The organism is Thermoanaerobacterium sp. PSU-2 (assembly GCF_002102475.1).
GTDB lineage: Bacteria > Bacillota > Thermoanaerobacteria > Thermoanaerobacterales > Thermoanaerobacteraceae > Thermoanaerobacterium.
In genome coordinates, this window is record NZ_MSQD01000007.1 from 1 (window position 1) to 57,671 (window position 57,671).

Here is a 57,671-nt window from a genome sequence, read left to right on the forward strand (position 1 = left end):
TACTTTAATAAACTCATCCACGCGTTTCTATATTTTAAAACTTAAGTACAAAAAAATAAAATTGGAGCCCATGACCGGGATTGAACCGGTGACCTCCGCCTTACCAAGGCGACGCTCTGCCGACTGAGCTACGTGGGCAATCATATTTTGCATCAATTTTAAATTCTACTATAAAAGCTTTAAAATGTCAATACTTAACTATTTCTCATCTCAAGATATCTTTCAAGCTTTCTTTTTACTCTTTGGAGGGCATTATCTATCGATTTTACATGTCTTCTAAGCTCGACAGCAATCTCCTGATACGATTTACCATCAAGGTAGGATATAAGCACTTCCCACTCAAGGTCGCTTAACATCTCTCCAATTTTGTTTTCGATGTTAACGTATTCCTCTCGGTTTATTATTAACTCTTCAGGATCAGATATGCATTCACTGGACACAACGTCCATCAATGTCCTGTCTGACTCCTCCTCGAAGATCGGCTTATTTAAAGAAACGTAAGAATTAAGAGGAATATGTTTTTGCCTTGTAGCAGTTTTGATGGCTGTTATCATCTGTCTCGTTATGCATAGCTCAGCAAAAGCTTTAAACGATGACAGCTTATCGCTTTTAAAATCGCGAATAGCCTTGTATAACCCGATCATACCTTCCTGCACTATATCTTCCTTATCCGCACCGACCAAAAAGTAGGAACGAGCCTTTGCCTTGACAAAAGAATAGTACTTGTCAATGATGAATTCCAGCGCTGCTTCGTTGCCCCTCTGAGCCTCTTCTACAACATCACCTTCATCCATTGACGAAAAAACATTGTATAGATCTAATTGTGCCCCCGATTTCACAAAAATCGCCTCCGCTTATAGGCCAAGTTCACATAAATAATTATACTTTTAATAGAGATTGTAGTCAAGATTGTAATAAAAGAATATTTTTATTACTCAGCCATTTTTTTAAGCCTCTCTATAATTTCTTCTGAAAGTCTTGATTCAATGCTGTCTTTCTTGTCGTCTTTGGTATAAAACTTCTTTTTATCTTCTAAATAATTATTCAATTCTTCGTATAATTCCCTTGATGACATCCTTATGGCGCCTTGACCCAATACGACTTGCTGCAATATCCAATCAGAAGTCACCACAACTACTTTGTCTTTTTTGACTATTTCTTTTATCAATCCTTCAATGTAGCTGTCAGCAGACTCACCTTCCTTTGTATATACGACTTCAATTCCATTGTGATATTCCTTGTTTTGTTGTTTCCCTTTGGCGTACATCGCATCAAAGACGAGTATTATATTAAATCCTGTATACCCTTTAAAATTTTGAAGTATGTCTATCAACTTTTGTCTGGCGTCCTCAAGGTTATTTCTCGCCTCAAGCTTTAAATCCTGCCAATTGTTTATCACGTTATATCCATCAATCACCATATACATCAAATCACGCCTTACCCGTCCTCTGTCGTACAACCTCGTACATGAAAATAGATGCCGCTACCGATGCATTCAGCGAATTCATATTGCCCATCATTGGTATCTTTACAAGATAATCACAGTTCTTTTTAACAAGATCAGATATCCCTTCACCTTCACTGCCAATGACTATGGCTATAGGCTGATCATAATCAACATTGCTAAAATCATCTTTTGCATCCACGCTGCTGCCTACAATCCATACGCCTTGCTTCTTTAGATTATTTATTGCATTGTTTATGTTTGAAACCTTTGCAATTTTCATGTACTCAGTGGCACCTGCTGATGTCTTTACAACCGTGCTGTTTACCACAGCAGATCTTCTCTTTGGGATTACGATGCCATGTGCTGAAAAAGCTTCTGCAGTCCTTATTATGGCTCCAAAGTTGTGCGTGTCTGTTATCCCGTCCAATAACAGAATAAAAGGCTTTTCACCTTTCTCATTGGCATACTCCAGTATGTCTTCCACGTCACAATACTTATAGAGAGAGCACAATGCGACTACTCCCTGATGGTTGCCGTTTCCGGACATCTTGTCTAATGTCACATTGTCTGCAGTTGATATGATTATATTTTTATCCCTTGCAGATTTTATAATCTTAGAAATATTACCTTTGGCATTTTTTGAAACATATATTTTTTCAATCTCTCGTCCGCTATTAATAGCTTCTAACACAGGATTCCTTCCGTATATTATATTTTCATTTTCTTTCATAATTAACCCTCATTTATATTATAGTTTAATGCATAATTTAGTATTTCATCAAGCCTATCGTATCTTCCCAAAAGATACAGATAGCCAAGTAAAGCCTCAAAAGCAGTAGCCAGCCGGTATTCTTCGATACCGGCATGCTTTGGAATAGTAGCGCTTTTTACATTCCTTCCTCTTCTTATTATATCCTTTTCTTCTTCATCAAACATGTCATAGAGATTTTTCAAAATCTCAGACTGTGATGACGCTTTTACGTACTTAACACATTCTCTGTGAATTTTGTTTATAGGCCTATTTCCCTTTGCTGAAATATTCGTCCTTATAAACAAATCATAGACGCTATCGCCGATAAATGCCATAATAAGCGGCGATAAATTCATGACATCTTTTTTTGTAAAAACTTTGCCATCCTTTGTAAAAAGATTCATCAAACTCTCTTCCACCTTACTCCGTTAGGTGTATCTTCCAATACTATCCCTTGTTTTTTCAATTCATCTCTTATTCTATCAGCTTCTGCCCAGTTCTTTGCCTTCCTGGCCTCTTGACGCTTTTCTATCAGTTCTTTGATCTCATCATCCAATAGCTCTTTCTTTTTATAAGTTATGCCAAGGACAGAAGATAAATTCAAAAAAACATCTAATATATATTTTATCAATTCCTTCGGGGAATTTCCATCTATATTTGAATTAATATCTCTTACCATCTCAAAGATGACTGATATGGCATCGGCAGTGTTAAAATCGTCATCCATCGCTTCTTCAAACTTTCTTTTGTACTCTTCATATTTCTCTTTGTACGCTTTTTCTTCATCGCTTAATTGCCTGTCTTCCGCCACATCTAAAAGGTGTCTCAAGTTGTAAACAGTATTGCTTAATCTTAAATACCCGTTCTTTGCTTGTTCTATAAGGTCTTGACTATAATTGATTGGGTTTCTGTAATGAGACATCAACATGAAAAACCTCAAAACTTCAGGATCGTATTGGCTGATTACGTCTCTTACGGTGAAAAAATTGTTTTTTGACTTAGACATCTTTTCATTATTGATGTTTAAGTATCCTATGTGCATCCAATACTTTGCAAACTCTGCATCATTTGCAGCTTCACTCTGTGCAATCTCATTTTCATGATGCGGAAATATGAGATCAGGACCACCTGCATGTATATCAAGGGTTTTGCCTAAGAACTTTGTAGACATTGTTGAGCACTCAATATGCCAACCAGGTCTGCCTTTACCCCACGGGCTATCCCAATACGGTTCTCCTTCCTTCGCAGCCTTCCAAAGGACGAAGTCTGTTGGATTTTTCTTGTCTTCATTTACCTCTATTCGTGCCCCAGCCTTTAACTCATCTATATTTTTGTGTGAAAGTTTCCCATAATCCTTGAACTTCGTCGTATCGTAGTACACATTCCCATCTTTTTCATAAGCAAACCCTTTATCAATAAGCTTTTTCACAAACTCAATTATTTCTTCGATGTTTTCTGTAGCTCTTGGATGGAATGTGGCTCTTTTTATTCCTAAGCTGTCAGCATCCTTGAAATACTCCTCAATGTACCTGTCAGCTAATTCTTTTACAGTTGTGTTTTCCTCATGGGATCTTTTTATGAGTTTATCGTCTATATCTGTAAAGTTCTGCACATAGTTTACTTTATAACCCTTATATTCCAGATACCTTCTGACAGTATCAAAGACGATAAACGCTCTCGCATTGCCTATATGGATAAAATTGTACACAGTAGGTCCGCATACATACATATTTACAACATTATCCTTCAATGGCACGAATTCTTCTTTTTTTCTGGTAAGCGTATTATAAATCTTCATCTCTATCATCCTCCACATTGTTTATATATGTTTCTAACCTTTTGATTCTGGCTTTTAACCTTCTTAACTCATCTTCAATTGGATCAGGTAGCTTTCCATGCTCTAAGTCCACATTTACTTTAGATGCCGGACTTACTCTCACGTTGTCTTTTTTTACGCAATGTCCAGGAACACCAACGACAGTGCAATTTGGTGGAACGTCATGTAGCACTACAGCACCTGCACCTATTTTCGTATTATCGCCTATCTTTATAGGCCCTAAGACTTTTGCACCACTTCCAACAACTACATTATTGCCTATAGTAGGATGCCTCTTACCCTTATCCTTTCCAGTACCGCCTAATGTAACTCCTTGGTACAGCGTCACATTATCCCCTATTTCTGTCGTTTCCCCTATCACTACGCCCATTCCGTGATCTATAAAAAATCCCTTTCCTATTTTAGCACCTGGGTGTATTTCTATTCCAGTTAAAAACCTGCTAAATTGTGAAATAAGCCTTGATAACAGCAACAGCTTTTTATTGTATAAGTAGTGTGCAATTCTATGAAATATTATAGCATGGAATCCCGGATAGCATAAAACTACTTCTAACACGCTTTTTGCAGCAGGATCCCTCTCAAACACTACTTTAATGTCCTCCTTCAATGTTTTAAACATGATAACCAATCCCCTTTTCAATAAATAATTGATAAAAAAATCCCCCATCATCCAGAGACGAGGGGGGGCTCGCGGTTCCACTCTGATTGAGTAAACTCCACTTGTATTTATAACGGATACCCGTGCGACAATGCGCATTGCTCATGGGTGCACTTCACACAATATATCCAGAAGCTGCTTTCAGCCCACGACAGCTCCTCTCTTTTGGAATCTATTATGCTACTCTCCCAATCATCACATTTACGATATTGATTTTAAGGCTTTATCTATCCTTTGCAATATTTTATGTTTCCCTAAAAGAGGAATTATCATCACAAGTTCAGGTCCATGGTCTTGCCCTGTTAAAGCAAATCTTATAGGCATGAAAAACGCTTTTCCTTTGACTCCTATCTTCTTTTGCAACATCTTTAGAAGCTCTTTTATGCCTTCTTCTGTAACTTCATCCATATTCTCGATTTCCTCTTTAAACGCCGTCAGCACATTCTTAGCATCATTTGACAGCAAAGTTTCTTTTGCTTCGCTGTTGTATTCCAAATCATCGACAAAGAACATCTTTGCCTTGTCTTTCAGTTCAGCCACATAGTGCAAGCCATCTTTAAAAAGTGACACAACCTTTTTTAGCCATTCGTACGTAGCCTCATCTATATTTTCACCAATGTGCCCTGCCTCTTTAAGATGCGGCAAGCTTAAATCTACAATTCTTTCAATAGGACTCATCTGAATGTAGTGTTGATTCATCCAATTCAGCTTTTCTATGTCAAAAACAGGATTAGCACTGTGAATCTTATTGAAATTAAATTTTTTAATTATTTCATCTTTAGACATCAATTCAACATTGTCATCTGGAGACCAACTTAAAAGCGACAAAAAGTTAAACATCGCTTCAGGTAGGTACCCCATTTCCCTGTATTGTCCAATGTAAGTATTCCCATGCCTTTTGGAAAGCTTAGTCCTGTCTGGTCCTAAGATAAGAGGCGCATGAGCGAATACAGGTGGTTTAAAGCCAAGTGCCTCATAAATGAGAAGCTGTTTGGGAGTGTTGTAAATATGATCTTCACCTCTTATGACATGGGTTATTTTCATGAGAGTATCATCTACAACGACTGCAAAGTTGTAAGTCGGCATGCCATCAGATTTTACTATTATCATGTCACCACCAAGCGTGTCTGACTTAATTTCGATCTTTCCCTTTATCATATCATCAAATGATATTGTAACATCATCAGGAATTATGAATCTAATGGAAGGTTTCCTGCCTTGCCGCAAATACTCCTCTTCCTGTTCTTTAGTCAAATGCCGGCATCTTCCAGAATACCTCGGTATATCTCCTCTTTTAACAGATTCCTCTCTGTCTTTATCCAGCTCTTCAGGAGTACAGTAACATCTATAGGCTTTACCTTCTTTTATAAGCTTTTCTGCATATTCATTGTATATATGAAGCCTTTCGCTTTGCCTGTACGGTCCGTATTCACCGGGTTTGTCAGGCCCTTCATCCCATTCTATGCCAAGCCAGCTTAACTCTTTGAATATTAACTTTTCAAAATCCTTTGAAGATCTTGTCAAATCCGTATCTTCTATCCTCAATATAAGCTTAGCACCTTCGCTTCTTGAAAATAGATAATTAAATAACGCAGTGCGTATATTTCCTATGTGAATAGCACCTGTAGGGCTTGGTGCAAACCTAACTCTTTTTTCCATATAGCCATCTCCATCTTTTGTATTCATCATATACCATTATACAAATTTTATTTCATACTTACAATATGTTTTCATAAAAACGGCAATCTAATACTTAATTAAAGCAATAAAGGGATAGTCTCCTATCCCTTTAATCATTTAACCGTCATGTGATTTACTTTAACAGACGGAATGCTTGTAAGCTCTTTTGAAAATTCGTTTATATACTTCTCATCACCTCTGACATTTAACGTTATAAGCCCATTATCATCGTTGTCATCGTGTATTCCAAACCTGGCCAATATGTTTTGTCCATGCTTCGTCAATACTTCTTGCACCTTTGGTGCAAAATCCGATCTTTTATCGACAGAAATCCCCATTATGTAAATGGACATTAAACCACTCCTTTCCTACTTTATTTTTTTGTCATTCTTAAAATATTATGCAAAAAAGGAGCATTTAGCTCCTATATATTTTCACTTATTAATTCTTTAACTTTCCCTAAAACTTCATCGTATTTTAATTCTATCGGCTTTTCTTCTTTTCTTAATTTCAGCTCAACAATATTGTCTTGGGCTTTCTTTCCTACGGTTATTCTAATAGGTATACCTAACAAATCAGCGTCATTAAATTTTACGCCTGCTCTCAAATCCCTGTCGTCAATCAAAACCTCAATGCCAGCTTTAGATAATTCATCGTACAATTTCTCTGCAAGATCTCTCTGCGCATCATTTGACACATTTACAGGTACAACTATGACGTGATATGGTGCTATAGACATTGGCCAAATGATGCCTTTGTCATCGTGATTTTGCTCTATTGCAGCAGCCGCAATTCTGTTTAACCCTATGCCGTAACAGCCCATTATTATAGGCTTTTCATTGCCATTTTCATCTATATAATTTGCACCTAATGCATCAGAATATTTTGTGCCTAATTTAAAAATGTGTCCTACTTCAATTCCTCTATCCAGTTTTAAAGGATTTCCACATTTTGGGCATTTATCGCCGTCTACAACTTTTCTAACATCTGATACTACATCCGCTTTAAAGTCTCTTCCGTAATTGACATTTTTCAAATGGTAGTCTGTCTCATTAGCGCCGACGATGACATTTCTCATGGCAGGTATCTCCGCATCTGCTATAATCATTACATCCCCTTTAAGTCCAATAGGACCAGCAAATCCTACATTGGCAGATGTGACTTTCTTTACAGTTTCTTCATCAGCCAATTCAACATCATTTTCGCTTACATTCAAAAGATTCGCCAGTTTTACAAGGTTTACTTCCCTGTCGCCTCTTATAAGAACTGCAGCTACCTTATCCTTGTACTTGTATATCAACGTCTTTACAAATCTTTCTGCTTCAACATCCAAATGCGACACAAGTTCATCGATCGTCTTTACATCAGGCGTATAAATTCTTTCTAATGTCCTCATCTCTTCATCACTTACATGCTGAATAGTACATTCTGCCTTTTCTTCATTGGCAGCATAGCCGCAGTTGTCGCAATAGACAATTACTGCTTCTCCAACATTAGATGTCACCATAAATTCTTTAGAATCCTTTCCACCCATAGCACCTGTATCAGCTTCAACGACAGTGTACTTTAAGCCGCACCTGTCAAATATCCTGCAGTAAGCATCGTACATCTTATCAAAAGACACATCCAGTCCATCCCAATCGACATCAAAGCTGTAAGCATCTTTCATTATAAATTCGCGAGACCTCATGACACCAAATCTGGGCCGCCTCTCATCTCTATACTTCGTCTGAATCTGATATATTGTCAATGGAAGCTGCCTATATGACTTTACATCATTTCTTATAAGGTCTGTAAAAACTTCTTCATGGGTAGGACCTAAGCAAAATTCCCTGTCATTTCTGTCTTTTAGCTTAAACATTTCAGGTCCAAAAACATCCCATCTGCCGGATTCTTTTAAAAGTTCCGCAGGTATTATGGCGGACATAAGCACCTCCTGTGCCCCTGCTCTGTCCATCTCTTCTCTCACAATTTCTTCAATCTTCTTAAGGACCCTTTTGCCAAGCGGCAAATAAATGTACACACCTGATGCAAGTTTTCTCATCATGGCGGCTTTTAACATGAGAATATGGCTTGGTATCTCAGCTTCCGCTGGTACCTCTCTCATCGTTGGTATAAACAATTGTGATAATCTCATCGTCTACCTCCTAATATTTATCATGTTTGTATTTTATTTAATTTAATTTTAACTGTCAATACATTTTTCAGAAAGACTTGCTATCGCGTACGCAGCAATTCCTTCTTTTCTACCTGTGAATCCAAGACCTTCTTCGGTCTTTGCTTTAATGTTAACTCTGTCAATCCCAATATTTAAAACTTTCGACAGATTTTTGGATATAGCATCTTTATACGGTGCCAATTTCGGTTCCTGAGCTACAATGATGCAGTCAATATTGTTTAAAGAGTATTTATCTTTTATCAAATCTAACGTCTTCTTAAGGAGCACAGTGCTGTCTATATCCTTATAGATCCATTCGGAGTCAGGGAAATGAGTTCCTATATCGCCTAACCCTGCAGCACCGAGAATTGCATCAATGACAGCATGTATAAGGACATCGGCATCTGAATGACCTAAAAGCCCCTTAACGTACGGAATCTGTACACCGCCCAATATCAATTTTCTTCCCGCCTCTAATCTGTGTACGTCATATCCAATACCGACTCTCATAAAAACACTCCTATCCCTTAAACTCGAAATTTCCATTTCTATCCACAAAAAGACGAGTTTCAGACTTCCTAAATCTGTCTTTTTGCTTTATTGTTTTAACAGCAAAACCTTTATTTGTATGAATCATGATAGACCTTGCTGCAAAGTCTGGTGAAGAAAAGTGGTATTCCCCTTCTTCATTAATAGCCATGTACCAATTTACTTTTCCAAAGACATTGTACTTTTTAAGTTTTTGCCCTCTGTCAAGCACAAGGACTTTACTATCTGTCAATATATTTACAAAAGACAATATCTTTTCCAAAACGCTTGCCTTAGGTGCTTCTTCTACGCCCAATATTTCTTTTAGATGCGGAATAGAAGCATTTAATATTCCTCCATGGCCTGCATTCAAGACATATTTATTTCCCTCAACTCCTAAAGCACTTTTAATCAATACGGTTCCATCCCCTTTATCATCTCTCACAACACCAACAGCCCGACCGTCAGGCCACAATACGCTATCGTCACTATCAGCAACTTGAATGAATTTATTCGTGTATATACCATTTCCCGAAAAAACATAAACTTCATCGGCTCTTTCATAAAATTTATCAATTGAGCTGTTTAATTCATTTAAAAATCTATTCTGTTCCTTCATGTAAAGTATATTTTTAAACACGATCTTGTTGTTTTTAATCGGGTATTTAAAAACGTAGTTTCCATATTCAACACTTGGCATGAGAGATTTTATAGATGGAATATATCTTCTTATTATCATAAGCTCATCTTTCTCCCCTTTTATTTTACCTATAGCCCAGATAAATCCCCTTAAAAGTATATTTAAAAAATCCTCGTCGTTGTCAGGAGGAACTGCACCGCCTTCCCACGCATAATATGCATTAGCAGCTCCATAATGAGGAGAAGATAAAAAAACCACTTTGCCTACATCATTTCTGTAAAAATCTCCTTGCACATAGCTTCTAAGAAGTAAACCACCCATGCTGTGGCATACAACGTCGACTTTATCGCAATTATTTTTTATTTTTGCCTCATTTATCTTAGACATAAGTGTGTTTACACACTCAGGTATATCCTTCCACCATTCATAATAGCAAATAAAAAGATTTTTGCCCTCCGTATATCCCAATGATTTCAAATTTTCAACGAAAGAATCGTATATATAACCTGCAGGTCCAAACCCCCATGCTTTGCCAACAAGCGTAGGAACATACATGGAGCCAAATATTCCGTGAATAAATACAAGAGGCCTTCTCATCACAATCACCTCATATAATTTAGGCATCTCTCCTGCTATAATTATATGAGGTTAAAATAATAATGTTATTGATATATTGTTTTTAAGAAAGCCTCAGATATTATCAAATCCTCAGGAGTAGTAATCTTTATATTCCTGTAGCTACCTTCCACAAGTTTTACTTTATGTCCAAGCCTTTCTACAAGGACAGTATCATCTGTACCTAAAAAACCATCTTCCATTGCTTTTAAATGTGCTTCGTATATAAGCCTGTATTCAAAAATTTGTGGCGTTTGGATGGCCATAAGATTTGTCCTATCAGGGGTATCTACTACAAAATTGTCATCGTCAACTACCTTTATAGTATCTTTCACTGGAACAGCAATACCTACAGCACTGTGATGTTTAGACTCTTCTATGCCCTTTTTTAGTGTGGCCTCGTCGATAAAAGGTCTTGCTCCATCATGTATCATCACTATGTCGCATCTGCTATTCACAGCCTTTAACCCATTGAAAACAGATTCCTGTCTCTCCATCCCACCGGCAACTATCTGCTTTACCTTTTTAAAATTATATTTATCGATTATTTCCCGTCTGCAGTAATCTATGTCTTCGTTAGACACCACTAAAATTATCTCATTAAGTTCCGATAATTTTTCAAAGACATTTAGAGTATAGTATAGAACAGGCTTTCCGTTTAATTTCAAAAAAACCTTGTTTAATTTTGTTCCCATTCTTCTGCCTTTACCAGCAGCAACGACTATTGCACTAATAAACATAATGCACCCTCTACAAAAAATATACTGGTAAAATTATATCATATTCACCATCTTTCCGCCATCGACAAAATAAAAAAGGCATCTTCCAAAAGAAAATGCCGTGAACCTACTCCATCCTATAGAGGGTGGAGCTTCCTACTTCATAGACCGTTGCCTACTGCTATTCACAGCAGGTCTTACACAATCTCCATAGGCGTAACTTCGGGAGGAACCTTCCCTACGAAAAATGTTGTTGCGTTTTTATACAGCTATTCTTAATTGTCTTAATCCTTCATACAGCACATTTATCGCTGCATTTATATCTCTATCTATCTCTAATCCGCACTCGCATTTGTGTATTCTTACTGATAAGTCTTTTTCTACTATTTTCCCGCATCTTGAACATCTTTGTGATGTATATGCTGGATCTACTTTTACGAAGATTTTTCCTTCTTTTTCTGCTTTATACTGGAGATATTTGTCTAACATTCCCCATCCTGCATTTGCTATCGATTTTGCAAGTTTATGATTTTTCATCATATTTTTTACTTGCAAATCTTCAACGCATATGATGTCATTATGTTTTACTATGTTATAGCTTATCTTATGTAGATAGTCCCTTCTTTGATTCGCTACTTTTTCATGAAGTTTCGCTAATTTTTTCTTTTGCTTTTCTCTGTTTTTGCTTCCTTTCTTTTTTCTTGAAAGTTGTCTTTGCAGTCTTTTTAGTTTCTTCTCTGATTTTTGTAGCCATCTAGGATTTGAGTATAATTCTCCATCTGATGTCGCAGCTATTGAGTTTATTCCTTTGTCTACTCCTATTGCTTTTTCTTTTATGACTGTTTTATCTTTTTCTTCTTCTACTTCAACTGATAGATTTATATACCACTTTCCTGCATGGTATTTTATGTTTATTGTTTTGACTTTTGTTGGATCAAAGTTTCTATGTGCTTTGATTTTTATATGCCCTATATTTTTTATGTATACATATCCTTCTTTCCCAAAGTTTCTTTTTGTTTCACATTGTGGAAGTGTTATTGATGTGTAGTGATATTTATCTTTGAATTTAGGATATTTGGCTCTTTTGTCAAAGAAGTTTTTATATGCTCTATCTAATCTTCTCAACACATCCTGTAATATTTGCGACTGTACTAATTTGTATTCTGTATGTTCTTTTTTATATTTTGGAAGCATGTTCTGCTGTTCTTTATATGTAAGTCCTTTGCCATATTGTTTGTAATGTTTTATTCTTTGATCCAGTGAATAGTTGTATAATTTGCGGCACAAATACAATGTATAAAAAAGCTTTTCTTCCTGTTCTTTTGTTGGTTCTATGAGAAAATGCTGACATATCATCATCTTTTCTCACCTTGGCTTTCTACAATAAAATTTTCTGTATCTATTATGGCATATTATTCTATGGAAAACAATAAAAATACATCTCCCACCTATAGAGGATGGGAGACTTCTTTCAAGCCTTCGTTAAAATATCACATAGCTTTTTCTTGATCTGTTTGCTTCGGTTTGGCAAATATCATTCTACCTGCTGCAGTCTGTAAAACGCTTGTTACAAGGACATCCAATGTATCGCCTATATGTTTTTTGCCACCGTCTACCACGATCATAGTGCCATCGTCAAGATAGGCTATGCCTTGACCAGATTCCTTCCCATCCTTTATGACCTGAACGACCATCTCTTCTCCAGGAAGCACCACAGGCTTTACCGCATTTGAAAGTTCATTTATATTAAGGACGGGTACACCTTGAAATTCAGCTACTTTATTCAAATTATAATCATTTGTTATGACTTTCCCATTCATCATCTTAGCAAGCCTTAAAAGTTTCGTGTCTACTTCGGATGCGTCCACATCCTTATCTACAATCTGCACCTTCATATCCAATTCCTTCTGTATCTTATTTAAAACATCAAGGCCTCTTCTGCCTCTATTCCTCTTTAATGAATCAGATGAATCAGCTATATGCCTCAATTCCTCCAGCACAAAATTAGGTATGATGAGTGGTCCTTCTACAAACCCCGTTTTACATATATCAAAAATCCTGCCATCTATTATGACACTGGTATCGAGAATTTTTGGTATCTCGCTTATCTCTACTTTTTGAGATTTTTGCTGTCCCATCTTTTTCACTATCGCAAACAAATTCATAAATTCATCTTTTTTCTTCAATGATATGCTTATTCCAAGATAACCGAAAAACACACTGATTATTATAGGAATAACCTTTCCTACAAATGGAAGCTGATAAATAGGAGCGCTAATAAGGTTTGCCAAAATCAATCCAATGATTAATCCAAAAGCGCCAACTAAGATATCGTATATCGGTGATTTTTGAAGTGCTGTCTCAAGCCAACCTTCGAAATCTTTTCCCCATTTAATAAGTTTAGGAGAAAAAATAAAAAATATGATTCCGCCTATCAAAGCCCCAACAGCGTATACAATGATTGATGTAATACTTGTCAATGTCAAATCCATCAGTTTTTGCAGCTTCAATACGGCCAAAGACAGGTAAGCCGCTTCAAATCCCACTCCTAAGCCAACTATCGAAATAATTCCTCTTACAATTTTGTATAACATATATTCACCTCCACTTCTATTATTATCAAAAATGTCACTAATTATAAGTCAATGGGGAAATTTTATAAAGGCACATAACAAATTTTACATGTATAGGGCTTCTTTAATAAAAGTATACTACTTATAGATAAACATTGTCAATTTACAAAAAATTTAGTCATGCTATAAATGTTATTTCGTGTAAATATTGACAACACAACATTTACAAGTATATAATTGATTTAAGATTTAAAGAAACGGGAGTGGGCATAACCATGAAGGATATAATAGTCGATGATCTACAAAACACAGTAGAAGAATACTTAATACGTCACAAAAGCATTCTCGATATTTTGACAAAAATTCAAGAAAGCAGTGCCAGAGTCAACAGAGCAGTAGCAAAATCTGTTACAGAGTGCGGTTGTCTAAAAATCAATGCACAAAAGCAAGAAATCCCTGAAGATGCCATGATAGAAGACGCACATAAGTACATCAAAACACATGTGGATGGTCAGTTGTGCGATAACTGCCGTGAAGTTTTAGAAACCGAAATCGGCAACAACATATTCTATATAATAGCGCTTTGCAACACTTTGGGATTAAACTTCTATGATATTTTGCTTAAAAAGGATAAAGAGCTTAATACGCTGGGAGTTTTCAATATGCTGTGATTTTAGTGGGGATAGACCCACTTTTTATTTTGCAATTACATCTGTAAGTTCTACGATGTTTTTAATCTTTTTTACGTTCATATCGTAATTATTTTCTACCTTCATCTGTGGCACTACTATTGTTTTAAACCCCATCTTTCTGGCTTCACTTATCCTTCTCTCTAAATTGCTTACAGGTCTTACTTCGCCTATCAATCCAACCTCACCAGAAAAACAGATGTCATTAGAGATGGGAATATTTAAATACCCTGATATTAAAGCTGCAACTATTCCTAAATCAGCCGCAGGCTCTTGTACTTTCAATCCACCAGCTATATTTAAGTATACGTCTGATTGTGAAAGATTTATCCCACATTTCTTTTCCAATACAGCCAATAAAAGGACAAATTTGTTGTAATCTATGCCTGTTGACATCCTCCTTGGCAATCCAAAATTAGTATGGCAAATAAGCGATTGAACCTCTAATAAAATTGGCCTCGTGCCCTCCATAGAGCTTATTACAGCAAGACCCGGTGCATTCAAATCTCTCCCAGATAAAAGCACTTCAGAAGGATTCTTTACCTCTTTTAAACCTTCTGATTCCATTTCAAATACCCCTATTTCATTTGTAGAGCCAAATCTGTTTTTGTAAGCTCTTAATATCCTAAATGACTGCGTCCTATCACCTTCAAAGTACAATACAGTATCCACCATATGCTCCAACACTCTTGGGCCTGCTATAGAGCCTTCCTTAGTTACATGACCTATTATGAATACAGTAATCCCGTTTTGTTTCGATAGCCTTAAAAGATGCTGCGTAACTTGCCTTACTTGCGACACACTGCCTGGTATAGTTGTGCTTTCATCTGCGTACATAGTCTGGATTGAATCAACTATAATAAAACCAGGCGATATCTTCTCTACGTGTCTTTCCACATTGTTTATGTTAGTTTCGGCCAAGAAGTATATCTCCTGCTTGCCTTTTATGATTCTGTCTGCTCTCATTTTTATCTGGCTTGATGATTCTTCTCCTGAAATGTACAAAACCTTTGTGAAATTAGACATCACGTCCGATATCTGCAAAAGCATAGTTGACTTGCCGATGCCGGGTTCTCCCCCAATTAAAACAAGAGAACCTTTTACAACACCACCGCCTAATACCCTGTCAAATTCACTAATTCCTGTTTTTATACGGTCTTCATCCTTTGCCTCTATATCTTTTAAAAGCTCAACTTTTGATGTAAGTACGCTTTCTCGCGACTTTTTGTCGCTGTCTTCAACTACCTCTTCAACAAACGAATTCCATTCATCGCAATTAGGACACTTTCCCATCCACTTTGTGCTTTCAAATCCGCACTGTTGGCAGACAAATTTAGTCTTATCTTTTTTCACATTTCCACCGACTTTCCATGTATATCTATCACTAAAATTATATCACATTGAAATATAAAAATTGGATACCCTCACTTAAGAGAGTATCCAAGTATGCTTAAACTTTCGTAAAATCAAATTTACCGTCTTTTAATTTAACTAAAACTTTATCGCCAGATTTTATCTCGCCTTTCAGCATAAGCTCAGAAAGCTCACTTTCAACAACTTTCTGTATGGCCCTTCTCAATGGCCTTGCGCCGTAAGTCACATCATAGCCTTCTTTAAGAAGTTCTTCTTTTGCATCATCTGTAAATTCAAGGCTTATGTTGTTATCTTTAAGCCTCTTATTCAAATCAGCGATCATCAAATCGGTAATCTTCCTTATGTCATCCTGCGTCAGTTGACGGAATACGATGATATCATCAATCCTGTTTAAAAATTCAGGCCTAAATGATTTTTTAAGTTCCTCTAAGATGTTTTCCTTCATCTTTTCGTACGATTCTTTTTCTGCGTTGCTTTCAGGCATAAAACCTAAAGTAGTCTGCTTCTTAATAAGCTGTGCTCCAACGTTGGAAGTCATTATTATGAGTGTATTTTTGAAATCTACCGTTCTGCCTTTTGAATCTGTCAGCCTTCCATCGTCTAATATTTGCAACAGTATATTAAACACATCTGGATGAGCTTTTTCAATTTCGTCAAATAAGATGACCGAATACGGCTTTCTTCTTATTTTTTCTGTAAGCTCTCCGCCTTCTTCATATCCAACATATCCTGGAGGAGAGCCGATAAGCCTTGATACAGAGAATTTTTCCATATACTCAGACATATCTATTCTGACTATCGCTGATTCGTCTCCAAACATGGCTTCTGCTAGCGCTTTGCTAAGCTCTGTCTTACCGACACCTGTTGGCCCTAAGAATATAAATGATCCAATAGGTCTTTTCGGATCTTTAAGTCCAACTCTTGCCCTTCTTATGGCTCTTGCCACTGCATCCACTGCTTCATCCTGACCTATTACACGCTTGTGCAGTATATCTTCCAAATGCAAAAGCCTTTCAGATTCTTCTTGTGCAAGCTTCTGTGTTGGAATGCCAGTCCAAAGGGATACAATTTGCGAAATTTCTTCAGCACCAACGCTTTTTTCTTTAACTAATGAATTCTGCTGCCATTTTGATTTTAAGTTTTCCAGTTGCTCTTTAACTTTTTGCTCTTCATCTCTTATCTTAGCAGCTTTTTCGTACTCCTGAGTCCTTATAGCCTCTTCTTTATCTTTATTAAGCATATTTAATTTATCTTCCAATTCTTTTATCTCTGGCGGCGCTGTAACTGTCTTAAGTCTGACTCGCGACGCAGCTTCATCTATAAGGTCTATAGCCTTATCAGGAAGGAATCTATCTGTTATATACCTGTGGGAAAGTTTTGCTGCTGCTTCAATCGCTTCATCGGTAATCTTTATCCTGTGATGTGCTTCATACTTGTCCCTTAGTCCTTTTAATATTTCTATCGTTTCTTCAACAGACGGCTCCTCAACCATTATAGGTTGAAATCTCCTTTCGAGAGCAGGATCTTTTTCAATGTACTTCCTGTATTCATCGATTGTAGTAGCACCAATGACTTGTATCTCTCCTCTCGCAAGGGCTGGCTTTAAGATATTAGATGCATCTATTGCACCTTCTGCCGCACCAGCACCTATTATAGTGTGAAGCTCATCTATAAAAAGTATGACATTTCCTGCCTTGATGACCTCATTCAATACATTTTTCAGCCTATCCTCAAATTCTCCTCTGTACTTCGTGCCTGCAACCATTGAAGCCATATCTAATGTTACAACCCGTTTACCCTTTAAAATCTCCGGTATAGTACCACTTTCGATGGCCTCTGCCAATCCTTCGGCGATTGCAGTTTTACCTACTCCAGGTTCGCCAATAAGGCATGGATTGTTTTTAGTCCTTCTGCTTAAAATCTGTATTACTCTTTCTATCTCCTTTTCACGTCCAATGACAGGATCCAACTTTCCTTCCCTTGCAAGCTCTGTAAGATCTCTTCCAAACTGGTTCAAGTTAGGTGTATTTGTATTCTTAGCTCTTTGCGCTTTATTTGTAGTGCCAGAAGGTTCTTCGCTTACCATCTTTACTATTTCTTCTCTGACTCTGTTGAAGTCTACACCTAACTCCATCAAAATCCTTACTGCTACGCCTTCACCTTCTCTAATAAGGCCCAATAAGATGTGCTCTGTTCCGATGTAATTTGTATTAAACCTTCTGGCCTCAGCAAAGCTAAGCTCCAAAACCCTCTTTGCTCTTGGCGTATATCCTACCACATCGCCAGGCACATTTCCCATTCCAATAAGTGATTCTACCTTTGCTCTTATATCTTCGTAAGTGACACCAAGGCTTTTTAAAACCCGGGATGCTATGCCGTCTTCTTCTTTAATAAGTCCTAAAAGGATATGCTCCGTTCCCACGTAATTGTGGTATAGTGAACGAGCTTCCTCCTGTGCTTGATAAAGCACTTTTTGTGCTTTTTCCGAAAATCTACCAAACATTGCCATAAAAACACCTCCTAAATTTTTATCCTTTAATCAATTTTGATACATACTCAGCTCTCTTAATATCTCTTTCATATGGCTCTAATTGTTTCCCTATTATTTTTTGTAGGTTTCCAGGCTGAATATGTGTTGTTATCTCATCTATCTTTTGAATGTCCAAATTTACAATGTTTAAAACAGCACCTAATCTAACGTCTGAAATAAGTTTCATGAATTCTTGAGTAGACATCACCTTTGCATTTGTCAAAAGACCGTATGATCTGCCTATTCTGTCTTCTATCTGCACTTTTCTCTTCTTGTAAAGATCCTCTCTTGATTTTCTCTCATTGGATATAATCTGTTTTACAATGCCTTCAAGGTTTTCTATTATGTCTACTTCGCTTTGGCCTAATGTGACTTGATTTGATATCTGGTAAATATCGCCTAATGATTGAGTACCCTCACCATACATACCTCTTACTGCTATTCCAATTTTAGATACAGAATTTAGAACATTGCCTATCTGTCCAGTTATAGTAAGAGCCGGCAGATGAACCATCACAGACGCTCTTATACCTGTTCCTACATTCGTAGGACATGCTGTAAGGTAACCTAACTTTTCGTCAAAAGCATAGCTTATGTTTTCCTCAATCAAATCATCAATCTTGTCTGCCAGATCCCAAGCTTCTTTTAAATTAAGCCCATTAAATATAGTCTGAATCCTTAAGTGATCCTCCTCGTTTATAAGTATGCTTACAGTTCCGTCGTTTTTTATAAGGGCACTGCCGTTTTTAGTGTTTTGTGCAAGATCAGGGCTTATCAAATGCCTTTCAACAAGAGATTGCCTCTCAAGAGGAGTTATTTTTTTCATGTCGTACTCTGAAAACTGCGTTGAAAGTATTGTTTTACTGTCAAATATGGCCTTTTTTACCGATTCTTTGACTTTTTCTGCCTCACTTTCCGTCATGACAGGCGGAAATGGAATATTGCTTAAATTTCTGGCAAGTCTAATTCTGCTGGAAATCACAACATCATTGTCATGGTCAAACATCAGCATCACCTACTTTCCATACTTTTTCTCCAATTCTCTGATTTTATCTCTCAATTTTGCAGCTTCCTCAAATGCTTCCTCTTTTACTGCCTTATCAAGTTTCGCTTTAAGCTCCTCTATTTCTCTCTTTGCCCTTAATGCTCCACCTGTCTTTCTTGGAATCTTGCCTCTATGTCCAGTGCTTCCGTGAATTCTCCTTATAAGCGGGTTTAATTCATCTGAAAAAGAATCATAGCATCTACTGCATCCAAGCCTGCCTGTTTCTTTAAATCTGTCGTATGTCATGCCGCAATTGCTGCACTTTAATTGCTCCTCTATATAAGTATTTCCTGTATTTGGAAGAAAATTCATCAATCCTGCCAACAAATCCTGCACAGAAAATGGTGTAAAATTAACAAACGGTGAAAATGTCTCGCTGTTTAAAAGTCCTTCCTGTTGAGCGCATTGCTCACACAAATTCATTTCTGTCTTGACGCCGTTTATTATTTGAGTATAATGGACTGTCGCTGGTCTTTCTTTGCATTTATCGCACAACATTTTAATCACTCCTTTTTATCAAATTATTTGAAAGTTCTGCTAACATCACTTTTAAAAGTATCGCCCTCAAAATAGGCTTTTCGTACTGTGCAACAGGTAAAATCTTATCGTTAAGCACAGATTTCATCAATGCAGCTTCCCTTTCAGTTATCAGATCATGTTCTAATAAAGTATCGATGTAAAGCCTGCCTTTGCTTTCTGTTATGTTGTCACCTATATCTGAAATCAATTTTGACATCCAATCCTTGGAAACAGGCCTTTTGATTATTTTAATGTATCCGCCACCACCACGCCTGCTTTCAATGATGTATCCATTTGATAAGTTGAATCTCGTCTCAAGTACATAGTTTATCTGTGATGGGGCGCAATTGAAAATATTAGCCAGTTCATTTCTCTTTATCTCAATATATTCTTCATCAGCTTCTTCTATCAAGCTTTTTATAAAGTCCTCTATTAAATCGCTTAGCCTCGCCATCCCATCACCTCTTTCTTACTTTGACTTTCTTTGACCTTCACTTACTATTTTATTCCTCTTTTCTATACAGTCAACAACCATTTAATTTATATTTTTCCATTTAAGCATTATTTAAAGCAGATTAAACGTATATTTCAAATATTTATTAACTTTTACTCATCATAACTTTTATTTTCGCTAAAATAAAAATCACAATCACTGTAAAAGTCATTGTACTCATCTATGAACTCATGGCTTTTTCTCTTAATATTAGATTTTCCATATATGCTTAACATCTTTACAATGTCATCATCTATTTTTATAAAATCATTATTGCCATAATAAATATTAGAAAGTCTGTGATGTAGCGGCATAAAAAAACCTCCTTTTTTAATTTATATTTATTTTTTTCAAAGGAGGTCAATTCATACTATAAAATTTTATTCAATTTTGACTCTATCTTTTCTATATCTACATCGAAACCGGCCACATTTGTATCTATAGCTGCTTTTGCAACATTCAATGCAACCGCCTTAGCTACTCTTTTATCAAATGCTTTTGGTATTATGTAATCTTCATTTAATTCATCATCAGAAACCAATCCAGCAATTGCGTATGCTGCTTGAATCTTCATTTCCTCATTTATCTCAGTTGCTCTAACATCAAGGGCACCTCTAAATATGCCTGGAAAAGCCAGCACATTGTTTATCTGATTTGGAAAATCAGATCTTCCAGTCCCGACTACCAGTGCTCCGCCTTCTCTCGCCTCATCAGGATATATTTCAGGGATTGGATTTGCCAATGCAAATACAATCGAATTTTTGTTCATGGATTTTACCATGTCTTTTGAAAGCACATTAGGAGCCGATACACCTATAAAAACATCGGCACCAATCAAGGCATCAGCTAACGTTCCCTTTATCTTATCTTTATTCGTGATCTTAGCAATTGATATTTTTGATACATCTGTATCATTTCTTCCATCATAAATGATGCCTTTTCTATCACATAACACAACATCTCCAGCTCCAGCATTGATAAGTAACTTGGCTATCGCAATGCCTGCCGCACCAGCACCATTTATAACCACTTTAATGTCTTTCAAACTCTTACCGGCAATTTTTAAAGCATTTATCAATCCAGCAAAAACCACAACGGCAGTCCCATGTTGATCGTCGTGGAAAACAGGTATATTCAAAGCTTCTTTCAATCTTTCTTCAATCTCAAAGCATCTTGGAGCAGATATGTCTTCAAGATTTATGCCTCCAAAAGTAGGAGCTATGTTTATGACTGTCTCAACGATTTTATCAACATCTTTTGTAGCAATACAAATCGGAAATGCATCAATTCCTCCAAATTCCTTAAATAATACCGCCTTTCCTTCCATTACAGGCATCCCGGCTATAGCACCAATATCGCCAAGCCCCAAAACCGCACTGCCATCAGTGACAACTGCTACAAAGTTGCCTTTGTTTGTGTATTCATAAGCAACATCAGGATTTTTTTGTATCTCTTTGCACGGCTCTGCGACACCTGGTGTATAAGCAAGTGACAAATCTTTTGAATCATTGACTGGCACTTTACTTAAAATGCTGATTTTCCCCCTGTTTTCCTTATGTAATTTTAATGCTTCTTCTCTTAAATCCATTGTTACCCTCCTTAAAGTATACAGTATATTAAGAATATTATATATCATAATCTTGCAAATATCTATTACTTTAGTTTGATAAATCATTAAAAAGCACAATCGCATGTCATTTAGAACCTGTGATTTCGTTTTTATCTTATAAAAAAGGCTGATGCACTATGACATATACAGTCGGTTGTGCAACAGCCCCTTTTGAAATTATTCTTGAGATTTTTTTCTCGCCTCTATTACTTTTTCTGCAACAGCAGGTGGCGCCTCTTCATACCTTGCAAACGACATTTTGAATTCTCCTCTAGCCTGTGTCAATGATCTTAAATCTGTAGCGTACTTAGCCATTTCAGCTTGAGGAACTTCCGCAGTCACCACCTCCATGTCTCCTTTTGACTCCATCCCTAATATGCGCCCTCTCCTTTTGTTTAGGTCTCCAATCACATCCCCCATATACTCTTCAGGCACTGTTACTTCTACGTGCATTATAGGCTCTAACAAAACAGGATTTGCCTCTTCCATGCCTTTCTTAAAAGCTATAGATGCAGCAACTTTAAACGCCATCTCAGATGAATCTACAGGATGAAAAGAGCCATCCAAAAGCGTTGCTTTTATATTCACAACAGGGTACTTAGCAAGCACGCCTTCTTTTATGCATTCCCTAAGTCCTTTCTCAACCGCAGGAATGTATTGCTTTGGCACCGCTCCACCAAATATCTTGTCTTCAAATTTGAACTCTCCTTCTTTGTACGGTTCAAATTCTATCCATACATGGCCGTATTGCCCATGTCCTCCAGTTTGTTTTTTGTGCTTACCTTCCACTTTCGATTTGCCTTTTATCGTCTCTCTGTAAGGTATTATAGGCTCTGTAAGAACACACTCTACTCCAAATTTGCTTTGAAGTTTCTTGGATATGACTTCTATATGCTGCTCCCCCATGCCGTATACTATGACTTGCCCTGTTTCAACATTTTTCTCGACTTTAAACGTCTGATCTTCTTCCTGAAGTCTCTGAAGTCCATTGCTTATCTTGTCTTCGTCGCCTTTTGCCTTAGGCTCTATAGCCAAAGCCAATGTGGGCTCGGGGAATACAATGGGTCCATATTCTACTTGTTTTGCCTGATCACAAAGTGTATCGCCTGTCATTGTAAATTGCAATTTTGAACATGCTCCTATATCACCAGCAACCAATTTTGAAACGGGTATCTGCTTTTTTCCTCTTAATACATACAACTGTCCAATTTTTTCATTTGCCTTCTTTGTACCGTTATACACAGTGGAGTCAGAAGACACAGTGCCAGAAACAACTCTAAATATAGACAATTTCCCTACAAAAGGATCCGCTATCGTCTTAAATACAAAAGCTGAATAAGGTTTATTTTCATCTGCCTCAGCCTTAAATTTGTTGGCCTCAATAGGCGATGGCAAAACATCTGTCATAATATTTAACAATGCATCTATACCGATATTTTTTAAGCTTGACCCACAAACTACAGGAAAAATGTCCCTACTTTTCACACCTTCCTTTAAACCTTTAAGCAATTCGTCTTTAGAAAGCTCTTCTCCCGCAAAGAATTTCTCCATCAAGGCTTCATCATTTTCAGCAATATCTTCTATAAGCTCCTCTCTATATTGCGATGCACTTTCTTCCATCTCAGCAGGAATGTCTGATTCTTGAACCCCCTTCTGGGTGTAAACGTATGCTTTATTCGTAATAAGGTCTACATATCCAGTAAAACTGTGTTCACTGCCAATAGGCAATGTCATAGGCACAACTTTATTGCCAAACTTATTTCTCAACTGATCAAGAGTTTTATAAAAGTCTGCATTTTCTCTATCCATCTTGTTTATAAACACCACAGTAGGAAGTTTTTCAGCCTCTAACATGTGAAATGACTTTTCAGTGCCAACTTCAACCCCTGATGCAGCACAAACGACCAGCACAGCGCTGTCGGCAGCCTTCAATCCGCTTATTACTTCGCCAAAAAAATCAAAGTAGCCAGGTGTATCAAGCACGTTTATTTTGCAGTCTTTCCACTCAATCGGAATTACAGATGTGGATATAGAGATTTGCCTTGAAATTTCCTCAGGATCGTAATCAGATACAGTTGTTCCATCTTCTACGCGCCCAATCCTATCTATGGCCTTTGCATTATACAGTAGTGCTTCTGCAAGCGTAGTTTTTCCAGCTCCGCCATGCGAAACTAATCCAACATTTCTTATTTGTTGCGTTTTATAATCTTTCATATATATCCCCCTATCTTATTGCTTTAATATTATTATTCTATATTGATTTTAAATTTCCTCTTAAATTAAAAAATTTTTTATAAAAAACCTCCGGTATGCCCGGAGGTTTTTTATTCGCCAATTATTTCATATAAAATTTTTCTTGCTGCTTCTTCTATCTCATCAGGTGTTGACATGTTTAATACCATTTCCGTAAACTCTTTGGCCTTTTCATAAGTTACATTTCTTATGATATTCTTTATATTGGGTATCGAACTTGCACTCATTGAAAATTCATCTAAGCCTAATCCCAAAAGGATAACTGTTGTAAGCGGATCACCAGCCATTTCACCGCACATAGCTGTAAATATGCCTTCTTTGTGTGATGCATCTATGACATTCTTAATAAGCCTCAATATTGCGGGATTAAACGGCTTATAGTAATCTTTTATCCTTTCATTCATCCTATCAACAGCAAGCGTGTATTGGCACAAATCGTTAGTACCGATGCTAAAGAAGTCTACTTCCTTTGCAAGAAGATCCGCAGTCACCGCAGCAGATGGTATTTCTACCATTATGCCAACTTTTATGTTTTTATCGTATTTTATGCCCTTTCGATCCAGTTCTTCTTTGACTTCGTTTAAAATCTCATTCGCCTTTCTTACTTCAACTACCGAAGAAATCATCGGATACATTATCAATATGTTTCCATATGCACTGGCTCTAAGCAAAGCTCTAAGCTGTGTTTTAAACATCTCTTTTTCGTCAAGGCAAAGCCTTATGGCTCTGTAACCCAAAAATGGATTCATCTCGTCTGGCATATTTAGATATGGTAGCTTCTTATCACCGCCAATATCTAATGTCCTTATGGTGACTGGTTTGCCATTCATCTTCTCTGCTACGTATTTATATGCTTCAAATTGTTCTTCTTCTGTAGGAAAGTCATTCCTATTCATGTACAAAAACTCTGTTCTAAAGAGCCCTATCCCCTCAGCACCGTTTTTCAAAGCACCTTCTACGTCATTGGGTGTGCCAATATTTGCCGCCAACATTGATCGCCTTCCATCTTTGGTTACTGCAGGCAAATCTTTTAATTCTTTCAGCTTTTCAACTCGAATCTTGTATTTATCCCGCTTTTCCTCATATTCCTTAAGGACGTCTTCAGTGGGATTTACAATTACGACTCCTTCATTTCCATCTACAATGGCGATATCGCCATCAGAAACTTGTTTAGTGACATTCCCTGTTCCTACTACTGCTGGAATTTCTAATGACCTCGCCATAATAGCAGTGTGGGAAGTCCTGCCGCCTACATCTGTAGCAAATCCTAAGACTTTTTCTTTTCTCATTGTAGCCGTATCAGATGGTGTTAAATCTTTGGCAATTATTATCACATCTTCATCAAGCTCTGACAAATTTACATCCACTATGCCGTGTATATTATTTATTATCCTATGTCCAACATCCCTTAAGTCAACCGCTCTTTCTTTTAAATACTTGTCGTCAAGAGATTCCATCACGGATGCATGCTGCTCAATGACGTGGTTCACCGCATTGTCAGCCGTAACATAATCAATTTTTATCATATTTACAACAGAATCATAAAGCTCCGGGTCGTTTGCCAGCATAAGATGTGCTTCAAAAATCTCAGCCTTGTCTTTTCCAAACTCCCTTTCCGTCTTTTCCTTGATCTTTTCCAATTGAGCTTTCGTTAATTCGATTGCATTTTCAAATTTTGCTATTTCATCTTTTACCATTGATTCATCGATAGTTTGGGTATTGATTTCAGCAAACTTCTTCTCATACAAAAAAACCTTGCCTATTGCAATACCCGGTGATGCCGCAACGCCTTTTAACATCTTTTTTCCTCCTCATTTGACTTTAATAGATATTATAGCATAATAGTAGTACAATTTTAAGTGTTTATAATATTTTGCCAACAGTTATTAACTGGCAAACGATAAAAATAGTGTATCATTTATAGACTGTTTTTTCAAACATGTTTCACTTATCCCACCTTCACAATTTATCATATCATAAAAATCAAATTAATTGAAGCTTGCTGTGAAAATAAATCAAAACATGACAAAAGTGAGGATGTTAACCTCCTCACTTTTGCAGTATCTTAAGAGCATCTTCAACGACTGCCTTCGCATTTTTTATGGCCTTTTGCGCTTCCACCTTATAAATCGGTTTGTCCTTAAACCTCGATTCCTCTTTCACAGCCACATCTGCTGCAAATATTACCAAATCTGCTTCATCTACTTCTTTTTTTGATATTTTATTTTCAATGCCTATTGAACCTTGTGTTTCCACTTTGATTTTATGTCCTAATTGCTTTGCCGCCTTCTCCAATGCTTCGGCAGCCATATACGTATGCGCTATTCCTGTAGGACAAGCTGTAACTGCTACAATTTTCATTTTGCATCGACCTCTTTTTAGTATATTGTACTATATTCATGATATCATAAATATCACGCTGTTACTTCTTCATCTTCATTTTCATCTTCTGTAACATTTTTCTTTAGACTATTTACAATTAACGCCGTCACTGCAATTCCAATTAATACTGCAACTATAAACCCTATTTTGTTATCTATAACAGGCAGCACTATGGGACCACCGTGTGGTGCATGGTCACCAACTTTAAATATTGCCGCAACCGCTGCAGATATAGATGAACCTATCATTATAGACGGAATGACCCTTAACGGATCACCTGCGGCAAATGGTATTGCACCTTCAGTAATGCCAATTAAACCCATTGCCAATGCACCATATCCAGCTTCTCTTTCTACTTTTGTGTACTTTTTAGGTGCCAAAAGTGTCGCAACACCCATACCTAATGGTGGAGTACATATAGCAGCCGCAATTGGACCCATTATGGTATAAACTCCTTGACCTATCATTGCTGCACCAAACAAAAACGCAACTTTGTTGACAGGACCACCCATATCAAACGCAATCATAGCACCCATTATTAAAGCCAGAACTATAGCATTCCCTGTAGACATTGATTTTAACCAATTAGTCATAGCTTCCATTGCAGAAGCAATAGGGTTGCCTAAGATATATATCATAAGACCACCTACAATAAGTGACGTCAATATTGGTATAACAAATATAGGCATTATAGGCCTTAAATTTTTGTGAACTTTCCAGCCTTTTATCCACCTGGCCACATAACCTGCAATAAACCCTGCTACTATTCCGCCTAAAAAGCCTGCTTTCAACTGATTCGCCAATACACCGCCAACAAGTCCGGGTGCTATACCAGGTCTATCTGCAATTCCAAACGCTATGAATCCAGCGAGAACAGGTACCATCATAGAAAATGCTGCGGAACCTATGTCATTCATGTTCTTAAGTACAGGATTTGTTATTACAGCTCCTTTACCTGCTTGCACGCCACTTAAAGCAATTGAAAAAGCAATCAAAACACCACCAATCACAACAATCGGTATCATATAAGATACACCAGTCATAAGATATTCTCTGACTCTTTTTAGTTCTTCTTTCATCATGAATTCCTCCTTTTACTCGATATTTATGTCATTTAAAGCTTCTAAAATATCAGTTTTATCATTAGCTTTTTTTAGCCTTTCCACAAACTTTTCATCCATGAGCTTTCTTGATAATTGCGATAAGATCTTAAGATGAATTCCATTTACGTTTTTGTTTGGAATCCCCAATAAAAATATTATTTCTACTGGGTTTCCATCGAGAGAATCCCACTCTATACCATGGACTGATTTTCCAAAGACAATCATCGCCTCCTTTACAGCATCTGATTTTCCATGTGGTATCGCGATACCATTGCCTACACCTGTTGTGTATGTCTTCTCTCTTTCAAACACACTTTTAACAAAATCATCAACAGAAGTGACTTTACCATCATTAAAAGCAAGTTGTGATAGCTCTATTATGGCACTTCCTCTGTCTTTCGCTTCTAAGTCTAGTGTGATTAAATTTTCGTTTATTATCATATAGGTTCCCTCCAATATGCAAGTTAAATGAATTGATAAATTTCATTGCCACAACGATAAGGTAAAAATATTTACTAATATACCATCACTTCTTGTATAAATTATATCTCGATATCTGACCATTTTCAATATGTTAATCGTTTATCTTTTGTTCCTGATTAATGTGGCAATAATTTATCATTTATTATGTTGTATAAAACCATATATTCTTTATAGCAATTAAAAAAGCGGTTTTTACCGCTTACACCATATTATTAATCAATAGTTTTTCAATTTCTTTTTTGTCCTTCAGTTTAACTAAATTTTCCCTAAAATCCGTGTCGTCGATATTATTATAAAGTTTCCTAAAAAACTTACTGGCATATCTTATATCAGCAGCATTTATTGATACCATTATGACCAATGTCACATAACCATCACCCCAGTTTATAGGCTTTTTTAACCGTGTAACTGATATGACAGATTTGTTTACATTCTCGGGATTTCCATGTGGGATCGCAATACAATTGCCAATATATGTAGAGGAAACTTTTTCTCTTTTTAACACATCGTCCAAATACTCATTTTTAACATAGCCTGTTCTGATTAGTTCAGATACTATGTGCTTAAGCAGCGCTATTTTTTGTTCAAATTCTCTATCTGCATCAATGATTTCTACATCAACTATCTTTTTACTTTCATAATATTCATCTATAAAATTTTCCAATTTCTTTATATCGCTTTGTGTCAAAAGCGGTGTTATATTAATAACTGGTTTGTTGCTTTCGACCGACACAGTAGATATAATAAAATCTACATTATCTGACATTACATCATTAAGTGATAATGACGATACTATATCAACTACTTCTATATTTCTAAACCATCTTTCCAATCTTACAGCTAAAAGCTGGGATGTACCAATTCCGCTGGAACATACAACTAAAGCCCTAAGAGGCTTCTTTGCCCTTTCAAAAGCCGCACCCAAATGCAAAGTAATATATCCAAGTTCTTCTTCTCCTGCTTTTTTGCCAATATACTTTTCAAAAACTGTACTTGTCATCCAAGCTACACCAAATATATCTGGATAATTTTCTTTGATTTGATTTAATATAGGATTACGAAGCGTTAAACCGTATTTTAATCTGTTTATCGTTGGCTTTAAATGTAAAATCAGTCCATTTAAAAGTTGGTTGTCTTCGCTGAAATCAACAGACAAAGCTTTTTCTGCTATCTTTATTATCTCTTTTGCCATCGTAACAGCTATATCAATATTTTCATCTTCTTTTATTTCAATATCTATGTCGTCAAGTTTGTTCTGCTGCATTTTTGCACCTAATATATGAAGCAAGATATATCCAACTTCTGAATCAGGCAACCTTACACCAAAGTTATCTTCAATCTCTTTGGCAGCTTTTTCTGCAATATCATATTCTTCATGTCTTTTTAATTTATTTAATACATCTGCAGATAACCTTATATCTTTATTCCTTCTAAGCCTTTCCATCGATATTGCTATATGTATAATTAGACTTACGAAAGCCTCATCAGAAAATCTAAACTCCAATCTCGATTCCATATTAGAAACTATTTTTTCAAGCTTTTTATAGTCAATGTCAATTAGTTCCTTTAATCGCATTAGTGTCTTATAGTCTATTCTGCCTGTATAATCTTCATACAAAAGTTCCTTAATCTCATCTTGACCTTTATTAGAAACTATTAAACTTGCTGCGGCATTTCGCCAATTTTCTTCATCTCCAGATATCTCTATGCCATAATTGGTTTTCTTTATCAATTTTAAATTGTACTTTGAAAGCCATTCTTCCACTAATTCAAGGTCTTTGTGAATTGTAACTTTGCTTACATAAAGTTCCTCTGCAAGTTCCTTAATAGTTATATTTTTATTGCTCATAAAAAGTCTTCTTAATATATAATTTTTCCTTGCTTCAGGAGAAAAAGGCTCCATGAATTTTGAAGCATTACTTAATTCAGTGGAAAGATCAAGCTTTTTGTTTTCAGGGCCTTCAATTATGATGCCTGTACCAGGTTTTTTCAACAATTTTAAACCTTTTTCATCCAAATACTTTTCCACATTTTTTAAATCGTTTCTAACCGTCTTATTGGAAACATTCAACTTTTCAGCCAACTCATCCACAACTATAGGTTCATCTCTACTTAGTAGTATTTTAATTATCTCAATTTCTCTTTCAGAAATATTCATAATTCATACCTTCCTCCACATCAGATCCAGTTTCAATCAAAATATATTACAACATAAATGCCGGTGTGAACCGGCGTTTATTGATCTTTGTTGCCATCAGCAACATTTTGATCAGTTTGATTGTAAGCATCATTAATAGATTTTTCTGCTTCGTCGTTTAATGTAATAACTTGCTGTGTAAACTCGTTTGAAACTTTTTCTCTGTACTTGCTGTCAAATATATACCTAAATATCTCCATTTTGAATTCCTCCTTGAAAGATCACTTACATATATTGTATCCACTCAAAATGAAGATATTATGAAGATTTATATTTCATACACAGCGACTCTATCTCTGCCTTTTGTCTTGCAGCCAGCGTAAAGAGCCCTATCGGCATGGCTTATGAGTTTCTCCGCAGACTCCGCTTTATTTGGAAAATCGGCGACGCCAGCGCTGACAGTTATATTTATATCACCTGCATCAGTCTTTATCGGTTTAGACGATACTTCATACCTTATCCTTTCAGCGATCACACACGCCTGTTCCGCTGTCAAGTTCGGAAGTATAACAGAAAACTCCTCCCCACCGTATCTTGCAACGATATCATTGTTTCTCACACAGCTTTTTATCCTTGAAGCAATCTCCCTAAGCACAGTATCTCCCACCATGTGCCCGTATGTATCGTTAATCTGTTTAAACCTATCTACATCCAGCATTATGAGGCTTACAGGCGTCTTTTCAATAGATGATTTTGCTATGCTGTCATGCAATATCTGATCAAAAAATCTCCTGTTATAAGTTTTTGTAAGAGGATCAGTAATAGACCTTTTACTTATTTCAAAATATCTCTTTGCGTTCATTATGGCTATCGAAGATTGCTCTGATAATGCCTCCATTATCTTTAAAGAGTCTTCATCGAATGCGTTGATTTCATTTTGAAATGCAGATATACACCCTATTATGCCTTCCGCTCCTTTTATAGGAACTACAATTACAGAATCGTAATAATTAGATATATTTTTGTCTAAGTAGCGCTTATCTGCTTTTAAATTGCCTATTATTACAGATTTCCCTTCACTTACAACTTTGCCTATAATCCCTTCATTGTTCATGTACACATCCTTAAAAGCACCTATTGATTCTTCCCTGCACTTAGTCTTTTCATTTATCAAAAAGCCATTGTCATCCTTCAAATAAATAGCTATCCCCGATACGGTTACTACTTTTTCCGTCTCATACAATATTGCTTCTAAAGTTTTGTCTAAATCCAACTTCGAATTGATTATTTTCACCATTTCATATAAAGCATTTAGCCTCTGGTTGGCCTTGTAAAGATCCCTAAAAGCCTTTATGAAAAACGACAGCAAAATCAAAGGTATGACGTGGTATATAAAAATAACAGTGCCAAATTTCATATACATATTAGCTAAAAATATACCTACAGGTACCATTATAAAATATGAAGCCAACTCTAAAATCGAGCTTTCCGTCCAATATTTCTTAAATAGAATTTTCCCCTGTGCTTTCAACGCATAATACAAGATAAAGTAATTTATCACAAAACTTGTGAGCACATAAATTACTACATATATTAGCTGCCCAATAGAAAATCGTCCGATTTTTCCACCTAAACTCTCATAAAGATGCCCCGCTACTATGTATGTTATGGAAAACATTGCTCCATTTAAAAATCCATTCTTTACTTTTTTTCTAAAAAATATTGTTTCAATCATGGTAGATGTTGTAGCCAAAAGAGCTGATGACTCTGTGCCATATATCAAGAAAGATGCTATCGTGATTACAGGGCTTATAGAAAGCTTTATATCGGTGTACTTTATGCCCAAATTGTCAAGAGTAACCATAACTAACAAAAGTATAGAAAATAACTTTATATCAATTTTAATGCCGTATTTAAAACATGTGTAGATAAGAAGCGAAAACCCCACCGCAATTAACACGAAATCAAACAATGTTTCCCTTTTTTTTAACATTTTTAACCCCTCTTAATCTAATTAATGTGTTATTCGACACAAATTAAAAAAATCCTTCATTGTTAATAGATAAAATTTTATATACAAATGAAATTATATCACATATATTATTCACAATTTGTCGTTTTTTGATTGAATTAAAAAATCTCCCTGTTTTAGGGAGATTTTTTTAACAGTCCATTAACCGCACTTTGAGTAACCGCAATTTTTACAGACTACACAGCCACCTTCATGTTCTATTTCACTGCCGCATTCAGGACAAAAGCGTTCTTCTTGTGTGTCATAAGTATATGCCGCCTGTAAAACTGCATCATCATTTTTATGGTTATTACCATTTATAGGTACATCAATTGGAGCAAAGTTTTCATCTTCTTCAACTTTTAATTTCATAACTTTCTCAATGACTTTGGCAATGGCATCTGGACACGAAAGAACTTTAATTTCCTTATTGTTTGCCATTTGCCTTAATGTAGAATGGCACCTTATGCCTTTTAGCTGCTCTACTATTGACTTCGCATCAAGACCCGATCTTAAAGCTATGGATATCAGTCTACTTGTAGCCTCTGACTGAGATGGACAGCCCCCAGCACGTCCTAAGTTAGTAAACACCTCGCAGATACCTTCGTCATCGTAATTGACGGTAATGTACAAGTTGCCACAGCCTATTCTCACTTTTTCAGTTATGCCTTTCGTCACAGAAGGCCTTGGCCTTGGGACGATTTGATTGCGACTTTCCTGTTTATCTTCCTTCACGCTTTCTTTTTCAGCTTTCTTTATTCCTAAATTAAGCACCTGTGAATCACGACTTCCATCGCGATAGATGGTGACACCTTTAAGACCCAATTTATAAGCCAGCTCGTAAACTTCCCTTACATCATCTACCGTCGCATCATGTCTGAAGTTCACCGTCTTTGAAACTGCATTGTCAACATGTTTTTGAAAAGCCGCTTGCATCCTTATATGCCAGACAGGATCTATGTCGTGAGCTGTAACAAAAACCCTTTTTACATCATCTGGTATGCCATCAATGCCTTTTAACGTGCCTTGCTGTGCTATCTTCTTCATCAATTCTTCTGAATAAAATCCTCTTTTCAAAGCTACTTCCTTAAATATAGGATTGACTTCCACAAGCTGGGTATTATCCATTACATTTCTTGTCATGGCTATTGCAAAAAGCGGCTCAATTCCGCTGGATGTTCCTGCAATAATAGATATTGTGCCAGTAGGTGCTATAGTTGTAGTTGTTGCATTCCTCAACCTTATGTTTTTGTCTTTGTATATGCTTTTATCGTAGTATTTAAAAACGCCTCTCTTTTCTGCAAGTCCCATCGATGCCGCTTTAGATTCTTCGTCGATGAACTTCATCAATTTATCAGCAAATTCCACAGCTTCTTCAGAATTGTAAGGTATATTCAGCATAAGAAGCATGTCAGCAAATCCCATAACTCCTAAGCCTATTTTCCTTGTACCTTTCGTCATTTCGTCTATCTGTGGCAGTGGATACTTATTCGCATCGATCACATTGTCAAGAAAATGCACAGCATTATGAACAGTATCTCTCAATTTATCATAATCTACTTCGTATTTGCCGTTTTCCTCTTTAAGCATATTTTTAAGATTTATAGAACCCAAATTGCAGGATTCATATGGCAAAAGTGGTTGTTCGCCACAATTATGTATAATTATCCCATTGGCATCAAATGCATTGATTCCAGGCACTTGTACATCATAAACATCTTCAAATCCATCTTCTCTAATATCCAAAACTCTCGCCATAAAGCGTTCTTTTCGAGCACCATTTTTATACGATGATAAAATAACTTTTAATTTATTCATCTTTTTATCATCTTTAAACCCTATACGTCTTGCATATATTCCCATATTATCGCCACTAATACACAGTTCATGCTGTGGCTTTATTTTATATTCCTTTAGACCACCTTTGCCATCAGGCATTAGCTTTATGTCATATTTTCTTCTGTTTGTATATATTTTACTTGCAATGCCCAATCGCAACAGCATTCTTTGAACTGCTTTTAAAAGTTCCAAATTGCTTTGCGAAAGTCTTATACTTGCCCCTTTTTCAGGACTGCCTTGCACAGAAGCATCACAATCAAAAAGTCCTCTAATAAAGCCTATGTAAGCATTCGACGACATTTTTTCCAACCGAGGAGTTATCGTTTTAAATCCATTGTGCATTCCCATTTTAAGCGCCAAGTCTCTTAATGACGCTAACTTTAGCCTGTATTCATTTCGCCCTTTTATTTCTATCCATCCTGCAAAATCTTTGCGATGCGGCAACTTCATTGCGCAATCCAGAGCATATTGCATAACATTATTTACACCATAATCATCAACGTCTCCTACAACTTTTCTTTCTTTCCAAACAGAAATAATGGCAGTGTCTTTCTTTAGAACTCCATCACCAACCAATAATCCTAACAAATATCCATCTTGTTCATCCAATTCGCCTGACCATCCTATCAAATTCCTATGATTGTTAAGAAGAATATTATCTCCTGGTTTTAGATCTTTTGCAGAAACCCATTCGGTCTTAATCTCATTTAAACTGTCATCTACAACTTTTAAGACTTTGTGGTCATCAGTCAATCTGACATAATACCCTTCAACAGTTTCAAGCACAACGATATGCTTATGCCCTGTTTTAAAGAATCCCTCATTTGTCGTTTTATAAATCCTACCGTCTATTACAGCATCAAAAGATCTTCCAATTAGATCATTAACTTGTCTTGGTCCTTCTGCAGTCATCACCCACGTGTCCCCTGTGACACATGGGTTAGTCGATTCAATCTCACCCACAAGAGGCGTTGGATTTTTTTCGTTTATGCGATCCAAAAATACGATTCCAGGTTCTCCATTTTTCCAAGCCATTTCCACGATAAGCTTAAATACTTCTCTGGCGTTTAAGCTTTTCACAACTTTATTGGTATGCGGATCTATTAAGTCATAATCCTGCCCTTTTTCAACTGCTTCCATGAAATCTTCTGTTATTCCGACGCTTATGTTAAAGTTGGTGATTTCATTGTTGTCTTGCTTGCACTGTATGAACTCAAGGATATCTGGATGATCTATCCTAAGTATGCCCATATTTGCCCCACGTCGTGTACCACCCTGTTTTACCGCTTCAGTAGCAGAATTAAACACCTTCATAAAGCTTACAGGACCAGACGCCACACCGCCTGTCGATCTCACTGTAGCTCCTTTCGGCCTAAGCCTTGAAAAGCTAAATCCCGTACCACCACCACTTTTGTGAATTATGGCAGCGTACTTCACCGCATCAAATATTTCTTCCATAGAATCTCCCACAGGAAGCACAAAACACGCTGAAAGCTGTCCTAATGGCCTTCCTGCATTCATAAGCGTTGGAGAATTGGGCAGAAAGTCCAAATTCGTCATCATCTCATAAAACTTTTTTTTGACTTCTTCAGTGTCTGCGTTTATATCGTACTCTTTGTCTACATCTGAAATTGCTTTAGCAACTCTCTCAAAAAGCTCCTCAACGGTCTCAACGACGCGTCCATTCTCATCTTTTGCCAAATACCTTCTTTCAAGAACCTTCTTAGAGTTTTCAGTTAAATTCATTTAAAACCTCTCCTCATATGTATTTAACTACAATATTTTGTATGCTGATAAAGTTAATTATACATCTTATTGTGTGTTTGGACAAATCTATTCTCATTGAATTTTTCTGTCCATTTGACGTGATTTTTCTTCATATCTTAGATTTCTAAATCTTTATATCGTCATTTGCAAATTTTATTTGATACGCCATAAAAAAATATCCCGCCATCATGAACGGGATATTTTTTCTAAAAGCTCATCTACAATTTCTTTGTCGTATTCTCCATTTACATAACCTATTCTAAAGCTACTGTCGCCTTTCGCCACAAGTTCTTTTATGATTTTAGGCCTTTCTATCCAAATGTCCAATACATTAAAATCAGAGTCGAGAAATGCGAATGTAGGTATCTTTGCCTCTTTGTCTTTGCAAAGTGTCATCATGTCTTCCTCGTGCCCTTTTCTTTTTAATATGCGAAAATTAACTCCCAATATAGCACATATTTTAGCCATTATAGGCACGCTTACTTGGCAGTCTGGGCACCAACTTTCAGCAAAAGACAAAACGTTTGAAACCCTGCTGCCATTTTTAATATTCTTTATGCTTCTATCTATATTCACAGTTTTAAATCTATTTTTGAAAATTTCTGGTTTTTTGTTGTCTTCGCTATTAATAAATTCATCAAAGCTTATACCGCTATCAAACAATTTCTTAATATCCATAAAATCACCTATCTATTGAAAAATGAGCCCAAAACGGTCTTTGCACTGGATAATGTCATCCCCAACAGACTACCGCTTCTCGTCATTATCTCATCTAAAGCATCTACAACTCTATCAATCTGCTCTTTAGTAACAATAAGCGGTGGTTCAAACCTTATAACATTTGGGTTGTTAAGAGTATAGGCAGTTATGATACGATGTTTGTTTTGAAGTTCTCCTGCCACCAATGATCCTAAGTATTCGTTGGACAACTTTGATACGGCTCCTCCAGACAATTTGTCTAAAAGCCCGCCTTCTGGCTGGTTAAATTCAACACCTATCATAAGACCTTTGCCTCTCACATCTTTTATCAATTTATGTTTATCTTTTAGCTCCTTTAGCCTCTTTAAGAAGTATTCACCTTTTTCTCTCGCTGCATCAGGAAGGTTTTTGTCTAAGATAAGTTTTATGGCTGTAATGCCAGCAGCGCATGCCAACGTATTGCCACCAAACGTAGATGTATGTAAAAGGCACCTATCAGTGGTTCCATATCCTTTTTTCCAAATCTCATCCTTTGCTATATACGCACCTATAGGCATCACGCCGCCACCCAGCGATTTAGCCAAGCACATTATGTCAGGCACCACATTTTCGTGCTCACAGGCAAACATCTTTCCAGTCCTGCCAAATCCAGTCTGTACTTCATCAAATATCAGATACGCATCGTATTTCTCAGTAAGCTCTCTCACTTCTCTTAAATATCCATCCGGTGGCACTATGACGCCGCCTTCGCCTTGTATTGGTTCAACAATAAATGCTGCTACATCTTTATCCTTTAAAGCATCTTCTAATGCATTGGCATCCCCATATTCCACCTGCACTGTGTCAGGAAGGAGAGGCATAAAGTACTTTTGGTACTTTTCACGTCCTGTGACAGAAAGAGCTCCTGCAGATTTTCCATGAAATGAATTTTTGCAGTAGACTATTTTATGCTTGCCTGAGGCAATTTTAGCAAGTTTCAGTGCACCTTCCACTGCTTCAGCACCGCTGTTGCAGAAAAAGCTTTTCTTTAAATCGCCAGGCGTAACCATCGCCAAATCATACGCCAATGCCCCCGGAAAATCATTTACTGCAGCTTGAAGTATATTTGGAAAATCTTTCACTTTTTCTATCGCTTCATAAATCTCATCTGGATTGTGGCCTAAATTTAATGCACCATAACCGCCCAAGAAATCCAAATACTCGTTTCCATCGCTGTCCCATACAGATACGCCTTTTGCTTTCACAAAAAGCTTATCAAACTGCAACATCGACAGCATAGAGACAAAATTAGAATTTACGTACTCCTTGTAATTTTCCCGCACTTGGCTTCTGTTTAGTCTAAGCGCATCATCACACGTTATGTACTTTTGATCCTCTTTCATAAAAAACATCCTTTCCTTAAATTTAAAATGATACCAACAGTATAAATTTGTTTTATTAATGAAAAATATAATTAAACACCAAAAATCATTGGAGGTGTTTTTGATGTCAATCAGAAAGAGCCACTGGACCAACATCAAGGGAAACCGAGTGGAATTCGCTGCTGACATCTACAAGTGGGAGACAAGGCATTTTAAGCGAGAAGCAAAATCGCAAAAAGCCCAGTACAGAGCCCACAACCATGGCATAAGCAAAGATGTAAAAAGGCCTATGCACGACAAAGTCACATGAGGGAGATACATCTCTCCCTCTTTAATGGTGATGATGGTGATGATGGCAGCAATCGTCGTGACACTCATCTTCATCGGCAAATTTTATGCTGTCAAGCTGCTGTTTTACCCTCTCTCTTATCTCCTTAACATACTCCATCCTTAATTTTGACTGCTCTATCTTCTCTTCATCTGTTAAACCTTCATTTTTTGATTTACGGTACAGATAATTTATCCTGTCTATCATCTCTTTTGTAATCATATATTCACCTCAATAACTAATTAATAATTATATTATATGACTTTTATCAAAAAAGCAAAAGACGAGTAACCTCGCCCCCTAAACATTGTTAAATTTTAATTTCGATTTCACCTTTAATGTCAATAAAGTTTTCTTTAACGTCGCAACAATATGCGTATGCTTCAACACCTGATTCAATGGCGTCTTTCAAAGCAGATGCAAATTTAACATCTGTCTTTACATTTGGCGTAAAGTAAAGCACGTTATCCATCTGCACGAGAAAAACGACAGCAGCCCTCATGCCTTCTTCTTTAACACTTTTAAGCTCTAACATGTGTTTTGTCCCTCTTTCGGTTGGTGCATCAGGAAACATTACAACGCCATTTTCCTCAAGTGTTACACCTTTAACTTCTACGAAAAAAATTTCATCTTTCTTTGATAGCTTAAGATCAAATTTGCTGTTTTTATACGTCTTTTCTTTTTCGATTACATCATAACCTGCAAACTTATCCAATTTGCCCTTTAAAATGTTATCCATAACTACTTTGTTGGGAATCTGTGAATCGATAGATATAAGCCTTTTCCCTTTATAGACGAATTCCAATTCGTAAGGAGTTTTTCTCCCCATTCCTTCCCGCCTTTCAAGGACAACAGTTGCGCCAGGCACAAAAAGTTCCTTGCACCTACCTGTATTAGGCACATGAACAGTCGTAATTTCACCATCTATCTCTACACGAGCTAAAAATCTGTTTATTCTCTCTAAAAATCTCCCTCTTACAATAGGGTTTTCTATAAACATTTAACGCCGACCTTCCACAGTTACTTTATAAAGTCCTGTATGGTTACTTCAGCAAAACTCGTAGGAGTTTCCCACAACCTTATGCTGAAAAGATGAAATCTCTCACTTTTCAAAAGAGGGTCTAACTTTCTCCACATCCAAACTGCTATATTTTCACACGTTGTGTTAAAGCCTAAGACTTCATTTAAGTACGCATGATCCAATTTTTTTACCACTTCACTATCAACGATAGCTTTAAGATGAGCAAAATCTATGACCATTCCTTCATCGTCTATGCTGCCTTCTACAGTTACCTCCAGCTTGTACGTATGCCCATGAAGATTTTCGCACTTGCCATTGTAACTGGTCAAATTGTGAGCACTGTCAAATGTAAATACTTTTGTTACTTTCATACATCCACCACCTTGTGCCAATCTCTTTTATAAAGTTTCACACCTTTCTTGTCTGGTAGCCTTTCAATTATGCTGGACAATTTCTCCCCATCTTTCGTTATGTCAGGTGCAATATCATTAAGTGGAATCAACACAAAAGCTCTTTCCCACATGCGCTCATGAGGTATTTTTAAATCGTCATTATCTACAACCAAATCACCGTACAGAAGGATGTCTATGTCAATGGTCCTTGGACCCCATCTTACAGTTCTCTCTCTTTTAAGCTCCTTTTCCACACTATTCACAACTTTTAACAGATCATGTGGTTTAAGTTCCGTTTTTACCTTTGCTACGGCATTTAAAAATTTACCTTGCTCTTTATAACCTACAGGCTCTGTCTCGTAAATAGGCGACACCTTTTCTATGATAACAGAATTCTCTGAAAGCTTTATAAGAGCGTTTCTCAAGTATTCTTCCCTATCACCCATGTTAGAGCCAATGGATAAAAAGACATCTTTCATCTTACCATCGCATCCGTCATCTTGGCTACACGCCACATTTCTTTCACGTCGTGCACTCTGACGATGTCAGCACCTTTCACTATTCCAACTGCAACCGTTGCAGCAGTGCCCTCCATTCTTTCATTTACGTCAAGGTTTAAAACGCGCCCTATCATTGATTTTCTTGATGTCCCAAGCAATATGGGAAATCCCAATATTTTAAGCTCATCAAGCCTTCTCATCAATGTCAGATTGTGCTCTAAAGTCTTTCCAAAGCCTATTCCTGGATCGATCATTATGCTTTCCTTTTTTATGCCTGCTTTCAAAGCAATATCAATGCTTCTCTCAAAGAAGTTTATGACCTCCTGCAAAAGGTCATGGTACTCTGCCACTTCCTTATTGTGCATTATCACCACACCAGCGCCAAAATCGGCGACGACTTTTGCCATATCTGGATCTCTTTGCAAACCCCAGATGTCGTTTATGATGTGTGCTCCATTTTTAAGGCACTCGTAAGCCACTTTTGACTTCATCGTATCAATTGAAATTATGGTGTCTACTTCACACAACTTCTTGACTATATCATTTATCCTTGAAAGTTCTTCTTCAGCAGTAACTGGTTCGTATCCAGGCCTTGAAGATTCTCCGCCTACGTCTATTATATCAGCACCGTCTTCCATCATCTTTAAGACTCTCTCCATGCCTTTTTCCAATGTATTGTATTTCCCGCCGTCAGAAAAAGAATCAGGCGTCATATTCAATATGCCCATTATGTACGTTCTCTTGCCGATTTCCAACTCTTTATCCCTTAATTTCAACATATAAGCCATAACATCACCCTTTCCCTGTGATCATCGCTTTCCATTTATCAAAAGCATGACTTCCTCTCTTGACCTTTGATCTGTCTTAAAAAGTCCCCTAAGCGCAGACGTTACAGTCTTGGCTCCAGGTTTTTTTATGCCACGCATCGTCATGCAAAGGTGTTCTGCCTCTACGACGACCGCAACTCCTAAAGGATTTGCAGCTTTTACAATCGTATCAGCGATCTCGCTGGTAAGCCTTTCCTGCAGTTGAGGCTTTTTGGCTAAAATATCGACGATTCTGGCAAGCTTGGAAAGCCCCAAAATTGTGCCTTTTCTTGGAAGATACGCCACATGAGCAACGCCCATAAATGGCAGCAAATGATGTTCACACATGGAGTACATTGGAATATCTTTTACTATGACTATTTCTTGATGCTCGTCTTCTTTAAATGTCTTTATGACATCCATCACATTTTCATGAAGACCTGAAAAAATTTCTTCGTACATCCTGGCAACCCTATCGGGTGTCTCTAAAAGCCCTTCTCTTTTAGGGTCTTCACCTATAGCCTCAAGTATGTCGTAAACTGCTTTTTTTATCTTCTCTTTATCTATCATCGCCATGCTCCTTAAAAGAACTTATTTTTATATCAATATAACATTTTTTAGCCTCTCGTACAAGTATTGCGACAATTTTGACATAAAAATAAAAAACGGCTCTCATGAACCGTTTTTCGCTTTAAGAATATTTTCATTCATTTTCGTCTTTTGTTTCATCTTGATCTGTCTTTGGCTTCATTGTAGGGAATAATATGACATCCCTTATGGAATACGCATCCGTCATAAACATGATAAGCCTATCAATTCCAATGCCTAATCCACCTGTAGGAGGCATACCAACTTCCAAAGCATTTATGAAGTCATCATCCATCATGTGTGCCTCATCATTCCCAGCTTCTCTCTGCTTAAGCTGTTCTATAAACCTCTCCTTCTGATCGATAGGGTCGTTTAATTCTGAAAATGCGTTTGCGATTTCCCTGCCGTATATAAAAGCCTCAAATCTTGATGTAAGTGCTGGATTGTCGTGTTTTCTCTTGGCCAATGGAGATATTTCAACAGGGTAATCAATTATAAATGTAGGCTGTATTAGATGGCTTTCGCAAAGCTCGTCAAATACGAGAGCTATCACATCACCCTTCTTCATACCTTCTTTAACTTCAAGATGATGCCTTTTTGCAATTTCTATCGCTTCTTCATCAGACGATACTTTGTCAAAGTCGATATCCAAAAATTCTTTTATGGCATCAATCATAGTAAGTCTTCTCCACGGCGGCGTCAGATCTATCTCAGTACCTTGGTATACTATCTTTTTGCTGCCATTTACCTTTTCAGCTACATAAGCAAATAGATTTTCAGTTATGTCCATCATACCATGATAATCAGTGTATGCCTCATACAATTCCAAAAGTGTAAACTCTGGATTGTGCCTTATGTCCATGCCTTCATTTCTAAACACTCTGCCCATCTCGTACACTTTTTCCAGTCCGCCTACGATAAGCCTCTTTAAGTGAAGTTCCAATGCGATCCTCAAGTACATATCGATGTCAAGGGCATTGTGGTGTGTAATAAACGGCCTTGCTGCCGCGCCGCCTGCTATTGTATGAAGTATTGGTGTCTCTACTTCGATAAATCCTCTACTATCTAAAAATTCTCTAATAGCTTTTATGATTGCAGTCCTTTTGATAAAAGTTTCCTTTACAGTTGGATTTATAATGAGATCCACATACCTTTGCCTGTATCTTAAATCAGGATCTTTAAGCCCATGCCATTTATCCGGGAGTATTTGTAGTGACTTAGAAAGAAGCTTAAAATCCTGAACCCTTATTGTCACTTCACCAGTCTTTGACTTAAACACTTCACCTGTCACACCTATGATGTCACCGATATCAAGTATCTTAAATATTTCGTAATTTTTTTCGCCCAAAACATCCATCTTAAAGTAAAGCTGTATTCTTCCATCTCTATCCTGTATGTCAGCAAATGAAGCCTTTCCATGGCCCCTTTTGGACATTATGCGGCCAGCGATAGTGACTGTCTTGCCTTCGAATTTTTCGTAGTCATTTTTGATGTCAGAAGTCATATTAGTCCTTTCAAACTTGTCAATGCCATAAGGCTCAATGCCTAAGCTTCTAAGCTCGTCCAACTTGTTTCTTCTAATTTTTAAAAGCTCATTTAAGTTTTCATTGTTATTTACTTCATTTGTATTTGCCATAATACTCCTCCAGATTTATTTGTGTATTTCTAAAACTTTGAGTTTTATTATTCCTGCTGGCACTTCTACGCTAACCGTATCACCTACTTTTTTGCCTAAAAGTGCCTTACCTATAGGTGATTCATCAGATATTTTGTTATTCATAGGATCTGCCTCAGTCGATCCTACTATCGTGTACTCTGCTTCTTCTTTAAAATCCTCATCGTAGACTTTTACAGTGCAGCCTACACTTACTTTGTCAATGGCGATATCCTCTTCATCGATGACTTGAGCGTTTCTAAGCATGGCTTCTATTGTAGCTATCCTTCCCTCAATAAACGCCTGCTCGTTTTTCGCCTCATCGTATTCAGAGTTTTCGCTTAAGTCTCCAAATGCACGAGCTTGTTTGATTTTTTCAGCAACTTCAGGCCTTTTTACAGACTTAAGATAGTCTAACTCCTCTTCTAATTTTTTTAAGCCATCATAAGTTAAAATCACTTGCTTACCCATATTGCCAATCTCCTTTATAACAATATTGTATTTTATTCTATGTTTAAGCCATATCAATTATGATAATATTAATACACAAGCACTGCTTTATGCAGTGCTTGTGTCTATATTTTCATGTGGAATATTATAAAACAGTTTACAAATAAAGTCAAGTATTATACGGCACTAAATCTATTTTCTTTTAATCTCCTTGCCGCATTCTTTCTCACGTTTTCTATGGTTTCCTCTGATACAGCTCTTTCAAAGCTCCTGAATCCTCCAAGTTTGAAGCCGTGTTTTTTTGCCAACTTTGCTATCGTATCAACTTGCTCCACCGTTAAGTCTCTACCTAATGAGAAATTTTCTATCATGCCTTCCATTGCAAGTATCATTGTCTCTGCCATACACGCATAACTTGTCTTTGGCGGAAAACCAAAATTGAAGTGAAAATCCACATCGCCTGGCACTTCTACGACACCACCTTCTATAACCAATACATCGTCTCTTGCATCAGCAACTTCTTTAGACACATCTCTTGGCCTTGCCACATCGCAGACGACAGCACCGGGTTTTAGGTATTCAGGCTTTATAATGGTATCTACAGCACTTGTGACTGTCACAACTATGTCTGCGGTCTTCAAAGCGTCTTTTACGTCAGATGTGACTCTTGCAGCCATGCCTGTCTTCTCCAATAGGTATTTGCTGAAGTCCTCTAATTTTTGCTTGTTTCTTGCCACCAATGTCATGTACTTGGCTTCTCTGGAAAGTATCTCAGCGCACACTTTTCCTATGGAACCTGTAGCGCCTATTACTACAACCTCTGAATCCCTTATATCCTTTCCCATAAGCTCAGCAGCTTTTTTTGTGCCTTCTATGGCAGTAGCGATTGTATAGCTGTTGCCTGTAGTTACAGCAATATTGAGATTTTTTGCCACTGTAATCCCTGCATCTCCAACTACAGACGTCAAAGCACCTAATCCTACGATTTCAGCTCCCAAATTTTCTGCTATCTTGCCAGCTTTAATAATTTTTTTCATGACGTAATCTTCCGGAAGGCTCATCATCTGATTAGAGATAAGCGGCACTGCTACAAAATAGCCTTTCGTTTCAGCATACTTGCTTTTTACACCTGTTATCTCCGATACTTTAAGAGGCGGCAGCATTTTTGTAAATCCCTCTACAACGCTGCGGGGCAATTTATTCATAATCTTAAACTTTCTGCTGACATCTTCGTATTCAATTGGATGTATGATAAAAGCGAACTTGTGCATGTTAAATCATCCTTTCAACAAAATATTTACTTTTCTATTGAGGCTTTTTCACCGTTTAGATATTCTACCCTCGGCTCAAAGCCAATCTTATCGAGAAGCATATTGTAATCATCCGGTTTCATCTCAGATGGACTTTTGCCTGATAGCGATACGAGCACAGCTTCCATTACATTGGTGCCAAACGACCTTCCATTTAGATTTGGTGTCGTTGTGATAAGAAGCTTGACACCTCTATCTTTAAGCATCTTTACATCATCTTTTGTGACAGTATTTGTCACGATAATTTTGTCTTTCAGATCGTCAGGCATGTACTTTTTGACAAACAAATAATCGCCTGCTATTATGTCAGCTTCTTTATAGAATTTTTCGTACTTTCTGCCGTCTATTGAAAGCTGCTTATCTCCTGTAGGGTACAACATTTCAAATGGCATCTTCACTATTATAGGGGCTATAATGGCTGCCAATCCGTAAAGAAGTTTAAGTGAATGAAGTGGTATCGGCACACCTAAGGCAAATATCATATCGCCAAGCGTCAAATCAGCCCCATACTCATGAAATGTCTGAGTCATGCCGAACCGATCCATCGCACTCACTATGAGAACTTTCTTGCCTTTTATGTCCACTATGTTGTTGTCATGTATGTATTTTATTACCCTTCTTTCAAGCGTATTCTTAAGGCCAGAACCATCTACGATTGGCGATATCTTAGCAGCATTTTTAAGTGGAACCGCATCTTTTATGACATACCTTCTCTCTCCGGCATACAGGTACAAGTCTATACCGCCCATGCCAAATGCATCGACTTTCCCGTCAAGCTCTTTTATAAGCTCTATGGCTTTTTTCATATCGCCATCTGTGCCAATTCGTTCGATTATAAACTTTTCTCCTAATATCTCCGTCTCTACTCTGTTATTCCTTGTTGATGAGCCTATGCTTACGCTCACTACCCTTTTCACAAGATCATCTCCTTAAAGTATCCAAAATCTCAATTATGAGTTCAGGCTTTACAAAGACATCCTCTGTTATTGGAGAATGCCCTATGTTGACGCAAATCACTTCTTTGTCAAATATGGCTTCCATCAAATTTGTCCTTTTGTCAGAGCCAAGAAATATAATCGTGTCGTAAGACTGTACCTTTGCGATTATGTCCATAACCATATTAAAAAGCTCTGCACCCGTCATATTATCTGCAATGCCAAGGCGCTCTTTTTCAGACAAAAGCAAGATAAAATCAATGCCATAATCTTTCAATAATTTTTCAATTTCTTCTTTATTTTTAATTGGAAATCCTATTACCGCAATGTTTCCTCCTTTTCTCACCTCGCCTATGTTTTCCAACCTTGATATAAAGCTTCTATCGACTTTAAACTTTGACGCCGTCTCTTGCTGTGAAAAACCATTAACTCTCATTTCGATCATTTTGTCTATGATGTTGTGAAGCTTTTTGGTGTTTATTATCTTCTCGCCTATTTTTACAAAATCCATATTAACCATCCTTTATGTGCACAAATTGTGCTCATACTATTTATAATTCTACTACTTCCTGGCATATATTTCAAGATGGATTTAAGGCAAATGAAAAATTACTTCATTTGCCCCATATTTTTTCTATAGGCTTCATAAGCATCTCAATGAGCTTATTTGTGGCGGTAATTTTTACATCGAAAGCAACTAACAAATTAAGAGTATATCCTATTGCAACAAGTATAAAAAACACTACCACTTCTTTTGTCTTTTTCTTCTTTATAAGCCCAGGCACTTCCATAAATATTACTATCAAAAATATTAACGTTATTCCCAATGCGTTTAACATACATAACCCTCTTTTACCTTGGTTCAATTGGCTTTGAAGTAAGTCCAGACCTCTTTAGTGTGGCCTTCACGCTTACATTCACTTTTACGTTTGGATAAGTCTCATCCCATCTGTCCTTCAATTTTTCCCACACTTTAGGATATTTTTCTTGAAGCTTCTGTCCGAACCCTACAGAGTCAACCTTGTACTTCTTCTGGACTGCATTTAAAGCGTCCAAGACTTCGCCTTTTACCTTCTCTTGCTGCAGATCTTCAAGGCCTTTTATCATCTTAAGGTCTGTAAGAGCGTACCTTGAATTCTGTTCTATCATGTTTGAGTCAAAATTGATCTTTACATCAAATGAGACATCTTCGCCATTTACTTTTGGAGTGATAGAAGAATTAGCTTTTATTATAGTAAATGAAATGTGAGTCTTATCTCCCTTTGGTCCTTTATCAATGACAAGGGATGTATTTTTAATCAAGTTGTCCATCCACATTATACCTTTTGTCTCTTGTTCCGACAAAAGCCCTACCATCTTATCGTACTTAAATGCTGCAGCACCTACAAACCTGGCGTGCTGCGGCTCACCATCCTTCTTTACAATCTCTAATCTGCCTACTATAGGCTGTACCTTTTCTGTCTCTAAAGTCTCTACAAAGTGGTTTATATCGCATACATAGGCTGAAGATGTGTTTTTTTGGTTTTGAATCATGCCCAGAATTTCTCGATACGGGTACTTTTCAACACTTTTTGACAATTTCATAAGGTCATCGAGGGTTCCTCCGGATACCACCACCAGATAAGATGTCCTTCTAAACTCGGGATTCCTGGTGACAAAGTCCAGCATGCTGTAAATACCCGATCTCGCCAAGTTTTCACCTATGAATATTATTTCATTGTGCTGGAGAAAAAGCGTCCTTGAAAGTTCTGTATTGAAATTCGAAAATGCCTTTGCGAAGTCGACACCTCTTGAGCTGTACACCTCATACGGCTTTCCTGCCGCAGCACCACCTCCACCACCGCCAGAACTTGTAGCTAAATTTGCTGGCTTCAAAACTTGTACAGTGATGTTGCACATCTTGTCTTTGTCTATGTCCATCCCTATGCCTTGCACAAATGCCAGCTCATTTATCTCCCTTTTGTCCCAGCAGCCTGTAAGAAGCAATGATAGTATGACAAACAAAATCAAAACTCTTTTCATAAACAATGCCTCCCCAGATGTTGAAAAATTCAACCTCTTGTGTAATTCTGCCTCTTTACATTTCTTCCAGCTACCTTATGAGGCCTGAATATCTTTGCCCACCATGGTATCCTTATAAACACGTCATTTAGTTCTCTGGTGTTGGAAGGTGCAATTGGCGACAAATACGGAACTCCGAATGATTCCAACGATGCTAAATGCGCCAGTATCATCATAAGCGCCATTATTATGCCAAAAAATCCTAGTGTACCTCCGACTAATAGCATGGCAAACCTTAAAAGCCTAAATGTTATAGCTATATTAAATGCAGGTATTGAGAATGAAGCTATTCCTGTCAATGCAACGACGATTACCGTCGCAGCAGACACAAGGCCTGCCTGCACTGCCGCCTGACCAATGACCAAAGCGCCGACGATGCTTACAGCTTGGCCAACCTGCATTGGAAGCCTTATTCCTGCCTCTCTCAATATCTCAAAGAAGAATTCCATCAAAAATGCCTCCATTAGAGTCGTAAATGGCACTCCTTCTCTTTGGGCTGCGATAGATATAGCCAAAGGCGACGGTATCATTTCCTGATGATACGTTACAGCCGCCACGTAGATAGATGGCAATGTAAGCGACATAAGCATTGCCGCAAGCCTCAACACTCTAAAAAGAGTCGATATATAGTACCTTTCGTAATAGTCCTCTGCTGACTGGAAAAATTGGACGAAAATCGTCGGCACCACCAACACCTCTGGAGAACCATCTGAAATGATAGCAACTCTTCCTTCTAAAAGCTCTGCAGCAATCTTGTCTGGCCGCTCTGAATGCTCAATCTGAGGAAATGGTGAAAACGGATTGTCCTCTATCATTTCCTCTAGATATCCGCTGTCAATGATTCCGTCCATGTCGATTTTGCTAAGCCTTTTTTTTACTTCCTCAACGACTTCATCTTTCGCCACATCTTTAATGTAAGCTACTGCCACGTCCGTCTTGGTGTACTTGCCGATTTTTAAAGATTCTATGACAAAATTAGGGTTTTTTATCCTCCTTCTAAGCATGGAAGTATTAACCCTAAGTGTCTCCACAAAAGCTTCTTTTGGTCCTCTTACGACAGCTTCAGTGGTAGACTCAGATACACTTCTCTGCTCCCAACCTCTCGTACTTATCACAATGGATTTGTCTACGCCATCAACAAAAACAGGCGTATCGCCGCTTAAAATGCTTTCCACCACATCACCAAATTTTTCTACTTCCTTTATGTCTGCCGTTGTTATGAAGTAATTTAAAAGGGACTCGTAGACGTTTTTTTTGCTTAAATAATTGTTGTCTAATTTTCTGCTTTCCAATGTTATAGGCTCCATTATATTGTTGTTTATAAGCGCCTTATCTACAAGTCCATCCACACAAACCAAAAAGCCTTTTACCTTTTTTTCTCCTATCCTGAACTCTCTGAAAATCACATCACTACTTTTGTCCAATAGCGTCTTTAGCACATCTATATTTTTATCGATATCATCGTACAACCCCATTTCTTTATAATTTTCCACCAAATAAGTTCTGTCCATAAAAACCATCTCCAAATTTATTATTCCAAAAACACATGTAGAATATAATTGGCACAAAAATCAAATAATATTTCATGTATAAACATTTTAAGGAGAAGAACATGTTCAGGAATATATTGAGTTATGAAGCAACAACAGAAAAAAAGATCTCGCCAAAGCAATTCATATACTTGATAGTATCAGTTATACTGTCTACAGCAACGATATTTTTGCCATCTATTGTTGCATCAAAAGCTGAACAGGATTCTTGGATGTCTGTAATAATGGCGACAGCATTCAGCATTCCAGTATTTTGCTTATATTATGGCATATCCGCCATATTTAAAGACAAAACCCTATTTTCTTTTTTAGAAGATATTTTTGGAAAAATCATAGGCAAAATAATCGCTTCTCTTTACCTTTCATTTTTCATCCACTTAGCTGTAATAATGTTAAGAGAGCTTTTTGAAATCATGAGAGGTGCTTTTATGCCTAAAACACCGCCGATAGTCTTTTCACTTGCATTGATGATTGTGGCATCATACGCTGTCACAAAAGGGTTTGTAGCAATCGCCAGAATGAATGAGGTGGTATTTCCTTTTGGGATGGGACTTTTAGGATTCGTCATTTTTTTCTCAATGCCTTATGTGAAATTTGAAAATTTTCTTCCTATCTTGGCAAACGGACTATTGCCACCCATGAAAGGAGCTTTGCCACTTATATCGTGGATGCTGGAAAGCGTAATAATATTAGCCATATTTCCACACATATCCGAAAGCAAAAAAGTCTTAAAAAGCGGCGTAATATCTCTTTTATTTATCTCTTTTGCGCTTATGCTGGGTGTACTTGCAATAGGAATATTCGGTTCTAAAACCACTGCAGACTTTAAATTCACTGCACTGGAAATGACCCGCACCATAAGGCTTAGCAACTACTTCGCAAGGCTTGACTCTATAATAATGGCTATCTGGGTAGAAGGCATTTTCATGAAAATAACGGTTTTTACTTACATAATCGTGAAGGGATTTTCAGATGTGTTAAACTTTGAAGATTACAGATTTGCTGTGCTTCCAATTGCAGCCATAATGATCCCAATGTCCGTATTCGTATCGTCAAATGTAGATGAACTGTACAATTTTCTGAAAGACAAATTTTTCTACGAAACAGTCATTTTCGAAGTCATATTACCTCTGTTTATATTTTTTGTTGCAAAAATAAGAAAGCTGGACAAAAAAACAAATGTCCAGCAAAAAAAGTAATCACAATTTTTCTATGTTCCGCTCGTATATTATCCTAAGCCCTTCCAAAGTCAACATGTCATTTACCGTATTTATAACCTTTGATTCCTGTGCAATCAGCTTTGCAAGGCCACCTGTCGCTACCACATAGGCGTTTTCCGCAAATTCCTTTTTCATCTTAGCGACGATGTAATCCACCATGCCTGCATGGCCATAAATCAATCCTGCCTGCATGCTTTCAACGGTATTTTTGCATATGACCTTCTCAGGCTTTACAAGCTCTATCTTAGGAAGCTTTGCAGTCCTCTGAAAAAGAGCATCAGCAGATATGATAAGTCCTGGTGCTATAGCGCCGCCTAAATACTCACAGTTCTTAGAAACTGCGCAAAAAGTAGTGGCTGTGCCAAAATCTATTATTATGACAGGTCCCCCGTACAGTTCATAAGCTGCCACAGCATTTACGATTCTATCTGCACCTACTTCTTTTGGATTGTCGTATTTTATATTTATACCTGTCTTTATCCCTGGACCTACCACCAATGGATACACATTGAAGTATTTTATAGTCATGGCTTCCAGCGTGTGCATTATAGGAGGCACAACAGAAGATATTATGACGGCATTTATGTCGCTTAAATGCATATTTCTGTACTCAATAAGTTGTTTTATCAATATTCCATATTCATCAGACGTCTTCGACTTATCTGTTGAGATTCTGAATGAATACAAAAGCTTTTTCCCATCGTATACGCCTAAGACGATGTTTGTGTTTCCAACATCAAAGACCAACAGCATTTAGATACATTCCTTTCATGCTATATTATAAAGCAGGCATATAGCCTGCTTTATTGCTTAACATATCTTTTTACAGATCTTACAATGATTGTTGTTAGAATAACTGCGATAACAACTTCAAATATTGTATTTTTAAGCACCACCATAAGCGCGACTTGCACTGTCAAATACTTCTTTAAAACAGCTAATCCCAGCACGCCAACCGTATTTGTAAGAGTTCCTGCAACCGCTGCAATACCGGAACTTTTCGTTAACTTATACGTGTAATACGTTACAATTCCGATAAGCAGCCTCGGCAGTATCGCCACAAGAGGGTCTGCAAAAAGCGGGGTATTCTGCCTTATAAAGCTGGATACGCCGAAGATAAGCCCTATAAAAGTGCCTACATAAGGTCCTTCTAATATAGAACCTATTATAGTTGGTATGTGCATCGTTGTGGCATTGGCAATGCCTAATGGTATATAACCTAAAGGGGTTGTAGCCATTACGATAGATATGGCTGATAACATACCAGCAATTGTAATCTGCCTCACACTAAGCTTTGAAGCCATATTTACACCTCCAATCCAGTTCCATTGTGGATACCGGTCGAACTATTGCAATATTTTAATATGTCCAGCTCGTAAGATGCCGGCAAGATAATTCTACCAAAAAAGCGGATGTATATCAAGCATTGCATCATTTCACGTACAAAAGCACATCGCCTGTATTTACAGAAGCGCCCTTTGAAACATTTATGGATATTACTGTGCCGTCGTAGGGTGATGTGATTTCATTTTCCATCTTCATAGCTTCCAGTATTAAAAGCACATCGCCTTTTTTGACTGCCTGTCCTTGGTTTACTTTGACATCCAGTATAGTACCAGGCATTGGTGCATTGATTGGGAAACCGTCTTTGACTTCATTTTTGACTTCCATCGGTGTACTTTTTGCATTTACCTTTACCTCACTTTTAGAGGCAGTTTCTTCTTGCGATTTTTTCTCGCTTGCAATATCTTTTACTTCTTCCACTTCCACATCGTATTTTTTCCCATTGACAGTCACTATAAATTTTCTCATTTTCATCCTCCTAATCTATCTCATCTGACTGTAAAGGCCAGCTTTTCTCCATTCCGGCATATTTGAATCGGCTCTCTTTATTGATTTTATGCGAAAATTCTTTGCATACTGACCAAACGCCGCATAAATCGCAGCTTCAATGACAGCGACTATTTCTTCATTTATCTCTTCCATTCTTCCACTTCCTTTAAATGCGATTTTATACAGGAAAATTGCCATGCTTTTTGCTTGGCCTTGATTCCCTTTTGCTCATAAGCATATCAAACGCTGAGATGAGACGTGGTCTCGTCTCTTGTGGCAGAACTACATCATCTACATATCCTCTCGCTGCAGCCCTGTATGGATTTGCAAAATTCTCTCTGTACTCATTTATCTTCTCATTTCTTGCAGCGATTGGATCATCAGATGATTTTATCTCATTCTTAAAAACAATATTTGCCGCTCCATCAGGTCCCATGACCGCTATCTCGGCAGTAGGCCATGCCAAAACAAAGTCAGCCCCTAAGTCTTTGCTGCACATCGCAAGGTAAGCACCGCCATAAGCTTTTCGCACAATAAGAGTCACTTTTGGCACTGTAGCCTCAGAGTAAGCATACAACATCTTAGCGCCATGGCGTATTATTCCACCGTACTCTTGATTCGTGCCAGGCAAAAATCCAGGGACATCCACTATATTGAGAAGTGGGATGTTAAAAGCATCGCAAAACCTTATAAACCTTGATGCCTTGTCAGATGCATTGATGTCAAGACATCCAGCCAAAACTTTAGGCTGGTTTGCTATTATCCCTACTGTCCTTCCATTAAGCCTTGCAAATGCTGTTATTATGTTCTGCGCATACATTTCCTGTGATTCAAAATACACGCCTTCATCCACTATTTCCGAAATGAGTTCCTTCATATCATAAGGCTTATTTGGACTATCTGGTATTATCTCCACAAGCCTATCAGACAATCTGTTTATATCATCATCTGTGGCCATTTGCGGCGGATCTTCCAAATTGTTTGATGGAAGATAACTTAATAGCTTTCTCACCATCTCCAAACACTCTTCGTCGTTTTCAGCTCTAAAATGCGCCACACCGCTTTTTGTGCTGTGAGTAATCGATCCCCCAAGCTCCTCTACAGAGACGTCTTCCCCTGTCACAGCTTTTATTACCTGCGGCCCAGTTATAAACATCTGGCTTGTCTTGTCTACCATGAATATAAAGTCAGTAAGAGCAGGCGAATAAACTGCACCTCCAGCGCTGGGCCCCATTATCACTGATATTTGCGGTATTACGCCTGATGCCAGCGTGTTTCTGAAAAATATGTTGCCATATCCCGATAAAGCATCCACGCCTTCCTGTATTCTGGCGCCTCCAGAATCATTTAACCCGATGAGTGGCGCACCCATCTTTAAAGCCATATCCATTATCTTTGTGATTTTCTTTGCATGATACTCGCCTAATGATCCTCCTAAAACCGTAAAATCCTGTGCATACACGTAGACAAGCCTTCCATCTATCGTCCCATACCCTGTCACTACGCCTTCGCCAGGTATCCTTTGCTTTTCCATGCCAAAGTCAATACACCTGTGCTCAACATAGGCATCTATTTCTACAAAGCTATCCTCATCTAAAAGCTTGTATATCCTCTCTCTTGCAGTAAGCTTTCCCTTTTGGTGTTGTTTCTCTACTTTATCTAAACCACCGCCTTCTAAAACCATCTCTCTTCTTCTAAGAAGGTCTTCAATCTTATCATCTATTGACATCAATTTACCTCCTTTGTATGTTACTAACTTCTAATATATCATATTATGACCTAATAATAAATATCCTTTTAAGCTTTTACTCTTAAAAATATTTAAAAGCGGATGAAAGAAGTTTTTCTCAAATCCGCTTTTTAGATAATTCTATTTCATTAAATCTTTAATACTTTTAGACACTTCTTTTACAACATCATCAAGTCCAAAATATCCTTTTTGCATTTTAAGCTTTGACAAAAGCCTTAAATACTGTTTTAGAGTCCCCATAATGACCACCTGAGAGCTTTCGATGCTCATGTTTACGCAGCCTCTCTCCACTGCCGCTTCTCCGCCTAAAGCTAACATCTCCTGTTTTATGATGTTGGCAGCCGCTGGATGGACGTCATAAAGCTTTACGGCGCAAAACACGGCTTTTGGAGCCATCATGGATACAGAAATGTCTTCAATGTGAAGCTTTTTCAATTCGTCTTTAGCCTGACTTAAATTTTGTATACTAAGCATCTCACTTTTCATATCAAAATAGACCTTTAATGTTGCCCTCCTCATCTATATCCATCTTTTCTGCCGCAGGCGACTTAGGAAGCCCTGGCATCGTCATAATATCGCCCGTCATTGCAACTATAAATCCAGCTCCAGCAGATATGTTTAATCTTTTTACAGTAATGTTAAATCCCTTAGGTCTTCCTAAAAGCTTCGGGTCATCTGACAGTGAATACTGAGTCTTGGCAACACATACAGGAAGATGGCTAAGTCCCAATTTTTCTATGTTTTTAAGGTCTTTTACAGCTTCTTTAGTGAACTCCACGTCATCCGCGCCGTAAATCTCCCTTGCTATGGTTCTAATCTTATCTTCAATAGATGTGTCCAGTTCATATATTGGCTTAAAATCAGACTCTTTTTCACATGCATCAATCACTTTTTCTGCCAACTCAATGCCACCTTCGCTACCTTTTTCCCAAACTTCTGCCAAAGCCACCTCTACGCCTAAATTGCTGCAATACCTTTTTACAAACTGGATTTCCCTATCCGTATCGTGCGTAAACTTGTTGATAGCGACGACTACTGGTATTCCATACTTTTGCACATTTTCTATCTGCTTCCCAAGGTTCTCTATGCCTTTTTCAAGTGCATCAATGTTTTCTTTTGATAACTCTTCCTTTTTAAGTCCACCGTGCATCTTAAGAGCCCTTATGGTCGCCACAACTACAGCAGCGCTTGGCTTTAATCCTCCATACCGGCACTTTATATCAAAAAACTTTTCTGCCCCTAAGTCAGCACCAAAACCAGCCTCCGTCACAAGGTAATCTGCCAGCTTTAATCCATATCGCGTCGCTATTATGCTGTTGCACCCATGAGCGATATTTGCAAAGGGACCACCATGTATGAATGCAGGAACATTTTCCAAAGTCTGCACCAGATTAGGCTTAATAGCATCTTTAAGCAAAAGTGCCATTGCACCATCGGCTTTTAAATCTTTGGCTGTGACAGGATTGTCGTCCTTGTCGTAGCCTATTATGATCTTGCCCAATCTTTCTTTCAAATCCTTAAAATCTGTTGCAAGGCACAAGATGGCCATTATCTCTGATGCCACAGTTATTATGAAGCCGTCCTGCCTCGGATATCCATTTGCTTTCCCTCCAAGCCCTACGACGATTTCTCTTAAGGCCCTGTCATTCATATCAATTGCTCGCTTCCACGTAATGCGCCTTACGTCGATATTTAGTTCATTTCCTTGATGTATGTGGTTATCAATCATGGCAGATAACAGATTGTGGGCAGAACCTATTGCATGCATATCACCTGTAAAATGCAAATTTATATCTTCCATAGGTACCACCTGTGAATAGCCTCCACCAGCAGCACCGCCTTTTATTCCCATACAAGGGCCTAATGACGGCTCTCTTAAGGCTATTGCAACCTTCTTTTTAAGCTTATTTAAGGCTTGTCCTAAGCCTACTGTTACAGTAGATTTTCCCTCACCTGCAGGTGTAGGGTTGATAGACGTAACCAAAATGAGCTTCCCATCTTTTCTGTCTTTTATCTTCTCCCAAAGCTTTTGCGACACTTTAGCCTTGTAATTTCCGTAAAGCTCCAGGTACTCATCTTCTATTCCTATCTTCTCACCTATATCAGCTATATGCTTCATTTTGGCTTCTTGCGCGATTTCGATGTCTGTTTTCAAACTAATCCCCCCAGTGATTAATTTTTAAGCCCTAAGTATATGTTCACAATCGTCCCAGTGCCTTTTTTGCTGAATATCTTTAAATCCCCGCCGTATTTATTGAGGATGTTTTTGCTAATAGATAGCCCTAAACCTGTACCGTCTTTTTTTGTAGTAAACAAAGGCACCATCACTTTTTTAAGTGTTTCTCTGTCGATTCCACCGCCGTTATCTGCTATCTTTATTATAACCTTATTTGTGTAAGAATTAAATCTAGTCGTTATCCATATCTTCCCTCCAGAGCCGATGGCCTGAAAAGAATTTTGAAAAACATTTAATAGCACTTGCTTTAGTTGGTTGTTTTCTATCTTCACCATCGGAACTTCTCTCAATTTTTTTATTATTTCGATTTGCCTATGTTTTGCTTCTGCTTCAATTAAGATCATGTACTTTTCAATAAGCTCGTTTAGGTCAATGCCTTCATCGGGGCTATTTCTAACTACGCCTAAATAACTCATCACCAAATCTATTATTCTATCTGATTCGCTTATGATGGTGTCAAAAAAAGAAGCATTCGCTTTGTCTTTAAGCTGCATAAGCTGCAAAAATCCTTTTATAGATGTGATGGAATTTTTTATCTCGTGAATTAGCGACACAGCCAAGCTTCCCATCAAGTTGAATTTTTCACTTCTTTCGATGATCTCTCCGAATTTCAGCTTTTCTGTAACGTCTTTTACGATGATACATAAAAAGTTATCGTCGTAAGTGTCTGCTACCTCCATAGACAAAAAACGCCCACTGTCTTTTACATTGTAAACGACGATCTTATTGCTTACTATTTCGTCAAAGTTTATCTTTTCATCTAATGATTTCAGCACTTTTTCTGCGTCTTTGCGGTAAGCCTTTTTGTAGTCTAAACACATAAGCTGGCAAGCAGCCTTGTTTATATACTCTATGCGCCTTCTCTTATCCATAAGCAAAATACCCGTATCCACCATGTCTACAAGCTTAAATCTATTGTACAGAAGATCCAAATACGCGTTTACGTCTCGCATAGTATCTAACTCACTTTTTACAAAATTAAGGGTAGAAATGATGCAAAGCTTTCTCCCATCATCGGAATTCAAAAAATTATCCACCATCTTAAATCTCAATGTAAAACCATATCTGGAATTCAAAGTAATATCATATATGTTTTCATCCACTTTCTTAGCTTCATTAAGAAAGAAGTTTTTAAAA

57 protein-coding genes, 1 tRNA gene and 1 other annotated feature (1 of these 59 running past the window's edge) are annotated in these 57,671 nt (G+C 37.4%); of the genes, 3 read left to right on the top strand and 55 right to left on the bottom strand.

Annotated features, from left to right (window positions below):
* Positions 1-62: 62 nt before the first annotated feature.
* From BVF91_RS06855 to BVF91_RS06925, 15 genes are all read right to left on the bottom strand, one after another.
* Positions 63-138 (bottom strand) — tRNA-Thr (locus tag BVF91_RS06855).
* Positions 139-194: 56 nt separating this feature from the next.
* A complete protein-coding gene (gene sigH, locus BVF91_RS06860; RefSeq protein ID WP_085112713.1) occupies positions 195-839 on the bottom strand; it encodes an RNA polymerase sporulation sigma factor SigH in 645 nt (214 codons plus the stop codon).
* Positions 840-931: 92 nt separating this feature from the next.
* On the bottom strand, positions 932-1,426 hold the full coding sequence (locus BVF91_RS06865; protein ID WP_085112714.1) for an NYN domain-containing protein: 495 nt from the start codon (positions 1,424-1,426) through the stop codon (positions 932-934).
* Between the two features lie 4 nt (positions 1,427-1,430).
* Entirely contained in the window at positions 1,431-2,177 is a 747-nt protein-coding gene (rlmB, locus tag BVF91_RS06870; RefSeq protein ID WP_085112715.1) for a 23S rRNA (guanosine(2251)-2'-O)-methyltransferase RlmB, read from the bottom strand.
* 2 nt (positions 2,178-2,179) lie between these two features.
* Positions 2,180-2,602 (bottom strand): Mini-ribonuclease 3, encoded by a 423-nt coding sequence (locus tag BVF91_RS06875; RefSeq protein WP_085112821.1) that lies wholly within the window; start codon positions 2,600-2,602, stop codon positions 2,180-2,182.
* On the bottom strand, positions 2,602-3,996 hold the full coding sequence (gene cysS, locus BVF91_RS06880) for a cysteine--tRNA ligase (protein WP_085112716.1): 1,395 nt from the start codon (positions 3,994-3,996) through the stop codon (positions 2,602-2,604). The genes BVF91_RS06875 and cysS overlap by 1 nt, the downstream gene beginning before the upstream one ends.
* Positions 3,983-4,654: a serine O-acetyltransferase EpsC gene (epsC, locus tag BVF91_RS06885; RefSeq protein WP_085112717.1), complete on the bottom strand. Its 672-nt coding sequence runs from the start codon at positions 4,652-4,654 to the stop codon at positions 3,983-3,985. Before epsC ends, cysS begins: the two co-directional genes overlap by 14 nt.
* A 50-nt stretch (positions 4,655-4,704) precedes the next feature.
* Positions 4,705-4,898: a binding site (T-box leader), on the bottom strand.
* Positions 4,895-6,352: a glutamate--tRNA ligase gene (gltX, locus tag BVF91_RS06890; RefSeq protein WP_085112718.1), complete on the bottom strand. Its 1,458-nt coding sequence runs from the start codon at positions 6,350-6,352 to the stop codon at positions 4,895-4,897. Its footprint overlaps the feature before it by 4 nt.
* 134 nt (positions 6,353-6,486) lie before the next feature.
* Positions 6,487-6,726, bottom strand: coding sequence for a hypothetical protein (locus BVF91_RS06895; protein ID WP_085112719.1), 240 nt, complete (start codon positions 6,724-6,726; stop codon positions 6,487-6,489).
* Between the two features lie 71 nt (positions 6,727-6,797).
* Entirely contained in the window at positions 6,798-8,510 is a 1,713-nt protein-coding gene (locus tag BVF91_RS06900) for a proline--tRNA ligase (protein WP_085112720.1), read from the bottom strand.
* Between the two features lie 48 nt (positions 8,511-8,558).
* Entirely contained in the window at positions 8,559-9,041 is a 483-nt protein-coding gene (gene ispF, locus BVF91_RS06905; protein WP_085112721.1) for a 2-C-methyl-D-erythritol 2,4-cyclodiphosphate synthase, read from the bottom strand.
* A gap of 10 nt (positions 9,042-9,051) precedes the next feature.
* The gene (locus BVF91_RS06910) at positions 9,052-10,296 is read right to left on the bottom strand and encodes a lipase family alpha/beta hydrolase (RefSeq protein ID WP_206199032.1); all 1,245 of its coding nucleotides are present in this window, start codon (positions 10,294-10,296) and stop codon (positions 9,052-9,054) included.
* A gap of 65 nt (positions 10,297-10,361) precedes the next feature.
* Positions 10,362-11,054, bottom strand: a complete 693-nt coding sequence (gene ispD, locus BVF91_RS06915; protein WP_085112723.1) for a 2-C-methyl-D-erythritol 4-phosphate cytidylyltransferase — start codon at positions 11,052-11,054, stop codon at positions 10,362-10,364.
* 240 nt (positions 11,055-11,294) lie between these two features.
* Positions 11,295-12,392: an RNA-guided endonuclease InsQ/TnpB family protein gene (locus tag BVF91_RS06920; RefSeq protein WP_085112724.1), complete on the bottom strand. Its 1,098-nt coding sequence runs from the start codon at positions 12,390-12,392 to the stop codon at positions 11,295-11,297.
* A 131-nt stretch (positions 12,393-12,523) separates the two neighbouring features.
* The gene (locus BVF91_RS06925) at positions 12,524-13,627 is read right to left on the bottom strand and encodes a PIN/TRAM domain-containing protein (RefSeq protein ID WP_013787121.1); all 1,104 of its coding nucleotides are present in this window, start codon (positions 13,625-13,627) and stop codon (positions 12,524-12,526) included.
* Positions 13,628-13,881: 254 nt separating this feature from the next.
* Between BVF91_RS06925 and BVF91_RS06930 the strand changes: the two genes are divergently transcribed.
* The gene (locus tag BVF91_RS06930) at positions 13,882-14,277 is read left to right on the top strand and encodes a nucleoside triphosphate pyrophosphohydrolase family protein (protein ID WP_013787120.1); all 396 of its coding nucleotides are present in this window, start codon (positions 13,882-13,884) and stop codon (positions 14,275-14,277) included.
* Between the two features lie 24 nt (positions 14,278-14,301).
* Here BVF91_RS06930 and radA read toward each other — a convergent pair whose 3' ends face one another.
* The 18 genes from radA to BVF91_RS07015 all read right to left on the bottom strand — a co-directional run bounded on the left by radA (position 14,302) and on the right by BVF91_RS07015 (position 37,921).
* A complete protein-coding gene (gene radA / locus BVF91_RS06935; protein ID WP_085112725.1) occupies positions 14,302-15,648 on the bottom strand; it encodes a DNA repair protein RadA in 1,347 nt (448 codons plus the stop codon).
* A gap of 97 nt (positions 15,649-15,745) precedes the next feature.
* Positions 15,746-18,178 (bottom strand): ATP-dependent Clp protease ATP-binding subunit, encoded by a 2,433-nt coding sequence (locus BVF91_RS06940; protein WP_085112726.1) that lies wholly within the window; start codon positions 18,176-18,178, stop codon positions 15,746-15,748.
* Positions 18,179-18,197: 19 nt separating this feature from the next.
* On the bottom strand, positions 18,198-19,205 hold the full coding sequence (locus tag BVF91_RS06945; RefSeq protein ID WP_085112727.1) for a protein arginine kinase: 1,008 nt from the start codon (positions 19,203-19,205) through the stop codon (positions 18,198-18,200).
* A 9-nt stretch (positions 19,206-19,214) separates the two neighbouring features.
* On the bottom strand, positions 19,215-19,742 hold the full coding sequence (locus tag BVF91_RS06950) for a UvrB/UvrC motif-containing protein (protein WP_085112728.1): 528 nt from the start codon (positions 19,740-19,742) through the stop codon (positions 19,215-19,217).
* A 1-nt stretch (position 19,743) separates the two neighbouring features.
* Positions 19,744-20,217, bottom strand: a complete 474-nt coding sequence (locus tag BVF91_RS06955; RefSeq protein ID WP_085112729.1) for a CtsR family transcriptional regulator — start codon at positions 20,215-20,217, stop codon at positions 19,744-19,746.
* A 152-nt stretch (positions 20,218-20,369) separates the two neighbouring features.
* Entirely contained in the window at positions 20,370-20,570 is a 201-nt protein-coding gene (locus BVF91_RS06960) for a hypothetical protein (protein ID WP_085112730.1), read from the bottom strand.
* Positions 20,571-20,626: 56 nt separating this feature from the next.
* Positions 20,627-21,844 (bottom strand): NAD(P)-dependent malic enzyme, encoded by a 1,218-nt coding sequence (locus BVF91_RS06965; protein WP_085112731.1) that lies wholly within the window; start codon positions 21,842-21,844, stop codon positions 20,627-20,629.
* 198 nt (positions 21,845-22,042) lie between these two features.
* Complete coding sequence (gene fusA, locus BVF91_RS06970; protein WP_085112732.1) at positions 22,043-24,079, bottom strand: elongation factor G; 2,037 nt, start codon at positions 24,077-24,079, stop codon at positions 22,043-22,045.
* A 110-nt stretch (positions 24,080-24,189) separates the two neighbouring features.
* The gene (gene ptsP / locus BVF91_RS06975) at positions 24,190-25,917 is read right to left on the bottom strand and encodes a phosphoenolpyruvate--protein phosphotransferase (protein ID WP_085112733.1); all 1,728 of its coding nucleotides are present in this window, start codon (positions 25,915-25,917) and stop codon (positions 24,190-24,192) included.
* A gap of 250 nt (positions 25,918-26,167) precedes the next feature.
* Positions 26,168-26,479 (bottom strand): PTS fructose transporter subunit IIB, encoded by a 312-nt coding sequence (locus BVF91_RS06980; protein WP_013787110.1) that lies wholly within the window; start codon positions 26,477-26,479, stop codon positions 26,168-26,170.
* A gap of 53 nt (positions 26,480-26,532) precedes the next feature.
* A complete protein-coding gene (locus BVF91_RS06985) occupies positions 26,533-27,579 on the bottom strand; it encodes a PTS fructose transporter subunit IIC (RefSeq protein ID WP_085112734.1) in 1,047 nt (348 codons plus the stop codon).
* A 15-nt stretch (positions 27,580-27,594) separates the two neighbouring features.
* Positions 27,595-28,044 (bottom strand): PTS sugar transporter subunit IIA, encoded by a 450-nt coding sequence (locus BVF91_RS06990; RefSeq protein ID WP_085112735.1) that lies wholly within the window; start codon positions 28,042-28,044, stop codon positions 27,595-27,597.
* 241 nt (positions 28,045-28,285) lie between these two features.
* Positions 28,286-30,244 (bottom strand): BglG family transcription antiterminator, encoded by a 1,959-nt coding sequence (locus tag BVF91_RS06995; protein ID WP_085112736.1) that lies wholly within the window; start codon positions 30,242-30,244, stop codon positions 28,286-28,288.
* 77 nt (positions 30,245-30,321) lie between these two features.
* Entirely contained in the window at positions 30,322-30,483 is a 162-nt protein-coding gene (locus tag BVF91_RS13275) for a hypothetical protein (protein WP_168170192.1), read from the bottom strand.
* Between the two features lie 68 nt (positions 30,484-30,551).
* Positions 30,552-32,216 (bottom strand): sensor domain-containing diguanylate cyclase, encoded by a 1,665-nt coding sequence (locus BVF91_RS07000; protein WP_085112737.1) that lies wholly within the window; start codon positions 32,214-32,216, stop codon positions 30,552-30,554.
* A gap of 180 nt (positions 32,217-32,396) precedes the next feature.
* Complete coding sequence (locus BVF91_RS07005) at positions 32,397-35,819, bottom strand: adenosylcobalamin-dependent ribonucleoside-diphosphate reductase (protein WP_085112738.1); 3,423 nt, start codon at positions 35,817-35,819, stop codon at positions 32,397-32,399.
* Positions 35,820-36,026: 207 nt separating this feature from the next.
* A complete protein-coding gene (locus tag BVF91_RS07010; RefSeq protein ID WP_085112739.1) occupies positions 36,027-36,518 on the bottom strand; it encodes a thioredoxin family protein in 492 nt (163 codons plus the stop codon).
* A gap of 8 nt (positions 36,519-36,526) precedes the next feature.
* The gene (locus tag BVF91_RS07015; RefSeq protein ID WP_085112740.1) at positions 36,527-37,921 is read right to left on the bottom strand and encodes an aspartate aminotransferase family protein; all 1,395 of its coding nucleotides are present in this window, start codon (positions 37,919-37,921) and stop codon (positions 36,527-36,529) included.
* Between the two features lie 103 nt (positions 37,922-38,024).
* Here BVF91_RS07015 and BVF91_RS07020 point away from each other — a divergent pair, with 103 nt between their 5' ends.
* Positions 38,025-38,210, top strand: coding sequence for a hypothetical protein (locus BVF91_RS07020; protein WP_014757882.1), 186 nt, complete (start codon positions 38,025-38,027; stop codon positions 38,208-38,210).
* Between the two features lie 21 nt (positions 38,211-38,231).
* On the opposite strand, the gene BVF91_RS07025 is transcribed toward BVF91_RS07020, so the two are convergent.
* The 14 genes from BVF91_RS07025 to BVF91_RS07090 all read right to left on the bottom strand — a co-directional run bounded on the left by BVF91_RS07025 (position 38,232) and on the right by BVF91_RS07090 (position 49,456).
* Positions 38,232-38,450 carry a DUF896 domain-containing protein gene (locus BVF91_RS07025; protein WP_085112741.1) on the bottom strand — a complete coding sequence of 73 codons (219 nt, stop codon included), beginning with the start codon at positions 38,448-38,450 and terminating at the stop codon, positions 38,232-38,234.
* A gap of 88 nt (positions 38,451-38,538) precedes the next feature.
* Positions 38,539-39,228, bottom strand: a complete 690-nt coding sequence (sfsA, locus tag BVF91_RS07030; protein ID WP_085112742.1) for a DNA/RNA nuclease SfsA — start codon at positions 39,226-39,228, stop codon at positions 38,539-38,541.
* Between the two features lie 20 nt (positions 39,229-39,248).
* Positions 39,249-39,620 (bottom strand): 6-carboxytetrahydropterin synthase QueD, encoded by a 372-nt coding sequence (gene queD, locus BVF91_RS07035; protein WP_085112743.1) that lies wholly within the window; start codon positions 39,618-39,620, stop codon positions 39,249-39,251.
* On the bottom strand, positions 39,617-40,120 hold the full coding sequence (gene folK / locus BVF91_RS07040; protein WP_085112744.1) for a 2-amino-4-hydroxy-6-hydroxymethyldihydropteridine diphosphokinase: 504 nt from the start codon (positions 40,118-40,120) through the stop codon (positions 39,617-39,619). Before folK ends, queD begins: the two co-directional genes overlap by 4 nt.
* Positions 40,117-40,929, bottom strand: a complete 813-nt coding sequence (gene folP, locus BVF91_RS07045) for a dihydropteroate synthase (RefSeq protein WP_085112745.1) — start codon at positions 40,927-40,929, stop codon at positions 40,117-40,119. The genes folK and folP overlap by 4 nt, the downstream gene beginning before the upstream one ends.
* Before the next feature lie 21 nt (positions 40,930-40,950).
* The gene (gene folE / locus BVF91_RS07050) at positions 40,951-41,517 is read right to left on the bottom strand and encodes a GTP cyclohydrolase I FolE (protein WP_085112746.1); all 567 of its coding nucleotides are present in this window, start codon (positions 41,515-41,517) and stop codon (positions 40,951-40,953) included.
* 133 nt (positions 41,518-41,650) lie between these two features.
* Positions 41,651-43,171, bottom strand: a complete 1,521-nt coding sequence (lysS, locus tag BVF91_RS07055) for a lysine--tRNA ligase (protein WP_085112747.1) — start codon at positions 43,169-43,171, stop codon at positions 41,651-41,653.
* Between the two features lie 15 nt (positions 43,172-43,186).
* Positions 43,187-43,660, bottom strand: a complete 474-nt coding sequence (gene greA / locus BVF91_RS07060; protein WP_085112748.1) for a transcription elongation factor GreA — start codon at positions 43,658-43,660, stop codon at positions 43,187-43,189.
* 155 nt (positions 43,661-43,815) lie between these two features.
* The gene (locus BVF91_RS07065) at positions 43,816-44,910 is read right to left on the bottom strand and encodes an NAD(P)H-binding protein (RefSeq protein WP_085112749.1); all 1,095 of its coding nucleotides are present in this window, start codon (positions 44,908-44,910) and stop codon (positions 43,816-43,818) included.
* A gap of 26 nt (positions 44,911-44,936) precedes the next feature.
* Positions 44,937-45,866, bottom strand: coding sequence for a DUF8754 domain-containing protein (locus BVF91_RS07070; RefSeq protein WP_085112750.1), 930 nt, complete (start codon positions 45,864-45,866; stop codon positions 44,937-44,939).
* A gap of 4 nt (positions 45,867-45,870) precedes the next feature.
* On the bottom strand, positions 45,871-46,395 hold the full coding sequence (locus BVF91_RS07075; RefSeq protein ID WP_013787090.1) for a hypothetical protein: 525 nt from the start codon (positions 46,393-46,395) through the stop codon (positions 45,871-45,873).
* 103 nt (positions 46,396-46,498) lie between these two features.
* Positions 46,499-46,723, bottom strand: coding sequence for a hypothetical protein (locus BVF91_RS07080; protein ID WP_085112751.1), 225 nt, complete (start codon positions 46,721-46,723; stop codon positions 46,499-46,501).
* Between the two features lie 13 nt (positions 46,724-46,736).
* Entirely contained in the window at positions 46,737-47,906 is a 1,170-nt protein-coding gene (locus BVF91_RS07085) for a Ger(x)C family spore germination protein (protein ID WP_085112752.1), read from the bottom strand.
* Between the two features lie 29 nt (positions 47,907-47,935).
* Complete coding sequence (locus tag BVF91_RS07090) at positions 47,936-49,456, bottom strand: spore germination protein (RefSeq protein WP_085112753.1); 1,521 nt, start codon at positions 49,454-49,456, stop codon at positions 47,936-47,938.
* Between the two features lie 101 nt (positions 49,457-49,557).
* Here BVF91_RS07090 and BVF91_RS07095 point away from each other — a divergent pair, with 101 nt between their 5' ends.
* Entirely contained in the window at positions 49,558-50,694 is a 1,137-nt protein-coding gene (locus tag BVF91_RS07095; protein WP_085112754.1) for a GerAB/ArcD/ProY family transporter, read from the top strand.
* Here the strand turns inward: BVF91_RS07095 and BVF91_RS07100 are convergent, their stop codons facing one another.
* The 8 genes from BVF91_RS07100 to BVF91_RS07130 form a co-directional block, all read right to left on the bottom strand.
* The gene (locus tag BVF91_RS07100; RefSeq protein ID WP_085112755.1) at positions 50,695-51,468 is read right to left on the bottom strand and encodes a type III pantothenate kinase; all 774 of its coding nucleotides are present in this window, start codon (positions 51,466-51,468) and stop codon (positions 50,695-50,697) included.
* Positions 51,469-51,518: 50 nt separating this feature from the next.
* The gene (locus BVF91_RS07105) at positions 51,519-52,019 is read right to left on the bottom strand and encodes an ECF transporter S component (protein ID WP_085112756.1); all 501 of its coding nucleotides are present in this window, start codon (positions 52,017-52,019) and stop codon (positions 51,519-51,521) included.
* Positions 52,020-52,146: 127 nt separating this feature from the next.
* Complete coding sequence (locus BVF91_RS07110; protein WP_085112757.1) at positions 52,147-52,527, bottom strand: biotin/lipoyl-containing protein; 381 nt, start codon at positions 52,525-52,527, stop codon at positions 52,147-52,149.
* A 15-nt stretch (positions 52,528-52,542) separates the two neighbouring features.
* The gene (locus BVF91_RS13280; RefSeq protein WP_168170193.1) at positions 52,543-52,701 is read right to left on the bottom strand and encodes a hypothetical protein; all 159 of its coding nucleotides are present in this window, start codon (positions 52,699-52,701) and stop codon (positions 52,543-52,545) included.
* A gap of 25 nt (positions 52,702-52,726) precedes the next feature.
* A complete protein-coding gene (locus tag BVF91_RS07115; RefSeq protein WP_085112758.1) occupies positions 52,727-54,277 on the bottom strand; it encodes an acyl-CoA carboxylase subunit beta in 1,551 nt (516 codons plus the stop codon).
* Positions 54,278-54,418: 141 nt separating this feature from the next.
* Positions 54,419-54,784, bottom strand: a complete 366-nt coding sequence (locus BVF91_RS07120) for a hypothetical protein (protein ID WP_085112759.1) — start codon at positions 54,782-54,784, stop codon at positions 54,419-54,421.
* A 1-nt stretch (position 54,785) separates the two neighbouring features.
* Complete coding sequence (locus BVF91_RS07125) at positions 54,786-56,453, bottom strand: formate--tetrahydrofolate ligase (RefSeq protein WP_085112760.1); 1,668 nt, start codon at positions 56,451-56,453, stop codon at positions 54,786-54,788.
* Positions 56,454-56,470: 17 nt separating this feature from the next.
* Positions 56,471-57,671 carry the 3' portion of an ATP-binding protein gene (locus BVF91_RS07130; protein WP_085112761.1) on the bottom strand. 182 nt of this gene lie beyond the right edge of the window, so only the last 1,201 of its 1,383 coding nucleotides appear in the window; its start codon lies beyond the right edge, outside the window; the stop codon is at positions 56,471-56,473.

Bases quoted from the DNA above. Each gene is read 5' to 3' on its own strand.
- BVF91_RS06865 (WP_085112714.1), bottom strand. From the start codon at position 1,426: ATGTATATGGTGATTGATGGATATAACGTGATAAACAATTGGCAGGAT.
- rlmB (WP_085112715.1), bottom strand. From the start codon at position 2,177: ATGAAAGAAAATGAAAATATAATATACGGAAGGAATCCTGTGTTAGAA.
- BVF91_RS06875 (WP_085112821.1), bottom strand. From the start codon at position 2,602: ATGAATCTTTTTACAAAGGATGGCAAAGTTTTTACAAAAAAAGATGTC.
- cysS (WP_085112716.1), bottom strand. From the start codon at position 3,996: ATGAAGATTTATAATACGCTTACCAGAAAAAAAGAAGAATTCGTGCCA.
- epsC (WP_085112717.1), bottom strand. From the start codon at position 4,654: ATGTTTAAAACATTGAAGGAGGACATTAAAGTAGTGTTTGAGAGGGAT.
- gltX (WP_085112718.1), bottom strand. From the start codon at position 6,352: ATGGAAAAAAGAGTTAGGTTTGCACCAAGCCCTACAGGTGCTATTCAC.
- BVF91_RS06895 (WP_085112719.1), bottom strand. From the start codon at position 6,726: ATGTCCATTTACATAATGGGGATTTCTGTCGATAAAAGATCGGATTTT.
- BVF91_RS06900 (WP_085112720.1), bottom strand. From the start codon at position 8,510: ATGAGATTATCACAATTGTTTATACCAACGATGAGAGAGGTACCAGCG.
- ispF (WP_085112721.1), bottom strand. From the start codon at position 9,041: ATGAGAGTCGGTATTGGATATGACGTACACAGATTAGAGGCGGGAAGA.
- BVF91_RS06910 (WP_206199032.1), bottom strand. From the start codon at position 10,296: ATGAGAAGGCCTCTTGTATTTATTCACGGAATATTTGGCTCCATGTAT.
- ispD (WP_085112723.1), bottom strand. From the start codon at position 11,054: ATGTTTATTAGTGCAATAGTCGTTGCTGCTGGTAAAGGCAGAAGAATG.
- BVF91_RS06920 (WP_085112724.1), bottom strand. From the start codon at position 12,392: ATGATGATATGTCAGCATTTTCTCATAGAACCAACAAAAGAACAGGAA.
- BVF91_RS06925 (WP_013787121.1), bottom strand. From the start codon at position 13,627: ATGTTATACAAAATTGTAAGAGGAATTATTTCGATAGTTGGCTTAGGA.
- BVF91_RS06930 (WP_013787120.1), top strand. From the start codon at position 13,882: ATGAAGGATATAATAGTCGATGATCTACAAAACACAGTAGAAGAATAC.
- BVF91_RS06940 (WP_085112726.1), bottom strand. From the start codon at position 18,178: ATGGCAATGTTTGGTAGATTTTCGGAAAAAGCACAAAAAGTGCTTTAT.
- BVF91_RS06945 (WP_085112727.1), bottom strand. From the start codon at position 19,205: ATGTTTGACCATGACAATGATGTTGTGATTTCCAGCAGAATTAGACTT.
- BVF91_RS06950 (WP_085112728.1), bottom strand. From the start codon at position 19,742: ATGTTGTGCGATAAATGCAAAGAAAGACCAGCGACAGTCCATTATACT.
- BVF91_RS06955 (WP_085112729.1), bottom strand. From the start codon at position 20,217: ATGGCGAGGCTAAGCGATTTAATAGAGGACTTTATAAAAAGCTTGATA.
- BVF91_RS06960 (WP_085112730.1), bottom strand. From the start codon at position 20,570: ATGCCGCTACATCACAGACTTTCTAATATTTATTATGGCAATAATGAT.
- BVF91_RS06965 (WP_085112731.1), bottom strand. From the start codon at position 21,844: ATGGATTTAAGAGAAGAAGCATTAAAATTACATAAGGAAAACAGGGGG.
- fusA (WP_085112732.1), bottom strand. From the start codon at position 24,079: ATGAAAGATTATAAAACGCAACAAATAAGAAATGTTGGATTAGTTTCG.
- ptsP (WP_085112733.1), bottom strand. From the start codon at position 25,917: ATGTTAAAAGGCGTTGCGGCATCACCGGGTATTGCAATAGGCAAGGTT.
- BVF91_RS06980 (WP_013787110.1), bottom strand. From the start codon at position 26,479: ATGAAAATTGTAGCAGTTACAGCTTGTCCTACAGGAATAGCGCATACG.
- BVF91_RS06985 (WP_085112734.1), bottom strand. From the start codon at position 27,579: ATGAAAGAAGAACTAAAAAGAGTCAGAGAATATCTTATGACTGGTGTA.
- BVF91_RS06990 (WP_085112735.1), bottom strand. From the start codon at position 28,044: ATGATAATAAACGAAAATTTAATCACACTAGACTTAGAAGCGAAAGAC.
- BVF91_RS06995 (WP_085112736.1), bottom strand. From the start codon at position 30,244: ATGAATATTTCTGAAAGAGAAATTGAGATAATTAAAATACTACTAAGT.
- BVF91_RS13275 (WP_168170192.1), bottom strand. From the start codon at position 30,483: ATGGAGATATTTAGGTATATATTTGACAGCAAGTACAGAGAAAAAGTT.
- BVF91_RS07000 (WP_085112737.1), bottom strand. From the start codon at position 32,216: ATGTTAAAAAAAAGGGAAACATTGTTTGATTTCGTGTTAATTGCGGTG.
- BVF91_RS07005 (WP_085112738.1), bottom strand. From the start codon at position 35,819: ATGAATTTAACTGAAAACTCTAAGAAGGTTCTTGAAAGAAGGTATTTG.
- BVF91_RS07010 (WP_085112739.1), bottom strand. From the start codon at position 36,518: ATGGATATTAAGAAATTGTTTGATAGCGGTATAAGCTTTGATGAATTT.
- BVF91_RS07015 (WP_085112740.1), bottom strand. From the start codon at position 37,921: ATGAAAGAGGATCAAAAGTACATAACGTGTGATGATGCGCTTAGACTA.
- BVF91_RS07020 (WP_014757882.1), top strand. From the start codon at position 38,025: ATGTCAATCAGAAAGAGCCACTGGACCAACATCAAGGGAAACCGAGTG.
- BVF91_RS07025 (WP_085112741.1), bottom strand. From the start codon at position 38,450: ATGATTACAAAAGAGATGATAGACAGGATAAATTATCTGTACCGTAAA.
- sfsA (WP_085112742.1), bottom strand. From the start codon at position 39,228: ATGTTTATAGAAAACCCTATTGTAAGAGGGAGATTTTTAGAGAGAATA.
- queD (WP_085112743.1), bottom strand. From the start codon at position 39,620: ATGAAAGTAACAAAAGTATTTACATTTGACAGTGCTCACAATTTGACC.
- folK (WP_085112744.1), bottom strand. From the start codon at position 40,120: ATGAAAGATGTCTTTTTATCCATTGGCTCTAACATGGGTGATAGGGAA.
- folP (WP_085112745.1), bottom strand. From the start codon at position 40,929: ATGGCTTATATGTTGAAATTAAGGGATAAAGAGTTGGAAATCGGCAAG.
- folE (WP_085112746.1), bottom strand. From the start codon at position 41,517: ATGATAGATAAAGAGAAGATAAAAAAAGCAGTTTACGACATACTTGAG.
- lysS (WP_085112747.1), bottom strand. From the start codon at position 43,171: ATGGCAAATACAAATGAAGTAAATAACAATGAAAACTTAAATGAGCTT.
- greA (WP_085112748.1), bottom strand. From the start codon at position 43,660: ATGGGTAAGCAAGTGATTTTAACTTATGATGGCTTAAAAAAATTAGAA.
- BVF91_RS07065 (WP_085112749.1), bottom strand. From the start codon at position 44,910: ATGCACAAGTTCGCTTTTATCATACATCCAATTGAATACGAAGATGTC.
- BVF91_RS07075 (WP_013787090.1), bottom strand. From the start codon at position 46,395: ATGGATTTTGTAAAAATAGGCGAGAAGATAATAAACACCAAAAAGCTT.
- BVF91_RS07080 (WP_085112751.1), bottom strand. From the start codon at position 46,723: ATGTTAAACGCATTGGGAATAACGTTAATATTTTTGATAGTAATATTT.
- BVF91_RS07085 (WP_085112752.1), bottom strand. From the start codon at position 47,906: ATGAAAAGAGTTTTGATTTTGTTTGTCATACTATCATTGCTTCTTACA.
- BVF91_RS07090 (WP_085112753.1), bottom strand. From the start codon at position 49,456: ATGGACAGAACTTATTTGGTGGAAAATTATAAAGAAATGGGGTTGTAC.
- BVF91_RS07095 (WP_085112754.1), top strand. From the start codon at position 49,558: ATGTTCAGGAATATATTGAGTTATGAAGCAACAACAGAAAAAAAGATC.
- BVF91_RS07100 (WP_085112755.1), bottom strand. From the start codon at position 51,468: ATGCTGTTGGTCTTTGATGTTGGAAACACAAACATCGTCTTAGGCGTA.
- BVF91_RS07105 (WP_085112756.1), bottom strand. From the start codon at position 52,019: ATGGCTTCAAAGCTTAGTGTGAGGCAGATTACAATTGCTGGTATGTTA.
- BVF91_RS07110 (WP_085112757.1), bottom strand. From the start codon at position 52,527: ATGAGAAAATTTATAGTGACTGTCAATGGGAAAAAATACGATGTGGAA.
- BVF91_RS13280 (WP_168170193.1), bottom strand. From the start codon at position 52,701: ATGGAAGAGATAAATGAAGAAATAGTCGCTGTCATTGAAGCTGCGATT.
- BVF91_RS07115 (WP_085112758.1), bottom strand. From the start codon at position 54,277: ATGTCAATAGATGATAAGATTGAAGACCTTCTTAGAAGAAGAGAGATG.
- BVF91_RS07120 (WP_085112759.1), bottom strand. From the start codon at position 54,784: ATGAAAAGTGAGATGCTTAGTATACAAAATTTAAGTCAGGCTAAAGAC.